The organism is Acinetobacter sp. R933-2 (assembly GCF_030325485.1).
Lineage (GTDB): Bacteria > Pseudomonadota > Gammaproteobacteria > Pseudomonadales > Moraxellaceae > Acinetobacter > Acinetobacter sichuanensis.
The window spans coordinates 1-57,671 of sequence record NZ_JACAIJ010000010.1 but is presented as its reverse complement, the minus strand read 5'-3'; the positions used below and the strand labels follow the sequence as shown (position 1 = coordinate 57,671).

61 protein-coding genes (1 of these 61 running past the window's edge) are annotated in these 57,671 nt (G+C 37.6%); 24 read left to right on the top strand and 37 right to left on the bottom strand.

Annotated elements, in window-relative coordinates:
• The 23 genes from HX005_RS12740 to HX005_RS12630 form a co-directional block, all read right to left on the bottom strand.
• Nucleotides 1-1,277 carry the 5' portion of an ApeI family dehydratase gene (locus HX005_RS12740; RefSeq protein WP_286377631.1) on the bottom strand. Its footprint begins 409 nt before the window's first position, so 1,277 of the gene's 1,686 nt are visible here — the first part of the coding sequence; the start codon lies at nt 1,275-1,277; the stop codon falls past the left edge of the window.
• Between the two features lie 44 nt (nt 1,278-1,321).
• Nucleotides 1,322-1,870: a COG4648 family protein gene (locus tag HX005_RS12735; protein WP_286377630.1), complete on the bottom strand. Its 549-nt coding sequence runs from the start codon at nt 1,868-1,870 to the stop codon at nt 1,322-1,324.
• Nucleotides 1,867-2,115: an acyl carrier protein gene (locus HX005_RS12730; RefSeq protein ID WP_286377629.1), complete on the bottom strand. Its 249-nt coding sequence runs from the start codon at nt 2,113-2,115 to the stop codon at nt 1,867-1,869. The genes HX005_RS12735 and HX005_RS12730 overlap by 4 nt, the downstream gene beginning before the upstream one ends.
• 9 nt (nt 2,116-2,124) lie before the next feature.
• Nucleotides 2,125-2,385, bottom strand: coding sequence for a phosphopantetheine-binding protein (locus HX005_RS12725; RefSeq protein WP_286377628.1), 261 nt, complete (start codon nt 2,383-2,385; stop codon nt 2,125-2,127).
• Nucleotides 2,378-3,172, bottom strand: coding sequence for a lysophospholipid acyltransferase family protein (locus HX005_RS12720; protein WP_286377627.1), 795 nt, complete (start codon nt 3,170-3,172; stop codon nt 2,378-2,380). The genes HX005_RS12725 and HX005_RS12720 overlap by 8 nt, the downstream gene beginning before the upstream one ends.
• Before the next feature lie 3 nt (nt 3,173-3,175).
• A complete protein-coding gene (locus HX005_RS12715) occupies nt 3,176-3,799 on the bottom strand; it encodes a beta-ketoacyl synthase chain length factor (RefSeq protein WP_286377626.1) in 624 nt (207 codons plus the stop codon).
• Nucleotides 3,800-3,995: 196 nt separating this feature from the next.
• On the bottom strand, nt 3,996-5,405 hold the full coding sequence (gene der / locus HX005_RS12710; RefSeq protein WP_107008325.1) for a ribosome biogenesis GTPase Der: 1,410 nt from the start codon (nt 5,403-5,405) through the stop codon (nt 3,996-3,998).
• A gap of 194 nt (nt 5,406-5,599) precedes the next feature.
• Nucleotides 5,600-6,748 (bottom strand): outer membrane protein assembly factor BamB, encoded by a 1,149-nt coding sequence (gene bamB, locus HX005_RS12705; RefSeq protein ID WP_286377625.1) that lies wholly within the window; start codon nt 6,746-6,748, stop codon nt 5,600-5,602.
• Nucleotides 6,748-7,449: a YfgM family protein gene (locus tag HX005_RS12700; protein WP_107008323.1), complete on the bottom strand. Its 702-nt coding sequence runs from the start codon at nt 7,447-7,449 to the stop codon at nt 6,748-6,750. Before HX005_RS12700 ends, bamB begins: the two co-directional genes overlap by 1 nt.
• A 29-nt stretch (nt 7,450-7,478) precedes the next feature.
• A complete protein-coding gene (gene hisS / locus HX005_RS12695) occupies nt 7,479-8,774 on the bottom strand; it encodes a histidine--tRNA ligase (protein ID WP_107008322.1) in 1,296 nt (431 codons plus the stop codon).
• Between the two features lie 3 nt (nt 8,775-8,777).
• Nucleotides 8,778-9,899 (bottom strand): flavodoxin-dependent (E)-4-hydroxy-3-methylbut-2-enyl-diphosphate synthase, encoded by a 1,122-nt coding sequence (gene ispG / locus HX005_RS12690; protein WP_107008321.1) that lies wholly within the window; start codon nt 9,897-9,899, stop codon nt 8,778-8,780.
• 22 nt (nt 9,900-9,921) lie between these two features.
• Nucleotides 9,922-10,716 carry a helix-turn-helix domain-containing protein gene (locus HX005_RS12685; RefSeq protein ID WP_107008320.1) on the bottom strand — a complete coding sequence of 265 codons (795 nt, stop codon included), beginning with the start codon at nt 10,714-10,716 and terminating at the stop codon, nt 9,922-9,924.
• Entirely contained in the window at nt 10,707-11,507 is an 801-nt protein-coding gene (gene pilW, locus HX005_RS12680) for a type IV pilus biogenesis/stability protein PilW (RefSeq protein ID WP_107008319.1), read from the bottom strand. The genes HX005_RS12685 and pilW overlap by 10 nt, the downstream gene beginning before the upstream one ends.
• A 44-nt stretch (nt 11,508-11,551) precedes the next feature.
• Nucleotides 11,552-12,787: a dual-specificity RNA methyltransferase RlmN gene (gene rlmN / locus HX005_RS12675; RefSeq protein ID WP_107008318.1), complete on the bottom strand. Its 1,236-nt coding sequence runs from the start codon at nt 12,785-12,787 to the stop codon at nt 11,552-11,554.
• Between the two features lie 169 nt (nt 12,788-12,956).
• The gene (gene ndk / locus HX005_RS12670; protein ID WP_107008317.1) at nt 12,957-13,388 is read right to left on the bottom strand and encodes a nucleoside-diphosphate kinase; all 432 of its coding nucleotides are present in this window, start codon (nt 13,386-13,388) and stop codon (nt 12,957-12,959) included.
• A 118-nt stretch (nt 13,389-13,506) separates the two neighbouring features.
• A complete protein-coding gene (gene iscX, locus HX005_RS12665; protein ID WP_286377624.1) occupies nt 13,507-13,707 on the bottom strand; it encodes a Fe-S cluster assembly protein IscX in 201 nt (66 codons plus the stop codon).
• 87 nt (nt 13,708-13,794) lie between these two features.
• Nucleotides 13,795-14,346 carry a phosphatase PAP2 family protein gene (locus HX005_RS12660; protein WP_286377623.1) on the bottom strand — a complete coding sequence of 184 codons (552 nt, stop codon included), beginning with the start codon at nt 14,344-14,346 and terminating at the stop codon, nt 13,795-13,797.
• Between the two features lie 28 nt (nt 14,347-14,374).
• Entirely contained in the window at nt 14,375-15,664 is a 1,290-nt protein-coding gene (locus HX005_RS12655; protein ID WP_286377622.1) for a glycosyltransferase family 4 protein, read from the bottom strand.
• A 260-nt stretch (nt 15,665-15,924) separates the two neighbouring features.
• The gene (locus HX005_RS12650) at nt 15,925-16,332 is read right to left on the bottom strand and encodes a hypothetical protein (RefSeq protein WP_286377621.1); all 408 of its coding nucleotides are present in this window, start codon (nt 16,330-16,332) and stop codon (nt 15,925-15,927) included.
• 36 nt (nt 16,333-16,368) lie between these two features.
• A complete protein-coding gene (locus HX005_RS12645) occupies nt 16,369-17,178 on the bottom strand; it encodes an XAC2610-related protein (RefSeq protein ID WP_286377620.1) in 810 nt (269 codons plus the stop codon).
• Between the two features lie 98 nt (nt 17,179-17,276).
• Nucleotides 17,277-18,293, bottom strand: coding sequence for a ketol-acid reductoisomerase (gene ilvC, locus HX005_RS12640; protein WP_107008311.1), 1,017 nt, complete (start codon nt 18,291-18,293; stop codon nt 17,277-17,279).
• A gap of 119 nt (nt 18,294-18,412) precedes the next feature.
• Nucleotides 18,413-18,904: an acetolactate synthase small subunit gene (gene ilvN, locus HX005_RS12635; RefSeq protein ID WP_107008310.1), complete on the bottom strand. Its 492-nt coding sequence runs from the start codon at nt 18,902-18,904 to the stop codon at nt 18,413-18,415.
• A complete protein-coding gene (locus HX005_RS12630) occupies nt 18,901-20,628 on the bottom strand; it encodes an acetolactate synthase 3 large subunit (RefSeq protein WP_286377706.1) in 1,728 nt (575 codons plus the stop codon). The genes ilvN and HX005_RS12630 overlap by 4 nt, the downstream gene beginning before the upstream one ends.
• Nucleotides 20,629-21,194: 566 nt before the next feature.
• Between HX005_RS12630 and HX005_RS12625 the strand changes: the two genes are divergently transcribed.
• Complete coding sequence (locus HX005_RS12625; RefSeq protein ID WP_286377619.1) at nt 21,195-21,548, top strand: DUF4124 domain-containing protein; 354 nt, start codon at nt 21,195-21,197, stop codon at nt 21,546-21,548.
• 73 nt (nt 21,549-21,621) lie between these two features.
• On the opposite strand, the gene HX005_RS12620 is transcribed toward HX005_RS12625, so the two are convergent.
• Nucleotides 21,622-23,463, bottom strand: coding sequence for an MFS transporter (locus tag HX005_RS12620; protein WP_286377618.1), 1,842 nt, complete (start codon nt 23,461-23,463; stop codon nt 21,622-21,624).
• Between the two features lie 638 nt (nt 23,464-24,101).
• Here HX005_RS12620 and HX005_RS12615 point away from each other — a divergent pair.
• From HX005_RS12615 to HX005_RS12585, 7 genes are all read left to right on the top strand, one after another.
• Nucleotides 24,102-24,659: a hypothetical protein gene (locus tag HX005_RS12615; RefSeq protein WP_286377617.1), complete on the top strand. Its 558-nt coding sequence runs from the start codon at nt 24,102-24,104 to the stop codon at nt 24,657-24,659.
• 278 nt (nt 24,660-24,937) lie between these two features.
• Nucleotides 24,938-27,559, top strand: coding sequence for a leucine--tRNA ligase (gene leuS / locus HX005_RS12610; RefSeq protein ID WP_286377616.1), 2,622 nt, complete (start codon nt 24,938-24,940; stop codon nt 27,557-27,559).
• 274 nt (nt 27,560-27,833) lie between these two features.
• Entirely contained in the window at nt 27,834-28,376 is a 543-nt protein-coding gene (locus tag HX005_RS12605; protein WP_107008306.1) for an LPS-assembly lipoprotein LptE, read from the top strand.
• A 12-nt stretch (nt 28,377-28,388) separates the two neighbouring features.
• The gene (gene holA, locus HX005_RS12600) at nt 28,389-29,381 is read left to right on the top strand and encodes a DNA polymerase III subunit delta (RefSeq protein WP_286377615.1); all 993 of its coding nucleotides are present in this window, start codon (nt 28,389-28,391) and stop codon (nt 29,379-29,381) included.
• Between the two features lie 98 nt (nt 29,382-29,479).
• Nucleotides 29,480-30,835 (top strand): efflux RND transporter periplasmic adaptor subunit, encoded by a 1,356-nt coding sequence (locus HX005_RS12595; RefSeq protein ID WP_286377614.1) that lies wholly within the window; start codon nt 29,480-29,482, stop codon nt 30,833-30,835.
• A 2-nt stretch (nt 30,836-30,837) separates the two neighbouring features.
• Nucleotides 30,838-32,829: a MacB family efflux pump subunit gene (locus tag HX005_RS12590; RefSeq protein ID WP_286377613.1), complete on the top strand. Its 1,992-nt coding sequence runs from the start codon at nt 30,838-30,840 to the stop codon at nt 32,827-32,829.
• Nucleotides 32,830-32,851: 22 nt separating this feature from the next.
• Complete coding sequence (locus HX005_RS12585) at nt 32,852-34,282, top strand: efflux transporter outer membrane subunit (protein WP_286377612.1); 1,431 nt, start codon at nt 32,852-32,854, stop codon at nt 34,280-34,282.
• A gap of 58 nt (nt 34,283-34,340) precedes the next feature.
• On the opposite strand, the gene HX005_RS12580 is transcribed toward HX005_RS12585, so the two are convergent.
• The 3 genes from HX005_RS12580 to orn form a co-directional block, all read right to left on the bottom strand.
• A complete protein-coding gene (locus tag HX005_RS12580; protein WP_107008301.1) occupies nt 34,341-35,144 on the bottom strand; it encodes an enoyl-ACP reductase FabI in 804 nt (267 codons plus the stop codon).
• 147 nt (nt 35,145-35,291) lie between these two features.
• Nucleotides 35,292-36,026 (bottom strand): Bax inhibitor-1/YccA family protein, encoded by a 735-nt coding sequence (locus HX005_RS12575; RefSeq protein ID WP_107008300.1) that lies wholly within the window; start codon nt 36,024-36,026, stop codon nt 35,292-35,294.
• Nucleotides 36,027-36,218: 192 nt separating this feature from the next.
• Nucleotides 36,219-36,779 carry an oligoribonuclease gene (orn, locus tag HX005_RS12570; protein ID WP_171405072.1) on the bottom strand — a complete coding sequence of 187 codons (561 nt, stop codon included), beginning with the start codon at nt 36,777-36,779 and terminating at the stop codon, nt 36,219-36,221.
• Between the two features lie 122 nt (nt 36,780-36,901).
• On the opposite strand from orn, the gene rsgA reads away from it, so the two are divergent.
• The 5 genes from rsgA to HX005_RS12545 all read left to right on the top strand — a co-directional run bounded on the left by rsgA (nt 36,902) and on the right by HX005_RS12545 (nt 39,861).
• Nucleotides 36,902-37,960, top strand: a complete 1,059-nt coding sequence (gene rsgA, locus HX005_RS12565; RefSeq protein ID WP_286377611.1) for a small ribosomal subunit biogenesis GTPase RsgA — start codon at nt 36,902-36,904, stop codon at nt 37,958-37,960.
• A gap of 94 nt (nt 37,961-38,054) precedes the next feature.
• Nucleotides 38,055-38,462, top strand: coding sequence for a rhodanese-like domain-containing protein (locus tag HX005_RS12560; RefSeq protein ID WP_107008297.1), 408 nt, complete (start codon nt 38,055-38,057; stop codon nt 38,460-38,462).
• Between the two features lie 16 nt (nt 38,463-38,478).
• The gene (gene grxC / locus HX005_RS12555; RefSeq protein WP_107008296.1) at nt 38,479-38,736 is read left to right on the top strand and encodes a glutaredoxin 3; all 258 of its coding nucleotides are present in this window, start codon (nt 38,479-38,481) and stop codon (nt 38,734-38,736) included.
• 40 nt (nt 38,737-38,776) lie between these two features.
• Nucleotides 38,777-39,235: a protein-export chaperone SecB gene (secB, locus tag HX005_RS12550; RefSeq protein WP_107008295.1), complete on the top strand. Its 459-nt coding sequence runs from the start codon at nt 38,777-38,779 to the stop codon at nt 39,233-39,235.
• Between the two features lie 146 nt (nt 39,236-39,381).
• Entirely contained in the window at nt 39,382-39,861 is a 480-nt protein-coding gene (locus HX005_RS12545) for a hydrolase (RefSeq protein ID WP_286377610.1), read from the top strand.
• An 11-nt stretch (nt 39,862-39,872) separates the two neighbouring features.
• Here the strand turns inward: HX005_RS12545 and HX005_RS12540 are convergent, their stop codons facing one another.
• From HX005_RS12540 to coaBC, 4 genes are all read right to left on the bottom strand, one after another.
• Entirely contained in the window at nt 39,873-40,484 is a 612-nt protein-coding gene (locus HX005_RS12540; protein ID WP_286377705.1) for an alpha-ketoglutarate-dependent dioxygenase AlkB family protein, read from the bottom strand.
• On the bottom strand, nt 40,456-41,343 hold the full coding sequence (locus HX005_RS12535) for a methylated-DNA--[protein]-cysteine S-methyltransferase (RefSeq protein WP_502872742.1): 888 nt from the start codon (nt 41,341-41,343) through the stop codon (nt 40,456-40,458). The genes HX005_RS12540 and HX005_RS12535 overlap by 29 nt, the downstream gene beginning before the upstream one ends.
• A 159-nt stretch (nt 41,344-41,502) precedes the next feature.
• The gene (locus HX005_RS12530) at nt 41,503-41,877 is read right to left on the bottom strand and encodes a cytochrome b562 (RefSeq protein WP_286377608.1); all 375 of its coding nucleotides are present in this window, start codon (nt 41,875-41,877) and stop codon (nt 41,503-41,505) included.
• Nucleotides 41,878-42,078: 201 nt separating this feature from the next.
• Complete coding sequence (gene coaBC, locus HX005_RS12525; RefSeq protein ID WP_107008291.1) at nt 42,079-43,344, bottom strand: bifunctional phosphopantothenoylcysteine decarboxylase/phosphopantothenate--cysteine ligase CoaBC; 1,266 nt, start codon at nt 43,342-43,344, stop codon at nt 42,079-42,081.
• Between the two features lie 114 nt (nt 43,345-43,458).
• Here coaBC and radC point away from each other — a divergent pair, with 114 nt between their 5' ends.
• Both radC and HX005_RS12515 read left to right on the top strand, forming a co-directional pair.
• The gene (gene radC / locus HX005_RS12520) at nt 43,459-44,181 is read left to right on the top strand and encodes a RadC family protein (RefSeq protein ID WP_286377607.1); all 723 of its coding nucleotides are present in this window, start codon (nt 43,459-43,461) and stop codon (nt 44,179-44,181) included.
• 52 nt (nt 44,182-44,233) lie between these two features.
• A complete protein-coding gene (locus tag HX005_RS12515) occupies nt 44,234-45,145 on the top strand; it encodes a bestrophin family protein (protein WP_107008289.1) in 912 nt (303 codons plus the stop codon).
• Nucleotides 45,146-45,287: 142 nt separating this feature from the next.
• Here the strand turns inward: HX005_RS12515 and HX005_RS12510 are convergent, their stop codons facing one another.
• Entirely contained in the window at nt 45,288-46,139 is an 852-nt protein-coding gene (locus HX005_RS12510; RefSeq protein WP_286377606.1) for a PHP domain-containing protein, read from the bottom strand.
• A 47-nt stretch (nt 46,140-46,186) separates the two neighbouring features.
• On the opposite strand from HX005_RS12510, the gene HX005_RS12505 reads away from it, so the two are divergent.
• From HX005_RS12505 to mnmC, 4 genes are all read left to right on the top strand, one after another.
• On the top strand, nt 46,187-46,798 hold the full coding sequence (locus HX005_RS12505; RefSeq protein WP_286377605.1) for an inner membrane-spanning protein YciB: 612 nt from the start codon (nt 46,187-46,189) through the stop codon (nt 46,796-46,798).
• Nucleotides 46,799-46,812: 14 nt separating this feature from the next.
• Nucleotides 46,813-47,115, top strand: coding sequence for a YciI family protein (locus HX005_RS12500; RefSeq protein WP_286377604.1), 303 nt, complete (start codon nt 46,813-46,815; stop codon nt 47,113-47,115).
• A gap of 4 nt (nt 47,116-47,119) precedes the next feature.
• Nucleotides 47,120-47,608 carry an SH3 domain-containing protein gene (locus HX005_RS12495; protein ID WP_107008285.1) on the top strand — a complete coding sequence of 163 codons (489 nt, stop codon included), beginning with the start codon at nt 47,120-47,122 and terminating at the stop codon, nt 47,606-47,608.
• A gap of 64 nt (nt 47,609-47,672) precedes the next feature.
• Entirely contained in the window at nt 47,673-49,610 is a 1,938-nt protein-coding gene (gene mnmC, locus HX005_RS12490) for a bifunctional tRNA (5-methylaminomethyl-2-thiouridine)(34)-methyltransferase MnmC2/FAD-dependent 5-carboxymethylaminomethyl-2-thiouridine(34) oxidoreductase MnmC1 (protein ID WP_286377603.1), read from the top strand.
• A gap of 61 nt (nt 49,611-49,671) precedes the next feature.
• Here mnmC and HX005_RS12485 read toward each other — a convergent pair whose 3' ends face one another.
• Nucleotides 49,672-49,986 (bottom strand): rhodanese-like domain-containing protein, encoded by a 315-nt coding sequence (locus tag HX005_RS12485; RefSeq protein ID WP_286377602.1) that lies wholly within the window; start codon nt 49,984-49,986, stop codon nt 49,672-49,674.
• Nucleotides 49,987-50,077: 91 nt separating this feature from the next.
• Here HX005_RS12485 and HX005_RS12480 point away from each other — a divergent pair, with 91 nt between their 5' ends.
• The 3 genes from HX005_RS12480 (at nt 50,078) to HX005_RS12470 (ending at nt 51,762) form a co-directional block, all read left to right on the top strand.
• Nucleotides 50,078-50,566, top strand: a complete 489-nt coding sequence (locus tag HX005_RS12480; protein WP_107008282.1) for a YajQ family cyclic di-GMP-binding protein — start codon at nt 50,078-50,080, stop codon at nt 50,564-50,566.
• 28 nt (nt 50,567-50,594) lie between these two features.
• Entirely contained in the window at nt 50,595-51,098 is a 504-nt protein-coding gene (locus HX005_RS12475) for a DUF4442 domain-containing protein (protein WP_286377601.1), read from the top strand.
• Nucleotides 51,099-51,243: 145 nt separating this feature from the next.
• Nucleotides 51,244-51,762 (top strand): nuclear transport factor 2 family protein, encoded by a 519-nt coding sequence (locus HX005_RS12470; protein ID WP_286377600.1) that lies wholly within the window; start codon nt 51,244-51,246, stop codon nt 51,760-51,762.
• Between the two features lie 67 nt (nt 51,763-51,829).
• Here HX005_RS12470 and HX005_RS12465 read toward each other — a convergent pair whose 3' ends face one another.
• The 3 genes from HX005_RS12465 to HX005_RS12455 all read right to left on the bottom strand — a co-directional run bounded on the left by HX005_RS12465 (nt 51,830) and on the right by HX005_RS12455 (nt 53,603).
• Nucleotides 51,830-52,198, bottom strand: a complete 369-nt coding sequence (locus HX005_RS12465) for an acyl-CoA thioesterase (protein WP_373431866.1) — start codon at nt 52,196-52,198, stop codon at nt 51,830-51,832.
• 77 nt (nt 52,199-52,275) lie between these two features.
• Nucleotides 52,276-52,704: a thioredoxin TrxC gene (trxC, locus tag HX005_RS12460; protein ID WP_286377598.1), complete on the bottom strand. Its 429-nt coding sequence runs from the start codon at nt 52,702-52,704 to the stop codon at nt 52,276-52,278.
• Entirely contained in the window at nt 52,701-53,603 is a 903-nt protein-coding gene (locus HX005_RS12455; RefSeq protein ID WP_107008276.1) for an alpha/beta hydrolase, read from the bottom strand. Before HX005_RS12455 ends, trxC begins: the two co-directional genes overlap by 4 nt.
• 123 nt (nt 53,604-53,726) lie before the next feature.
• On the opposite strand from HX005_RS12455, the gene HX005_RS12450 reads away from it, so the two are divergent.
• Nucleotides 53,727-54,062, top strand: coding sequence for a protein tyrosine phosphatase family protein (locus HX005_RS12450; protein WP_286377597.1), 336 nt, complete (start codon nt 53,727-53,729; stop codon nt 54,060-54,062).
• A gap of 392 nt (nt 54,063-54,454) precedes the next feature.
• Here HX005_RS12450 and HX005_RS12445 read toward each other — a convergent pair whose 3' ends face one another.
• Entirely contained in the window at nt 54,455-55,990 is a 1,536-nt protein-coding gene (locus HX005_RS12445) for a hypothetical protein (protein WP_286377596.1), read from the bottom strand.
• Between the two features lie 144 nt (nt 55,991-56,134).
• Between HX005_RS12445 and HX005_RS12440 the strand changes: the two genes are divergently transcribed.
• Nucleotides 56,135-57,505, top strand: coding sequence for a dihydrolipoyl dehydrogenase (locus tag HX005_RS12440; RefSeq protein ID WP_286377595.1), 1,371 nt, complete (start codon nt 56,135-56,137; stop codon nt 57,503-57,505).
• The last annotated feature ends 166 nt before the right edge of the window (nt 57,506-57,671 follow it).

Here is a 57,671-nt window from a genome sequence, read left to right as displayed (position 1 = left end):
CGTGGCAACTGTGATAAAAAGCGCCACTGCCTTGGAATGGCAATCGTTTCCAGTTGTGCAGTCAATTGTTGTTTGAGCTTTGCCACAAATTGGGCTTTATTTTGCTGCATAAGAACGTGCTGAGCAGATGCTGTCAACACAGCCACACAAGCTAAAATTTGCCTATGATCCTTTTGGGTGACAAGGACATGACATTCTGCGATCTCATCCAAAGTCAAAATTTTATGTTCAATCGCATCCAGACTTAGGCGTTTTTCTTCCAGTTTAATTAAACGATCCAAACGCCCTGACAATTGAAATGGGGTTTTTAAACACGTCGCATCACGCACACTGACACGGTCGCCCGTTAAAATCCAGTCTTCGGTAAATGCGTGATTTGTTTGCACTGCCAATTCTTCATGTTCAGCCATACGAATGTTGACATTGGCAAAGGGTGTCCACAAGGCATCATCCTGCTGACGATGGGCAATACCACCTGTTTCAGAGCTGCCTAAAACCTCAACAACAGGACGATTCAGATGGGGACGTATGCCTGATTCCAACTTCCCCCCTGAGGAATAAATGTATTGGCAATCTTGCAACAACACATCTATGGTCCAACGTTTAAGCAATGCAGGGCTTGAAATGACATAATTTTTACGCTGCAATACGTTTAATTTTTGTTGTACTGCCACAACATCTTCGGGAAATGCCAACTGTGGAATATAAAAACTGCGTCCACTTGCCAAAGGCAACAATAATTTAAACAATAAGCCATAAATATGTTGATGGCTGACCGTTGCAATGGCAATGCTGTCTTGCAACAAATCAAAACTTTGGTCCAGACCTTGTACTTCATTCAGCAGTTGACGCAATGTTCTCGGAATTTTTTTAGGTTGTCCTGTGGAGCCTGATGTATAAAAATAAACCTGTGCCTGTTGTAGAAACTGCTCACTCAGATCAAGATGTTGTAACTCAAATATTCCATTTTCCAATAACGACTCAGACTGACGACTCAAGAAATGAATGCCCTGCTGTGCCAGTTCCTCTTCCAATGCTTTCACTCGATGCGGTGCAATCAGCACTTGCTTATTTGCCAATAGTGCTGCAAAAAATAAAACCAGAAATTCATGGCTGTCATTTTCCCACAAGGCATACTCTTCAGCCTGTAACTGTGCAATAGCAAGGCTTTGCTGTCCTACATCCTGCCAAAACTCACGAAAAGCAATGCCACTCAGGTCATCTCGAATGGACAAAACATGTGGAGAAAAAATATGCGTCTGGAAATGACAGGACATGATGGAGATCACTCTTACTAATCGTCAGGTAAATGGGGCTGTATTCATGACTGATTTAAACGTTGATGACGTTTACGCAACACAAATTCACCTAAAAATAAAATGCCCATCAACACATAGGAAATAAAACCATTATAAATCACCCATATTTTCATGGGTGCAAACACAACGGTATACAGCGCAATGGCGGCATTTACCACAAAAAAACCACACCACACCATGGTCACCTTACGCGTCCAAAGGATGCCTGACTCAGGTAAATCAGGTTCCACCAAACGGGCAAAACGTTCAATCATGGAGGGTGGTCGAATCAGGGTCGAGGCAAAAATGATCCCCGCACCCACACTCATAAACACAGGGTACATTTTCAGCCATGCGTGATCTTTTAACAACACACTCAATGTACCGCAAAGTATCGCAAACCATGTCAGTGGCAACAGCAAAGTATTGCCCTTACTGAATAATCTGACCACCCCCAAAGTGATCAGCAAAACACTCACCCAGAGAAAATGTCCCTGTGACAGTCCCCATCCAACCAGAAAGGGGTACAAAATCATGCAAAGGAGAATAATCCCTTTAATGACTTGTTTCATTCAGCCAACATGTTATGAATGACAGTCACCACGTCCTGTACGGTTTTTACATTTTTAAAATCTTCAGGCTGTACTTGTTTGCCTGTCAATTCCTTAATTTTAACCACCAGATCAATGGCATCAATGCTGTCTACATCCAGATCAGAATATAAATTTGAATCAAGCTGAATATCGTCTGCTTCAATTTCAAATAATTCTTCCATCCACTCACGGAGTTTTTCTAAAATTTGTTGTTGCGTTAACATTTGAACCTCTTATGATTTTTGTTGGTTTTCAACCAAAGCTACCAGACTTTGAATCGATTTAAAGTGCTGTTTGGTTTCAGCAGATTCGGCATTGAGATGAATGTTATAGCGCTTTTTCAAAGCCAAACCCAATTCCAATGCATCAATGGAATCCAGCCCTAAGCCATCACCAAATAAAGGGGCTTCAGTGTCGATATCTTCTATGCTGATGTCCTCTAGGGCAAGTACATCAATGATCATTTTTTTTAGCTCATCAGCAAGATTACTCATGATTCGATAACTCTTGATTAAAAAATTGTTGAAGTTTTTGATTTAATTGACGAACATGCTTAGGTGAAACTTGGGTTTCTGTTAAGATTTCATCAATATAAATCGCATCTAGGACTTTAATTTCAATATGAAATGGTTCGGATGGAATGTGATACCATTTTTCATTTTTGGTCAGCGTTGATGGTGTGCAGCGAATGATGATTGGGCGAATCGGCACATTTGCACGTAAAGCAATATTGGCAGCGCCCCGTTGAAAGTCATTTAAAGTCTGCCCTTTGGCAGTCCGTGTGCCTTCAGGGAAAATCAATAATGAAGCTGCCTGATCTTCTTGTAAGCGTTCTACACAATCATGGATAAACTGTTCAGACCCAGCATTTAAAATATAACCTGCTGAGCGCACAGGTCCTTGAGTGAAGGGATTTGACCATAAAGCCTCTTTCACCACGCAGTTGGCTTTTTCCATTAAACCAATTAAGACCACAACATCAACCAATGTCGGATGATTAGCAATCACCAATTCCTGACGGCTTTGTTGTAATTTTTCTAGCCCCTCAATTTCATAGGTCATGATGCCCAATTTGACCATCATTTCGACAAAACCCTTAAAGCTGTGTCGAATCACTTGCTGCGCACGATCTTGCCTGATTTTGGCATCTGAACTGGATAAATTTACCAAAGGTGCAATGATGCTACCGATTGCCACACCACCTAAACCAAAACTTGCAAAGCTGAAACCTGTCGCGCCAACACGCCAAGCATAATTTAATTTTTTACGAAATGTTTTCATCTTTTAGATCTTTGACCATATACCGCAACTTTGTTGCGTAGATTGTCCACAAAAATTATAAAAACTCAGTGCATCTAAATATTTAGGTTCCACTTGTAGCAATTGAGTTTCATCTAATGCCATATTGGGTGAAGTTAAATCCACTAAAGTAGCCAATGCAAAGCCATTAAAATTTTGATGTTCTACATAAACTTGCGGCAATGGTTCATCATAATAAATCACTAAAGCACGCCCAGTAGGTGCCATTGTTTTTAAATATACATAAGCCTCAATCAATGCTTCAGACCAATCTGCACATAAGCTTGTTGAAGGTGTCGCGTCCTGACATAAAATTGAATATAAGCCTGCAACTGCATTATGAACAGAAGTTGAAAATTGTGTTGGTGATGGCGTTATATCTTGTAAAACATCTTCTAAAATTTTATAGGTTTTATGTTCATCACCATATTGAGATGCCCACACAATATAATCAACTTGCTGCTCTGCTAAGCACTCAATTGCACTATTCAGTGCCAACTTGGCAATCGCTGATAAGCGTCGACGTTGCATAGCAGGGATATGCTCAAGTGCAGGATATGTCTCTCCTACACAACTGAGTTTAAGTTGTGAGACATTAAATTGAATCATGTGAAAATCATATACCCTGTCTATCAATCAATATTATATTTTTTTTGAAAAATCTAAAATTACTTTGCAGATTATATCACTGCTATAAAAAAAAACGCATAGAAAATCGAGGACGATTATTTGTATTTTCTATCATTCTAATGATCAAAACCCAAAGTAGACTTTGGGTTTTATGGTTCAATGATCAATTAAAATATTAACGTTTAAATTTCTTTTCCGCTTTCTTAAACTTCTGAATATAACGACGCTTACGTGCAGCAGTACGTTCATCCATTTGTGATTTACGTCCTTCAAATGGGTTTTCTGAAGTTTTAAAATCAATACGCACAGGCGTACCTTCTAACTTGTAGACTTTACGGAATACATTTTCTAAATAACGACGATAATCCGCAGGAGTTTTATCCACTTTATTACCATGAATCACAATCGTTGGTGGGTTTTGTCCGCCCATATGTGCATAACGCATTTTAATACGTTTGCCACTAAACATAGGAGGTTGATGCGCCTCAGTTGCATCATTTAAAATTTGGGTTAATTTTGCAGGTGAAACTTTTAAATGTGATGAGTCATAAGCACGATGAATTGAAGGATATAAATCACCTACACCTGTACCATGCAATGCAGAAATTAAATGAATTTTCGCCCAAGGAATAAAGTCAAAACGACGGTCAACATCGAGCTTACACTGTTTTCGGTCATACTCAGACATGTTATCCCATTTATTAATGGCGATCACCATGGCACGACCCGCTTCAAGCGCATAACCGATCAAATGCAAGTCTTGTTCAACAATACCTTCACGTGCATCGACCACAATCACAACAACATGCGCATCTTTCATCGCTTGTAAAGTTTTTACAATTGAGAATTTCTCAATCATGTCATCGACTTTACCTTTACGACGTACACCTGCAGTGTCGATCAAGGTATATTTACGACCATCACGTTCATAGGGAATATAAATCGAATCACGTGTTGTACCCGGTTGGTCAAAAGCAACAACTCGTTCTTCACCCAATAAACGGTTAACTAATGTAGATTTACCCACATTTGGACGACCAATGACTGCTAAACGTAGACCAGTCGCTTTATCATGCTCTTCTTCGCTTTCATCTTCAGGAACATCAGCAAGAACATCTTCAAGCATTTGCTGAACACCACGACCATGGCTTGCTGCCACTTGCAATGGTTCACCCATACCTAATTTGAAGAATTCAACCAAAGCAGCTTCTGCATGAACACCATCAACTTTGTTCGCAACTAAGTAAACTTTTTTACCGAGTGTACGTAACTCACGTGCGATTTGCTCATCGGAAGCCAATAAGCCTGCACGCGCATCAACCACAAATACAATAATATCTGCTTCATTGATGGCTGTTTTAGACTGCTCAGCCATGTAAGAGTCTATGCCGCCTTCATTTTCACCGATACCCCCAGTATCGACAACAATGAAAGATTTATTTTGATAGACAGCATCGCCATATTTACGGTCACGTGTTAGACCTGCAAAGTCTGCAACAAGCGCATCACGGCTTTTAGTAATTTGATTGAATAACGTTGATTTTCCGACGTTCGGACGTCCAATGAGCGCAATTACGGGTTTCATAGATTAACCTTAATTCAAGATCAGCCAGTTGGACTGGTCTGAACATCAGATAGTGAGGAAGAAGGTAAGAGCAAATGCTCCAAGATCTTTCGATCAGCTAAAATAAAACAAAGAACTCGGGGCGTTGAATCTTCAATCACCCCGAGTCTTTATAAATACGAATATGTATTAGTTTAACATAAGCGCAAAGAAAATTAACGATTCTGCCAAACAGTTAATTTACCTGTGCGTGTTGCAACAAAAAGTTGATTATCAATCACACGTAAAGTACGAACTTCACCACTTGTTTTTGCACGTCCAACAATATTGCCTGTATTCGGTTCAATCATATGTAAGACACCATCTAAATCTCCTACAACGAGGTATTGTCCTAACATCACAGGATTAGATAGTTGACGATTTAATAATTGGTCATTTGACCAAAGCACACGCCCTGATGTCAAATCAAATGCTGCAACTTTACCATTCGTTTGTGCAACAAACACTTTGTTATCATAAACTTCTGGACGAGTCGAACTTCCCGCATCTACACTTGAAATAACACGTTGTGAAGCTAAATCGAGTACAGTGACCTGTCCTTGATAACTATTGGTCACGATAAATTGACCAACCACAACAGGATCACCATCAACGTCAATTAAACGCTGAATATCTGAACGTCCTTCTGTCACTGCAACTCGGCGTTGCATACGTGGCATACCAGACAAACTATCAATGGCATAAACATAGCCTGTTGAAGTCGCAACAGCGATTGTTCTTGGATCAAGTTCTACAGGCGATGCTTGCCCACGTAAACTGAAAGATGCATTTGAAAGTTTATATGTCCATGCTTGTTGACCTGTTTCTTGATCAAAAGCGTAAACAGTACCATCATTGGCAACCACAATGACACGACCTGTTTGGATATGTGCAGGACTAATAATTGCACCTGATAATTGTGCAACCCATTTTTGTTGACCTGTCGCCTGATCCAAAGCAAATAACTGACCTTTGGTATTACCAACAACAACCAAGCCTTGTGCAGCTTCTACACCAGAACTGAGACCATTCTTAGTGACTTTGGTTGACCACAAGCGTTGTTTGCCTTTATAAGCTTCAACTTTACCATTTGGATCAAGTAAAAAAATCGTACCATTATCAGCATCAAGTCTTAAACGTAATGGATCTTCTTTATTAGTTGAAGAAACACTTTGTGAAAATACTTGTGTAAGACCTGTTGCTTGCACAATCTTAGGAAGTGGATTGGGCTTAATTTTTTCCTCTTTGACCTTATTACTTGAACAGCCCATAAGTGCTGCTGATAAAATTGCTAAAGCAAAAGGTATTTTATATTTTCTATCCATTAAGACTCATCCACTTGTGTTTCTAAAATTGGGCGTTCGAATTCAGGATCATCTACTAATACACCAACACTTTCGAGTTTAATTTGTAAAATTTGACGTTCTTGTTTACGTTCTAACAACGCAGCCCATGCAGCCTGATATGATTTTTTAGCATTTTCAAGATCATTTTTAGCAACATAGATGTCACCTCTCATTTCATCTGCTGTTGCTTTAAACGTTGGTTCTGTCACAGTAGATAAAGTTTTTAATGCTTCATCATATTTATTTTGTGCAAACTGAGCATCTGATAAACGTATTTTAACAGCTTGTAAAATACCTTGATCATCTATTTTTGAGTTTTCAACTTTTTTCAGTTCACGTTCAGCTTTTGCATAATCTGCTTGTTCATATGCCAATTTTGCCATCGCAAATTGAGCTTGAATGGCTTGAATTGAATCTGGATCTTCTTTAACTAACTTATCCGCAGCAGTCACTAAAGCAGCACTGGCTTTTGCATCACCACTTGCAACTTTAGCTTGGTCAAGCAGTTGTTGAACTTTAGCAGTTTGGTTTTGAGCCTTTGCTAAGTCATTTTTCTGCCAATACTGCCATCCAAAAAAGGCAATCAACGCAATGAGGACACCGCTCACCATAGCTGAGCCATATTTTTTTAAAAATGACTTTAAACTATCTAGTTGTTCTTCGTCAGCCGTTGCGTTCATCTGATTGCCCTTTTCCTAATGTTTTTAACTTATTTTGCAGAAAATTTTTCTATAAAGAACGGTACAACATCATTTACCGCCACTTCGTGCTGTTCCGCGGTTGCAAGCTCTTTAATCAAGACTTGTTGTGCTTCTGATTCACGTTCACCATAAATCAAAGCATAAACAGCACCTGACTGATCCGCCTTTTTCATCTGGCTTTTCATTGAACCTTGTGAACCTACTTTTAAGCGTATTGTACTATTTTTAGCTTCAAGCTGATCACGGATTTGCTCAGCAAGTACCAAAGCTTGACCTTGAGTCGCAGCATCTGAAACCAAGAACATTTCACACTCACGTGTAGATGTATTGTCTTCAACTTGTTCAAGGAGTAACAATAAACGTTCCATTCCCATTGCAAAACCAACCGCAGGAACAGATTGTTCTGGTTTACCTTTTAACTGCCCAACCAAACCATCATAACGCCCACCAGCACATACCGTGCCTTGTGAACCTAAATGTGTTGTTGTCCACTCAAACACTGTTTTATTGTAATAATCTAAACCACGTACAAGTTTTTGATTAATTACAAATTCAATACCTGCATTACTCAAATATTGCTTTAATTGAGCAAAATGCTGCATGGTTTCTTCACCCATAAAATCATGTAATTTTGGTGCATTTTCCAAAATTTTTTGGGTACGAGCATCTTTAGAGTCAAGAATACGCAACGGGTTTGTCGTTAAACGACGTTGTGAATCTTCATCTAACTCTGCCTGATGTGCTTTTAGAAATTCAACCAAAGCCGCACGATATTCTGCACGTTCTTCTGACTCACCTAAAGTATTTAATTCTAAACGAACTTTATCTGCAACACCCATGCGTTTCCACAAACGTGCTGTCATGAGAATGAGCTCAGCATCTTGATCAGGTGTTGCTACGCCAAAAGTTTCCACACCAAACTGATGGAATTGACGATAACGACCTTTTTGTGGTTTTTCATAACGGAACATTGGACCCACATACCAAACACGTGGATTTGCACCACGTAACAAATTATGTTCCAACATTGCACGAACACAACCTGCGGTACCTTCAGGACGCAAAGTTAAAGACTCAGGTGGATTACCTTTGTCTAAAAATGTATACATTTCCTTTTCAACAATATCTGTTGCATCACCAATTGAACGCTTAAATAAATGCGTTTGTTCAACAATGGGCAAACGGATTTGTTGATAGCCATAAGCATCCATTAATGATGCTAAATGTTGCTCTAGACGTCGCCATGCAGCTGTTTGTGATGGAAGAACGTCATTAAAACCTTTAATTGCGACTATTGAACTCATGACTTACTCAGAAAAACTTGTACGAATTATCTCTTTAGATTTAGCTTCTTCAAGCTCTACAATACGTTGACGAACCATAGCTTCGATTTCATCAACCAACTGGTTTGTATCAATTAAATGGCTTTTTTCACCATTAAGATAAACCAGTGAACGTGGTGCTGCACCAACAACACCGATATCTGCTTCTTTGGCTTCACCTGGTCCATTTACTTTACAGCCAATCACAGATACATCCATTGGAACGCGAACATCTTCTAAACGTTCCTCCAATGTTTGCATCACTTTGATGACATTAAATTCTTGGCGTGAACAGCTTGGGCAAGCAATAAAATTAATCCCATTTGAGCGCAAGCTTAATGATTTTAAAATATCAAAACCAATTTTTACTTCTTCCTCAGGCTCAGCTGCCAAAGAAATACGCATGGTATCGCCAATACCTTCCATCAATAAACCACCCAGTGCAATGGCTGATTTAACCGAACCAGTACGATATACACCTGCTTCAGTTACACCTAAATGTAATGGATTATCAATCTGTTGAGATAATAAGCGATATGCATCCATGGTTAAAAATACATTTGATGCTTTGACTGATACTTTAAACTCATGAAAGTTTAAACGGTCTAAAATATCAATATGGCGCATTGCAGATTCTAATAAAGCAGCACCAGTAGGTTCGCCATATTTTTTTTGAATGTCTTTTTCTAATGAACCTGCATTTACACCAATACGCATTGAAATATCATGATGTTTTGCTGCTGCAACCACTTCACGAATTTTAGCTTCTGAACCAATATTGCCTGGGTTAATACGCAAACAATCTGCACCAAAGTCTGCTACAGCCAAAGCAATTTTATAATCAAAGTGAATGTCGGCAACCAATGGTACTTGTACACGTTTGCGAATTTCACCAAAAGCTTTTGCAGCTTCCATGGTTGGCACAGAAACACGCATGATGTCAGCACCTACATCAACACAACGCTGAATTTGTGCAACTGTCGCATCAACATCACATGTTTCTGTATTGGTCATACTTTGGATGCTAATAGGCGCATCGCCACCGACGTAGACTGAACCAACACGAATTTTTCGTGTTGGGCGACGTTTTATAGGATTTTCAATCATTGTACCGCTCGACTCAATTTGATTAACGAGATAAACGGAATTCTGCCTTTCCGTTCACAGTATATGGAGACAATGAAATCTGCTCATTATTAAGGCTTAATGACACTGCTGAAGCATCATCAAGTCGAATCTGGAATGGAGATTCACCTGTCAATGTTAAAGCCTCAGATTGACGACCTGTAGCCAATACTTTACCTGTACTGTCCACAATTTTAATCGATGTTGGACGACTAAAATTTAGCACCATTTGATCACCAGATGTTGCTGTCGTACCATTATTATTCATTGATAAAACTTCAACATTCGATTCCTGCGGTTTTGCATCAGCATCATCATTTTTATTTGATGACCATTTCTGAACACCCGCAATAACAGCCCAAATCACCAGCATTGCAATCGCTGCAATCACTGCTCGTTTTAGCCATTTTTTATTGCGATCGCTATTTGAACCTGGAAGCTTACCCATGATTTTGATCGGAGAATTATTTAAAGCATGATTTGGCAATAATCCAGTATCATTTTGATAAATATCATCAAAACGTTGAATAATTGCAGTTGCATCTACTTTTAAATATTTTGCATACGAGCGATAATAACCTTTGATAAAAGTAGCTTCAGGCAAAGATTTATAATCATCTTTTTCCAAAGCTTGTAACGCTTTTAAAGGCATATTTAAGTCCGCTGCAACAGCATTAATATCACGATTTTGTGAAACACGAACTTGACGTAAGTACTCGCCCGGACGTTGAACATTTCCTAAACCATTAGGTGCTACGTTTGAACCAGTAGGTTGCTGTGAATTAGGATTTACTTCCATACGGCCTCAGTACTGTACTGTAATTGCAAATAACGTTGATATTCTTGGCTTTCAGGGAATAATGCGCGTAATTGGTTAACCAATACTTGCGATCCCATTTGATCACCATTGGCTCTAGCGATACGAATACCGATCCAAAGCGCCCTTGGATCTTGATTTTTCTGACCCACTAAACGCACAAACTGCTCATAAAGTTGACTTGCCTGAGCGGTTTGTTGTTTTAAATATAATAGTTCTGACAACTCGATTAAAGATATAACAGAGTCTCGATTCACTTGCAGGGTCTGCTTGAACGTTTTTTCAGCATTTTCTTTATCGCCGATCACCATATAAACTTTGCCAAGATTTTCCAAAGCTTTATAGCGCTGATCATAACCTAAACTCGCACCTGCAATTTGAAGCTGTGCAATCGCGTCATTATAACGCTTCATCAAATATAAGTAAGTACCATAATTATTGCGTGCTTGAGCATTTTCAGGATCGCGAGAGATAGCACGTTTAAAGTAACTATCTGCCCTTTCCATACTGTGCTTACTTCCTTCTTGTTGAAGTAAGACACCCATCATCATATTTGCTGTTGCATCACCTGAATCAATTTCTAAAGCTTGATCAAGTGAACGCTTTGCTGCATCTAAATCATGTGTTCGAATATATTCTGCAGCCAATTGAGTACGTACTTTGACTGCTTTTTCGGGATCTTTTTTTAAAACCGACCCTGTTTGTGTGGTTTGACAAGCAGTCAAGAACACAGCACAACTGATAGCAGTGACTGTGATCATTTTTGTGTACATATTATTTCTCAAAGCTTGTTCCCCATATTTAATTTTAAAAATGGTCAACCTTGTGAACGCAAAATCTCGTTCTGCTGCGCAACTTTCTTCTTCCATTGTTCTGCACGGCGAGTACGGTCAGCCACCTGACCGACCAATTGACCACACGCAGCATCAATGTCATCACCACGCGTCTGACGAATCGTACACACAAATCCTGCATCAGACAAAGTTTTTTGAAAAGAAATAATTCGATTACGACTTGAACGACCATAAGGTGCATGTGGAAAAGGATTAAATGGAATCAAATTAATTTTACTTGGTAAATTTTTCAATAACTTAATCATTTGTTGTGCATGTTCAGGATGATCATTTACACCATCTAACATGACATATTCAATGGTGACATGTTTACGTGAGCTTTCATTGCCATCTTTAGCAATATAACGCTGACATGCTGCAATGAGTTGTTCTAATGGATATTTTTTATTAATCGGCACAAGTTCATTACGTAGTTCATCATTTGGCGCATGTAAAGAAATGGCTAAAGCAACATCAATATCTTGTGCTAATTGATCAATTTTTGGCACCACGCCCGATGTAGACAAAGTGACTCGACGTTTTGACATACCATAAGCAAAATCGTCCAACATGATATTCATTGAGCTTAAGACAGCATCATAGTTGAGTAATGGCTCACCCATCCCCATCATCACGACATTGGTCACTGAGCGTTCACGCTCTGCAACAGGCACTTCTTCCATATAAGAATAGTTAGCCATCCATAACTGACCAATGATCTCACTTGGTGTTAAATCACGTTGAAAGCCTTGTTTACCTGTCGAACAAAATGAACAGTCAAGTGCACAACCAACTTGTGAAGAAATACACAAAGTTTTTCGAGAACCTGTTTTATCTTCAGCAGGAATTAAAACAGTTTCAACCAATGAACCGTCGCCTTCACCAACACGGAATACCCATTTACGAGTACCATCTTTTGAATAGTTACGATGAACAACTTCTGGTGCTTCGATGACACAAATTTTTTCTAATTTTTCACGCAACTTTCCTGAAATATTGGTCATTTCAGCAAAATCTGTTACAAAAAATTGATGTATCCACTTCATCACTTGCCCTGCACGGAATTTTTTCTCTCCCAAATCTTCGAAGAATTTTTCCAATTGCGGACGTGACATGCCAAGTAAATTCACTTTCTGTACATGTGTTTGCTGTGCAGATTTTGATGATGCAGGCTTCTGTTCATCTTGAGTTAATGATGAAGCGACAACTTCAGAATTCATGTGTATTACCTAAAAAACATGTCAATGGATGAGGATTGTTCAATTTTCGAACATTAAAAATAAAAAAACCAGACAAGTAGTATAACACTTATCTGGTTCAGGGTCTGTTAACAATTTACAAAACGTAAAACGCTTCTGTGAATTTTAAGACGACCCTATTGACTCAGAATTAACGAGTACGTGGGCAAACTTCAGTTTGAGCGAAGAAGTAGTTTACTTCACGATCAGCAGAAGCTACAGAGTCAGAACCGTGAGCAGCATTTTCATCGATGCTTACAGCGAAATCTGCACGGATTGTACCAGGAGCAGCTTCTTTAGGGTTTGTAGCGCCTAAGATGTCGCGGTGAGCAAGAACTGCGTTTTCGCCTTCAAGAACTGAAACAACAACTGGACCAGAAGTCATGAATGCAACTAAATCAGCAAAGAAACCACGTTCTTTATGTTCAGCATAGAAACCTTCAGCTTCTGCTTGAGAAAGGTGTTTCATTTTAGTCGCAACGATTTTAAGACCAGCTTTTTCGAAACGAGCAAAGATATCACCAATGTGGTTTTTAGCAACTGCATCTGGTTTTACGATAGATAAAGTACGTTCAATAGCCATGATTGGCTCCTTAAGTCAAATTGACATGAAAATTTTGGCGCATTATACCGAATAATGCGCGATTTTCCGCTTTTTAAACTGTAAAAAAATGATTTTTTAGACAGATTAAGACATTTTTTTAGCTAGCTTCATCAATCCAAGCCATTTGAATTGCTTCTAATAAGCCTTCTGTTGACTTCGTTGGATCATCACTAAAATCGGGTAATGCACAAATCCATGCGTGTAAGTCTGTAAAACGCACCCATTGTGGGTCAACATCTGGGTGAGCTTCATATAGCTCAATCGCGATATCAATTGTATCTGTCCAACGTAAACCCATTGAGGTCATCCTATCCTTTTCCATCTTGGCAATTACTTTAGCAAAATCTAGCCATTTACCAAAATAGAATTCATTTTAAAATACAATTTATAAGCTAATATGCAAAAATGGTGCAGCGACTAAAATCATGCTTGCCACTGTCGCTCCAATTAAAGCCCCCACAATCACATCACTTGGATAATGCAAACCCAAAATCATGCGTGATAATGCAACTAAAATTGTAAAAGGCATCATTAAAAATAAAAGCGCAGGTTGGATATAACCTAATACCACGGTAGTCATCACCGCATGTAAAGTATGACCAGATGGAAAACTAAAGTGATCCAAAGGTCGTTCGCCTAAGATAATCACTTGGTGTACTTGATAAGGACGTGGACGAACTGTTTTATGCTTTAATACTTTATAAATACCTGTACCAATCAAAGCACTTAATACGACATAAATTAACTTTAATCCATACGCAAAGCCTTTATTCAGCCACACAATCAGCAACATCAAGTACCAAAATGCACCATCACCTAAACGACTAATGATTTTAAAAAACAAAGCCACATATTGCATATGCGACAAATTATTGAGATATAAACAGCCTCTCAAATCTAAATCGAGTATTTTTATTTTAGTTTCTTTAAAATTCATTTTAGCTCTCCTCTCTTGACGAGATGATTTACGTTACTAAAACCTGATCTTGTGTAACCTGATAAAGTGCCTGTTCGAATTGTTGTACCGCATGTCGCCAGCCAATGTTTTGAACATCGTGCATAGCTTGCTGCCCCATTACACGCAAACTTGCATGGTCAGGAAGCTGTAAAATAGATTGAATGAATTGATCAGTTGCACCCAATGGACTTAACCAACCCGTTTGTTGATGTTTCAAGTATAATTGCGCACTTGCATAATCATAAGCAACAACAGGCAAACCACTTGCCATTGCTTCTAAAACAACGTTACCAAACGTTTCCACCTGACTTGCAAAAACAAAAACATCTGCACTTGCATAAGTTTGCGCTAAGCTTGTACCACTTAAGCTGCCTGTAAAAATAATATCTTCTGCACCAAGCATTTTTTCTAAACGCTTACGATCTGGACCATCACCCACAATGACAAACTGCACTTTTTTCTGTGAACACTTTTTAAGTGCAACATAAGCCTCAATCAAAACATTGATCTCTTTTTCAGGAGATAAACGTCCAACATAAAGCAATACCGTCGTGTCATGATCAACGCCCCAACTGCGGCGTAACTGCTCTGAACGATGACTGGATGAAAATTTTTCTACATCAACACCACGCCCAACAATAACTAACGGACAAGTTACCCCAAACTGCTTTAAAGCTTGTTCTGTATCACGACTCGGTACACAAGTTAAGTCTGTATGATTATGAAACCACTTCAAATATCGCTGTACAGGTTTCACCAAAAATGCCAAATCAAAAAAGCGACTAAATTCTTGAAATGGTGAATGAAAACCACTAGAAACAGGGATTTTTTTAGATTTTGCTGCATGTAGTGCCGTAAAACCTAAAGGTCCTTCTGTCACAATATGAACAACATGCGGTGCAAAATCAGAAATTGCTTGGGATACTTTTAAATATTGTGGCCAACCAAAACGCATATCAGGGTATTTAGGTACTGCTTGAGCCGTCACTAAGCACTCTTTATTTGGCGAAAACTCATCACATACATGTTTTTGTTTTGGGCGAATCAGTAAAATTTTATGCCCTTGTTTCTGTAAACCTTTACACAATTGCATCAATGACATTGCTACGCCATTAATTTCAGGAGGCCATGTTTCTGTCACAATTGCAATTTTCAGCCTTGGACGTACAAGCTCTTGAAGAATATTTAAATTTTCAGAAATATGTTGCTGCTTATTATTTTTCTTTAAATAAAATTTAAAATAATCAGGAAAATCTCGTTGTCTGTATAATAAGGCTTCTGCGTACGTCTTTGTCATACGATTACCTCTATCTTCTCTTCATTTTTTATAAGTGTAGGCGATCTTTTTTACACTTTGATGATTTTAAGATGACGGTTTTTTGAAACTATATTTTCATCAAATTGTTTAACTATTTCCCAATACAAAAATAAAGATAAAACAGTACCAACCTGTCGAACCAATATTCCGTTTATAATTCAATAAAAAATAAGAGCATAAAAAATCATGACTCGATATCGAACATGCCTCAAACAGATCCAAACATCATGCAACTTTGATCATATATTTTCAGCTTTATAATACCGCTTTAAACAATTGATCACACGATACGCCATTCCAAATGCAATAAAATATCCGATCCAACGTAATGGGTTTAAATAATGCATCCACCAAGGAATGGCATACCATTTTTGCATCTTTCTTTGCAGCCACGTATTTTCAAACTCCCAATCAGGCAATGCAGCAATTAAAAATAGAGAGCCAACAATGGGAATCCAAACAAATAACATACAAAAACTAGGCAAAGCGAAATATCCAAGCACATCACGATAAATAACTGTGCGAAGATCTGACCAATGTGGATAATTTTGTTTTATTTCAGAAAAATGAGTTAAGTCTTGATCATCAAAACCACTTTCAGTCCACGCACTAGAAAATATTTTCCAGACCAAAAAGTGCCGACTCATCAAGACTTTATACTTATCATTTGAATTAAAAATAAACTAAATTCGATTTAACAAACCATTTTCAACCTGATAAATTTTGCCCCCTCCAAAATCAATTTGCTGTTTTTCACCATGCAGATTTGGGAAACCAATAATTTTTTCAAGTTGTGGCGAACGTTGAAATTGCCCTGTTTTCGGGTTATACATCCAATAAATATAACGCTTATCTTCTACAGAATAAGACTGTGAAATGTCAGATAAAATAATGTCATAATAACCATCAAAATTAATATCCATATAACCTATACTTTTTGGATATGCTGCAAATCCTGTCAAAGACTGAATCGTCTGATTATTATTTTTATTAACTACATCTACACGTTGTAAAGGTGCGCCATACGTTGTCGTTTGATCACCGCTATAAAATTTAAAGACAAATGAAGGCTTATTATTGACTTTAACTGCTGGTTCAAACTGAATATTTTTACCAAAAGTGTCAGTGCCTTCTGAGAGTAAAGTTTTAAAATAACCTGTATTTGCATTTAAAGTACCTGTAAGTTGGTACATGCTATTTTCTGTTGCATCAGTTTCAGAGTTTACTGATTTTAGCGTGAGTTGATCTGCTTTTTGCAAACCTTTAAATGAAATATTTTTATTTTCAACTAAATCCGTCATCACAGCATGTGGATTCCAAATACCCGCATAAAGACTTAAAAAATAACGCCCTTCAGTAGAACGCAACATACGCTGCATAGACACCCGAACTTCATTAAGGGGCTTAAATTCTTTTGAATTTACTACAGTTTCGGCATGATTTAAATTTGAAAATGTTATAGCAACCATACCCAAGAAAATTTTAAATTTCATAATTTCACCACATTCAAAAACAGCAAAATAATGAGTAATTTATCATAAAAAAAGCCTACTCAATAGAATAGGCTTTTTATAAAGTCAAAAACTAAAAATTAGTTCTTTTCTTTATCTACGATTTTGTTCGCTTGAATCCAAGGCATCATTGAACGTAACTTGTTACCCGTTACTTCGATACCGTGTGCAGCATTTTGACGACGACGAGCAGTCATTGAAGGATAGTTCAACGCACCTTCGTTAATGAACATTTTCGCGTATTCGCCAGATTGAATACGTTTAAGTGCATTACGCATCGCTTCACGAGACTGTTCGTTGATTACTTCAGTACCTGTTACATATTCGCCATATTCAGCATTGTTAGATACTGAATAGTTCATGTCAGCGATACCGCCTTCGAACATCAAGTCAACGATCAATTTAAGCTCGTGTAAGCACTCGAAGTAAGCCATTTCTGGTGCATAACCAGCTTCAACCAAAGTTTCGAAGCCCATTTTAACCAATTCAACAGCACCACCACAAAGAACTGCTTGCTCACCAAATAAGTCAGTTTCAGTTTCTTCACGGAAAGAAGTTTCGATGATACCAGTACGACCACCACCTACGCCTGAAGCATAAGAAAGTGCAACGTTACGTGCATTACCAGAAGCATCTTGGTGAATTGCGATTAAATCAGGAACACCTGAACCACGTTGATATTCTGAACGTACAGTGTGACCAGGTGCTTTAGGTGCAACCATGATTACGTCTAAGTCAGCACGTGGAACAACTTGGTTATAAAGAACAGAGAAACCATGAGCAAATGCTAAAGTTGCACCTTGCTTGATATTTGGTTCAATCACATCACGATAAAGTTGTGATTGGAACTCATCTGGAGTCAAGATCATAACAACGTCAGCTTGAGCAACAGCAGCAGGAACTTCAGATACTTTAAGACCTGAATTCTCAGCTTTTTTCCAAGAAGTAGAACCTGCACGTAAACCTACAGTTACATCAACGCCAGAATCTTTAAGGTTAAGCGCATGCGCATGACCTTGTGAACCATAACCAATGATTGCTACTTTTTTACCTTGGATGATAGATAAGTCACAGTCTTTATCATAAAAAATTTGCATTGCTGTCTCCGCTTAAATGCTTTTGTTTCCTTTACTTAGTTGGTACGGCTTTATTGTGTACTGATCAACTAAGCCCTCTCCTTTTTTCTAGGAGAGGATTATAGGTGAATAAATTAAAATTAAATAGTTAAAACTTTTTCGCCACGTGCGATGCCTGACACACCTGAACGTACAACTTCAAGAATGGTATTTTCAGCAAGCGCATCAATAAAACCATCAATTTTTTCAGTTGTACCAGCAATTTGAATGGTATAAGTCGTTGGTGTTACATCAACAATTTGCGCACGGAAAATATCGGCTGTACGCTTAATCTCAGCACGTGCTGAACCTAAAGCTTTGACCTTAATGAGCATTAATTCACGCTCAATATGTGCACCTTCTGACAAATCAACCACTTTTACCACTTCAACCAATTTGTTCAGTTGTTTAGTAATTTGCTCAATTTTGTGCTCATCACCATAGGTCGTTAATGTCAAACGTGACAAAGTTGGATCTTCTGTTGGTGCAACATTTAATGTTTCAATGTTATAGCCACGTTGACTAAATAAACCCACCAAACGAGAAAGCGCACCTGCTTCGTTTTCCATGAGTACAGAAATTATATGTCTCATTGAGTACGCTCCCCTTTAGATAACCACATATCTTGCATTGATTGACCTGCGATCAGCATCGGATAAACATGCTCTGAACGATCAACCATGACATTGATAAATACGCATTTATCATTAATTGCCATTGCTTCTGCAAGTTTAGATTCAAGCTCATCTGCATGGTCAATTTGAATACCAACATGACCATATGCTTCCATCAATTTAGGGAAGTCTGGTAATGACTCAACATAAGAACTTGAATGACGTCCTTCATAGTTCATGTCTTGCCATTGTTTAACCATACCTAAAGCACGGTTATTCAAACAAAGAATTTTTACATTTAAGCCATATTGCTTACATGTCGAAAGCTCTTGGATACACATCTGAATCGATGCTTCACCTGTAATACAGACAACTTGTTGATCTGGAAATGCAAGTTTAGCAGCCATTGCGTATGGTAAGCCCACACCCATTGTGCCCAAACCACCAGAGTTCAACCATTGACGTGGACGTTTGTACTTATAGTACATTGCACCAAACATTTGATGCTGACCAACATCAGAAGTAATAATGGCATCACCATTGGTTATTTTGTCTAAAGCTTCAACAACTTGCTGAGGCTTCATTGAACCGTCAGTTGCTTTTTCATAGCGTAAGCCATGAACTTTACGCCATTCATTGATTTGATCCCACCAAGCTGCAATTGCTTCCGGATTTGGTTTTGAAACATTCATTTGTTTCAATTGAACCAACATCTCTTGAAGAACTGGCTCTACAGCACCAACAATTGGAATATGCGCAATAATCGTTTTTGAAATTGTTGCAGGGTCAATATCAATATGAATGACTTTTGCATTTGGACAGAATTTCGCTGGATTGTTTGTTACACGGTCATCAAAACGCGCGCCAATCGCTAAAATAACATCCGCATTATGCATTGTCATATTGGCTTCGTATGTACCATGCATACCCAACATGCCAATGAACTGTGGATCATTGCCTGGAAATGCACCTAAGCCCATCAAAGTATTGGTCACTGGGCAACCCAAAAGATGTGCAAGTTCAGTCAACTGCTCAGAAGCATTACCTTGAACCACACCACCACCTGTATAAATGACAGGACGTTTTGCATTAATCAATTCGTCTATTGCTTTACGAATTTGACCAGAATGACCACGGTGTGGTGGTTGATACGAACGCATTTTTACCTTTTCAGGGTATTCGTATGCAAATTTCTCAGCAGGATTTGTTGCATCTTTTGGAATATCAACAACAACTGGACCTGGACGACCACTTGCAGCAATATAAAATGCTTTTTTAATAATTGCAGGAATTTCGCTTGCATGACGCACTTGGAAACTGTGCTTCACGATTGGACGAGAAATACCGACCATATCCGTTTCTTGGAACGCATCCTCACCGATTAAATGGCTTGCAACCTGACCAGACAAAATCACCATTGGGATTGAGTCCATATAAGCTGTTGCAATTGGCGTTACGGTATTGGTCGCACCAGGACCAGATGTGACAAGCACCACACCTGTTTTACCTGTCGCACGTGAGTAAGCATCAGCCATATGACCTGCTGCTTGTTCATGACGCACGAGGTAATGATTGATTTTCTCTTGTTGAAATAGCGCATCATAAATATGTAAAACTGCGCCGCCTGGGTACCCAAAAACATGCTCAACGCCTTCGTCCGCCAATGCACGAACGAGCATTTCACCACCAGATAAAAGTTCCAACGTATTCACCCTAATCTTTTTTCCACAACTTATGGGAGACACAAGTTGTGCTTCATTCATTGATTTGTGCGCTCTGTTATAGCACACATATTTACTAGTTTTTGCAGCAATATAAAAATTTTATAGTCACATCACTGTTTAAATGATGTTCATAACAAAAATATGTTGGGATAAACATATTTAATGTAAGGGGGTCACTTTCTCGGTTTAGAGAAAAATGATATTGCTTACGATGCCATTATTCGAAGGGTGATCGAATAAAAACATACAAAACTGAATCAGCATTTTTGTTGTTTTAGCAAGCAAAGTCAAGGTTTCTATTCGCTTTTTTATTGTTTATTTCCCATACGCATTTTTTTTAAACTATTACTTTTTTTTATTCGATTTATAATAAAAAATTCAGCAAGTTATAACTTAATAAATTTTCAATAAAAATCTATCATTTTTTCTAAATACGATTAAAATAAACACAAAATAAAATCACAATAAGTATTCTTTATTTTATGTGTACAATTACCGCATAATATTTAGAAGAATGGAAAAATCCTCATTTCAAAGGTTCTGTCATGCAAAAACCAAAACATTTATACACCAAGATTATTTCCACCACATTTTTAGTTTTAAGCCTTAGTGCAACGTCGCAAAGCTTTGCAAAACAATACTACAAATGGGTCGATCATCAAGGCGCAACTCACTATACCGAAACACCTCCACCTAAAAATGCCAAGAGCAGAACCACAGTGACAACTTATGGGCATAATGCTTCACCATCAACATTATCTGTAACACCTGTGGCACCTGCAACACCAGTAACTTCTCAACCTGTGCAAAATCATAATGAAAGAGCAGATGTTCCCAAAGTCGATCAGCAAGGTGAAGCCAATGCAGCTTTACAACGTGGTCAAGAGCGTCCTCAATAAATTCAAATTAAAAAATATCAGCAATAAAAAAACCTTTCATACGAATATGAAAGGTTTTTTAGCAATAAGAAGCTTATTTATAATCATCTTTAAAAATATCAATATTTTTCGTTTCTTGAATAAATAATGCACAAATAATCACACAAATAACAGCAACAATAATTGGGAACCATAAACCATTATAAATATTGCCTGTTTGCGCAACGATGGCAAAAGAAATTGTTGGTAATAAGCCACCAAACCAACCATTTCCAATATGATAAGGTAAGCTTACTGAAGTATAACGAATTTTTGTTGCAAACATTTCAACCAATGCTGCTGCAATTGGCGCATACATCATCGCAACATAAATCACTAATAAAGACAGCAACAAGACAATGAGTGGCTTATTCATTTCTTTAGGGTCTGCTTGTGTTGGATATTGTGCTTCAATCAATGCCGCACTGACCTGATTTTTAAAGTCAGCCTCCATCACTTTAGTTGCGGTTGCTTTTGCATCTTTGGCAAAATCATCCAAAGTTTTCGCTGTTAAAGCTTGTTCTCTCTGAGCAAGTAAAATCGCTTTTCGATCACCATTTTGTTCTGCCAACTCAAGTTGCTGCATGGCTTTAAACTGATTTTGCTGTGCAATTCCTTGTGCAGCAAAAATACTTTCTTCTGTGATATGCAAAGGTGAAAAACCTTGAATTAAAGTATGACCCACTAAAATTTTTGCATTTTCACCGTGAGGTAAATGCTCAATGGAGTAATTTACTGCATTTGTTGCTAACAGCTTCTTGGCAATATCACAACTACTTTCCAATGTTTTACGTCCAATTGGGTCAAATTGTAATGAACACTCAGAAGGATCAACACTTAACACGATTGGAGATTGTTTTAAGACTGTTGCAAGCTGAGGATTTGCTGCATACGTCAAGGCATGATAAATCGGTATATATGTGACTGCGGCTAATACCCCACCCAAAATAATAATAGGTTTACGCCCAACTCGATCAGATAAATAACCAAATAAAATAAAGAAAGGTAGACCAATCAGTAAAGCACATGCCACCAAAATACTAGCTGTCGCACTTTCTACTTTTAATGCTTGGGTTAAAAAGAATAGGCTATAAAATTGACCTGTATACCAAATGACAGCTTGTCCCATGGTTAAACCAAACAATGCCAATAAAATCAGTTTTAAATTTTTCCACTGCCCTAATGATTCAAAAATAGGTGCTTTAGACAGTTTTCCTGCTTCTTTTAGCTTTTTAAATGCAGGAGGTTCACTCATTGATAAACGCACCCAAACACTTACAAACAGCAAAACAAAAGAAAATAAGAAAGGAATTCGCCATCCCCATGCACTAAAAGCTTCTTCTCCAAGCAATGTTCGTACACTTAAAATAACCAGTAACGATAACAATAATCCTGTCGTTGCTGTAATCTGGATCCATGCAGTATATGCTCCTCGTTTATGTTGAGGTGCATATTCAGCAACATATGTCACTGCCCCACCATACTCGCCTCCTAATGCTAAACCTTGTATTAAACGTAATATGATTAGCATTATGGGGGCTGCAATTCCGATTGCATTATAATTAGGCAATAATCCAACCAAAAAAGTTGATATTCCCATAATTAAAATAGTGATTAAAAATGTATATTTTCGCCCAACCCTATCGCCTAATCGACCAAAAACTAATGCCCCAAAAGGTCGCACAATAAAACCTGCGGAAAATGCAAGTAAGGCAAAAATAAACCCTGTTGTACTATCAAGATCGGTAAAAAACTGCTGAGCCAAAATAAGTGCTAATGCGCCATATAAATAAAAGTCATACCATTCAAATATTGTTCCTAAACTTGAAGCGAAAATGATTTTTTTCTCTTCCTTTGTCATTTTCTGATCTGGCACTCCCCTAGTGCTTGTATGCATTTATTTATTCCTTTCATTTTTATTAAAATAAAACTGCATAATAAAAATGTTTTAATAACTATTTTTATTAAATCTTATGAAAACATTTTATTAATCCCCTGAATTCATCACACTTAAAAACTTTTACTTATTAGATATTGCAATTATTTTAAATAGTGTCTTACAGATGAAATTCACCGCAAAGATAACATAAACATTTTTCACTTGTTAGATAAATTTAAGAATAAAAACTGTAAATTTAAGAGCATATAGATTTACCTCATCAAAAATAATATATTTTTCAAATAAAATTTCAATAAATCAAATACTTTAAACATAAAATAATAATGTGATGCACATCACAAAAGTAAAATAAAAATGTACTTTAAAAATTATAAGAAACACTCGAAACAATCAAATAATTAATTAAAATTCAAAAACTTAATAAATATTTTATAATTTTTAAAAAAATTATTTGCTATAAAAAACTTTACTATTTAAAATATCTTAATAATAATTTTAAATGATCAAAACTTAGAATTATTTTATTGACTTTAAAAAATAAAATACAAGTTCTCAAACTTACTTAATATTATTTTTTACGAGCAAATGCTTGAATATAAATGCTAGAAAAAATACGTCTCAAGGATAGAAACACGATGTCTCAACAACAATTAAATTGGAATACAATCGTTAAAAAGTCAAACCAAGGACGTATGATTATTTCAAGTCATGCGATTCAACTCACACGTGCTGAACGTAATTTTTTAATTATTGCCAATGGTCAGCTTACTATACAAGAAATCATCACCATGTTAGGTGTTCCCTTTGATACAGTAAATTCTCTTTTAGAAAATAAATTATTAGAAGTTTCGGATTGGGGAGAGTCACAAACTCTTGTATCACAAAACATACCGCAACAAGATATAACAGCTGATCCTATACAACAAAAATTAAATATAGCTTTACCACCTTTAGAAAATAGCAGTCCTTTTCATCGTTTATATGCATTTTTATCCATTCAAATACCAGAGTTTTTTGGCATATTATCTTTTACCCAAATTCTTAAACTTGAACGTGCCAGCGATATAAATGAGCTAGCAATTTTAAAAGATAACTTACTTGAAAAGGTTAAAAAGAAGTATGGTGAAATCGCTTATAATGCATACCAAGAAAAGATTAACCTACTCACACAAGAATTAAAAAATGATTTATAAATAATCTCAAAGTTTACATTTATACTTTTTATTAAAATTATTATTTTATGCGTATTACTTAACTTGAGCCTTCTTGTTTAATTTTAATACAAAATTAATCTCTGGATTACTTCATTTTAATTATTTTATTTATAAATTTAAATTGAATGCTTTATCTGGTTTACTTTCTAAAATAATGACTATTTACACAAAATCCGCTCTGAATAACTGACATTTACACGATTTTTCAGCTATGCTGTGCAACACAGTTTTTTTAACCATTTTTCTCAAATACGTTTATGACTACTCATATTGACCCTGAATACCAAGCGAGTGCGATTGAGCCTCAAGTCCAACAAGACTGGGAAGATCGCAAATCATTTAAAGTTGCTGACACCGTAGAAGGCCCACGTCGTTATATCCTCTCGATGTTCCCTTACCCAAGCGGCAAACTGCATATGGGTCATGTGCGTAACTATACGATTGGTGATGTGATCAGCCGTTTCCACCGTCTCAAAGGTGAAACTGTCCTCCAACCCATGGGTTGGGATGCTTTTGGTCTACCTGCTGAAAATGCCGCGATTGCGCATCAAGTTGCTCCTGCAAAATGGACCTTTGAAAACATCGCGTACATGCGTGACCAATTGAAAAAATTGGGTCTTTCAGTGGACTGGGATCGTGAATTTGCAACATGTACTCCTGAATACTATCACTGGGAACAATGGTTATTTGTTCAACTGTATAAAAAAGGTCTGATTTACCGCAAACTTTCAACTGTTAACTGGGATCCTGTCGATCAAACCGTTTTAGCAAATGAACAAGTTGAAAATGGTCGTGGTTGGCGTTCAGGTGCATTGGTAGAAAAACGTGATATTCCAATGTATTACTTCCGCATCACAGATTATGCACAAGAATTATTAGATGATTTAGATACCTTAAAAGACGGTTGGCCACAACAAGTCTTGACCATGCAACGTAACTGGATTGGTCGTTCACAAGGCATGGAAATTACTTTCCCTTCAGCGAATTCTGACGTGTATGCCGATGGTTTAACGGTGTATACCACACGTGCCGATACCTTAATGGGTGTGACTTATGTTGCGGTTGCAGCAGAACACCCTATGGCATTAAAAGCTGCGGAAAATAATGCTGAACTCAAAGCATTCATCGAAGAATGTCGTATGGGTTCAGTCGCTGAAGCTGATCTTGCCACTGCTGAAAAGAAAGGTATGGCAACAGGTTTATCAGTGAAGCATCCTGTGACGGGTGAAGAAGTGCCAGTCTGGATCGCCAACTATGTGTTGATGTCATACGGTTCAGGTGCGGTGATGGCTGTTCCTGCGCATGACGAACGTGATTTTGAATTTGCCAATAAATACAACTTGCCAATCAAACAAGTAATTGATGCCAAAGGCGCTGATGATGCAGATTACTCTGCAACTGAATGGCAAGAATGGTACGGTTCTAAAGAAGGTAAATTGGTCAATTCAGGTGAATTTGATGGTTTAGACTTCCAAGCTGCATTTGATGCATTCCTTGCAAAATTAGAACCACAAACTTTAGCAAATTCTAAAGTGCAATTCCGTTTACGTGACTGGGGTGTTTCCCGTCAACGTTATTGGGGTTGTCCAATTCCAATGATCAACTGTGACAAGTGTGGTCAGGTCACCGTTCCTGAAGAGCAACTTCCTGTTGTACTTCCGACTGATGTTGTTCCAGATGGTTCAGGTAATCCTTTAAATAAAATGCCTGAATTCTACGAAACCAAATGTCCTTGCTGTGGTGGCGACGCACGTCGTGAAACCGATACTTTGGATACTTTCGTAGAGTCATCTTGGTACTATGCACGTTATGCTTCTCCTGACTTTACAGGTGGTTTAGTTAAACCAGAAGCTGCTCAAACATGGTTACCTGTGAACCAGTACATTGGTGGTGTAGAACATGCAATTCTTCATTTACTTTATGCACGTTTCTTCCATAAATTGATGCGTGATGAAGGTGTTGTTCAAGGTAATGAACCATTCACCAACTTGTTAACTCAAGGTATGGTATTGGCTGATACCTACTACCGTGAAGCAGATTCAGGTAAAAAAACTTGGTTCAACCCTGCTGATATTGATCTCGAACGTGATGAAAAAGGTCGTATCATTTCGGCAAAATACCAAGGTGATGGTCAGGATGTGACTGTTGGCGGTCAAGAAAAAATGTCGAAATCGAAAAATAACGGTATCGACCCGCAAGCGATTATTGACCAATACGGCGCAGATACGGCTCGTGTCTTTATGATGTTTGCTGCGCCACCAGATCAATCTCTTGAATGGTCGGATGCAGGTGTTGAAGGTTCAAACCGTTTCTTAAAACGTGTTTGGCGTTTAACCACAGGTTTCCTTGAAAAAGGCAACAATGCATCTGCGATTGATACTGCACAGCTTTCAACAGGTGCTCAGGATTTACGTCGTAAAACTCATGAAACCATCCAAAAAGTAGGTGATGACATTGAACGTCGTCATGCTTTTAACACAGCAATTGCTGCGTTAATGGAACTTTTGAATGCCAACAACAAGTTTGAAGCAAAAGATGACAACGATATTGCGGTTGCTCGTGAATCGATCATCACCTTATTAACCTTGCTTGCTCCATTTGCACCGCATTTAAGTCAGACTTTATTGGCACAGTTCAACATTGATTTAACTTCAGTGTTATTCCCTGCTGTAGATGAGTCTGCACTCACGCGTAATACGCAAACGATTGTGGTTCAAGTCAATGGTAAACTTCGTGGTAAGTTGGAAGTTTCTGTGGATGCATCTAAAGATGACATCTTGGCACAAGCCAAAGCTTTACCTGAAGTACAACAATTCTTGACAGGTCCAACCAAGAAAGAAATTGTGGTACCGAACAAATTAGTGAATTTGGTGGTTTAATGCTTTTAAGCCTCCCTTTTTTAAAGGGAGGTTTGGAGGGATTTGAAATAAAGGAATCCCCCTAAATCCCCCTTTTCCAAAGGGGGACTTCCTCCCAAAAATAAAAAAGAGAGATTCTCCTCCCTTTTTTAAAGGACTTGCGTAGCGATGCTAGTCAGGAGGGATTTAAAACAAAACCCAAACAAAGCCCGTTGTCAATCAACGGGCTTTGACTTTACAATCTAACTCAAGATTTAAAATTATTTTCCATTCAGGAAGTTTTAGAGGACTCCACATGCATTTGGTTCAACGTGTTGCAGCGATTGTCTTAACTTTAGGGCTGAGTGCAGGCTTAGTCGGCTGTGGTTTTCACTTAAAAGGAACAAATCCGCAAGCAACTCCTTTAGTTTATACCAAATTAAATTTACAGCTTCCTAAAAATACAGAAGACTTAGAAAGTAAGCTGAGTGTTTATTTAACTGCGTCAGGTGTTCAATTAGGTCAAGCAAGTGATGCTTATGTCTTACGTATTTTAGACTACAAACCAATTCGCCATGAGCTAAATGGTCAATTGATTGAAACATTATTACGTTTAAGTGTGACATTTCAAATCGAAGATCAGCAAGGTAATCCTGTTACTGAAGCACGTACTTTAACAGCAGCGCGTAGTTATCAGTATGATGTTGCAACTGTGAATACAGATGATCAACAAGAGAAATATTTAAAACAAGTCATTATTGACGATATTGCACAGCAAATTAGCCGTCAAATTTCAGCAAATCGCTTACCTAAAGCCAAATACTTACCAAGTACTGCAACACCAAAAACAGCACAGTAAATTGATTAGATTATGAAACTCGACTATCTCCAAGCCCTTAAACGTACACAGGAAGCACGTGGTGTTTGGATTATGCATGGTCAAGAGCCACTGCTTGAGCAAAATTTATTAGATGCTTTTCGTAAGGAATGGAATGCTCAAGAAGTTGAGCGGCAACGTTACGACTTAAATAATACCAGTGATTGGAAGCAAGTTTTTAATGCCTTAGACAGTTTATCTTTATTTTCTCAGCACTTGGCTGTGGAAGTGCATGGCAATATCAAACCTGATGCAAATGGTCTAAAACTGCTTAAGCAATATATTCAATACAATGAGCACAATCTTCTTTTGATTGTAATGCCAAAACAAGATGCGAGTAGCTTAAAATCCAGTTTTTTCCAAACCGTTGAAGCCAATGGCGTTGTGGTACAACTCGCTGCTCATTATCCTAAAGATCGTCAACGTATTTTATCAATAGAAGCCGATCAGCTTGGTATTCAACTCGATCAAGACGCTTGGCTTTGGCTTGAACAACATCATGAACATAATTTACTCGCAGCTAAAAACAGCTTGATGCGTGTTGCAGATACGTTTCCAGAACAAAATCATATTCAAATTGAACATCTCTATGAATGCTTACAAGACCAGTCTCGTTATAGTAGTTTTGATTTAAGTGATGCTGTTCTCGCTGGTCATTATGCGCAGTCTGCTAAAATTTTAAATTACTTAATCGAGGCTGGTGAGCCTGCAAGTTTAATTTTATGGACATTAAGTAAAGAAATGCGTTTGCTGATGCAACTCTATGAACAACCGCAAAATGCTTTACAACTTGGTATTTGGAAGAATAAAGTTGCAAATTACCAACAAGCGCTCAGACGCTTAAAGCCACAGTCTTTTTTAGTTTGGCCTACGGTTTTATTGCGTATTGATGCAGCGATAAAAGGCTTAAGTCAAGAAAAACCTGAACATTTAATTCAACAAGCGGTTGCCCTATTATGTGGGTACAGTTTGTTTGAACCAGCTTAAAGAAAATAATTATCATTTATATTTGTTAAAAAAATTCACTTTTTATCCTTATTTACCCCTTATAATTTAAGCAATTATCTCATTTGCTCAAGACCAATATGCCTAAAATAAAATCATCCAAAGTCATTTTAATTATGGTTGGTATTGCTATTATTGCAGCAATTTCTTGGTTTATGTTAAAACCTAAAAACGAACAACCACAATTTATTAGCACAGAAGTTGTCCGTGGTGATATTGAAGACTCGGTCTTAGCAACGGGTGATTTAGAAGCCACTAAAATGGTCAGTGTTGGTGCGCAGGTATCAGGTCAGGTCAAAAAAATGTATGTCAAGTTAGGGGACCAAGTGAAGCAAGGTCAACTGATTGCACAAATTGACTCAGTACGCCAAACCAATGATTTGAAAACGGCTGAAGCAAGTATTAAAAATCAACAAGCTCAATTAGCCACGAAACAAGCCAATTTAGCAAAAGTTGAAGCTGAATATAATCGTCAAAAAAGTATGTTTGCCCAAGATGCAACCTCTAAAGCTGAATACGAAAGTGCATTAGCGGCATTTAAAACAGCACAAGCTGAAATTACTGCTATGAATGCACAGATTGAGCAATCTAAACTCACTCTTGCAACTGCCAAAGAAGATTTAGGCTATACCCAAATTGTTGCGCCAATGACAGGTACTGTTGTGGCTATTGTGACTGAAGAAGGTCAAACGGTAAATGCAAACCAAAGCGCGCCTACAATTGTAAAATTAGCACAACTTGACACGATGACAATTAAATCGCAAATTTCTGAAGCAGATGTGATGAAAGTTGAAGAAGGTCAAAAAGTTTATTTTACAACCTTAGGAGATAGTGAGAAAAAACGTTACGCAACTTTACGTCAGGTTGAACCTGCACCAGAGTCAATTAATACAGAAAATTCAAATACCTCATCTTCTTCTTCGAGTACAGCGATTTACTATAATGCTTTATTTGATGTTCCTAATGATGATGGAAAATTACGAATCGATATGACTGCTCAGGTCTATATCATCCTTGCTGAAGCACGTAATGTATTGACGATTCCTGCCTCTGCCCTACAAGCCTCTAATCGCCCACAACGTTCAGGCAATAAAAATGCAGCGACTGGTGGACAAAATGCTGCTGGTGATGAACAAAAGCGTCAACGTAACAAAGACACTAACAACGCCAATAGTGATCGCCCAGAACGTCTCGAATTAACAGCCGATGAAAAAGCTTTGATTGATCAAGGTAAAGCTTCTGTTGCGATTGTTCGAGTGCTTCAAGCGGATGGCACTGCAAAACGCAAACAAGTCCTTGTTGGTCTGAATAACCGCGTGACCGCTCAAATTATACGTGGCTTAAATGAAGGTGATCAAGTGATCTTAGCTGATGGTTCAGATACATCAAATGATTCAGCAAAACGTAGCAATCGTGGTGGTGGAGTGAGATTCTAACAATGGAACAAAACAATCAGAGCAATCAACCTCTCTTAGAGGTGAGCAATCTGATTCGTGAGTTCCCTGCGGGTGAATCTACGATTCAGATTTTAAAAAGCATTAATCTAAAAATTTACGCAGGTGAGCTGGTTGCCATTGTGGGTCAATCAGGTTCAGGTAAATCAACCCTGATGAATATTTTGGGTTGTTTAGACCAACCTACATCAGGGAGTTATCAAGTGAATGGGCGTGAAACCCGCGAACTTGAGCCTGATGAACTTGCGCAATTACGTCGTGAATATTTTGGATTTATTTTCCAACGCTATCATTTACTGGGTGATTTGAATGCCGCAGGAAACGTCGAAGTTCCTGCGATTTATGCAGGCATGGATCCCACAGTACGTCAGCAACGTTCACATGAAATTTTAACTGAATTAGGGCTGGGCGAAAAAACTGAAAATCGCCCGAACCAACTGTCAGGGGGACAACAACAACGTGTTTCGATTGCACGTGCCCTGATGAATGGTGGCGATGTTATTCTAGCCGATGAACCGACAGGTGCATTGGATAAGAATAGCGGTGTTGAAGTGATGCGTATTTTACGCGAACTGAATGCCAAAGGTCATACTATTATTCTGGTTACCCATGATATGAATGTCGCCAAAAATGCGACCCGTATTATTGAAATCAGTGACGGGAATATTATTTCCGACAAAGCCAATACACCTGAGTACGATGAAGCAATTGAAATCGTTGCTGAAAATGAGCCTAAGGCGCAACGTAAGAAATCATCGAAATGGCGATCAGCCTTAGATCGTTTTGCTGAAGCATTCCGCATGGCTTTATTGGCAATGAATGCACATCGCATGCGAACATTCCTCACCATGCTTGGAATTATTATCGGGATTGCATCTGTTGTTTCAGTCGTTGCACTCGGAAATGGTTCACAGAAACAGATTTTAGAAAATATTAGTAGTTTAGGTACCAACACAATTACGGTGTTCCAAGGTCGCGGTTTTGGTGATAACTCTAAAACAGCACAATTTAAAACCTTAGTCCCTGCTGATGCAGATGCCTTATCTGATCAACCTTATGTTGAAGCAGTAAGCCCTACGGTCAATAGCAACTTAACTGTCCGTTTTAAAGATACAGAAGCATCTGCCACAGTGAATGGTGTCAGTAATGATTTCTTCAATGTGCGTGGTTTGAAGTTTACCTCAGGGCAAGCTTTCGATAAGCATAGTGTCATGCAACGTGCGCAAGATGTGGTGATCGATACCAACACACAAAAGACGTTTTTCAGTGATGGTACTGATCCGCTTGGACAAGTGATTTTGCTGGGCAGTGTACCGAGTCGAATTATTGGTATTGTCGATGCACAACAAGGCATGATGGGCAACTCAGATAGTTTAAATGTTTACTTGCCCTATTCTACCGTCATGAGTCGTATGCTTGGTCAGGCAAATGTACGAAGTATCATTGTCCGTGTTAAAGATGAATACCCAACGGCTGTTGCTGAGAATGCCATTCTGAGTTTGCTCGAACAACGTCATGGTGCACAAGATGTCTTTACTCAGAACTCCGACAGCATTCGTGAAACGATTGAACAAACCACAGCGACGATGACTCTTTTGGTTTCTGCAATTGCCGTGATTTCATTGGTTGTAGGTGGTATTGGTGTCATGAACATCATGCTCGTTTCTGTGACTGAACGTACACAAGAAATCGGAGTACGTATGGCGGTTGGTGCTCGACAAAGTGACATTCTACAGCAGTTCCTCATCGAAGCGATTTTAGTATGTATCTTAGGGGGAGTTTTGGGTGTACTCCTCTCCTTAGGCATCGGACAAATTATTAGTCATTTCGCTAAAGGTACATTCCAAATGGCGTATTCATCAACTTCGATTATCGCCGCATTTATCTGTTCGACTTTGATCGGTGTCGTATTTGGATTTATTCCTGCTCGCAATGCCGCGCAGTTGAATCCAGTTGATGCACTTTCACGTGAATAATTGCAAGGACAAGGAATATATAATGCAAATGAATTTAAGCAAACTTGCAACTGCCTTGCTGCTTGGTAGTTCACTGGTAGGCTGCGCAGCGATTGTCAAAACGCCTTATCAAGCACCTACAGTACAAGTTCCCAATACTTTTGCCTATGATCAAGCAAAGTCTAAGCAAATCCAAACTGACTTGTATGCAGACCAGTGGTGGACTTTGTTTGGTGATACTCAACTGAATCAATTGGTTGATCAAGTTATTCAGAAAAATGCTGACTTAGCTGTTGCAGGGATTAATTTACAAACTGCACGTTTAAAAGCAGGTTTGGCACGAGATCAACAAGGTCCCCGTGTTAACTCTGGTGTGTCCACTGGGCATAGCTTTGATCTCAACTCTGGTGATGATGCCTCTAAGGGCGTTTCTGTCAGTGCAGGGGTCAGTTATGAACTCGACTTGTTTGGTAAATTAGCGCGTCAAACTGAAGCGGCAAAATGGGAGTCTTTAGCGACTGAACAAGATTTACAAGCAACTGGTCAAACGCTAATTGGCACAACGGCGAATTTATATTGGCAACTCGGATATCTCAATGAGCGTTACAGCACAGCACAGCAAAGTTTAGCCACCACACAAAAACTGTATGAACTGGTACGTACTCAATATCGTGCAGGTGCAGTTTCAGGCTTAGATCTGACTCAAGCAGAACAATCTGTACAAAGTCAAAAAGCCAGTTTAAGTCAAATTGAACAGCAGCTAGTAGAAACACGCACTGCTTTGGCGGTGCTCTTACAAATTCCTGTACAACAACTCAATATTCAAGAACCCAAAAAATTACCACGTATTCGCTTACCGAATATTACAGCGGGTTTGCCTGCCGATATTTTGTCACGTCGTCCTGACTTACGTGCCGCAGAATTACGTTTACGTGAAGCACTTGCTTCCAAAGATGCAACTAAAGCCAGTTATTATCCTTCTATAAGTTTGACGGGGAACTTAGGCTCAAGCAGTACGTCACTGACCAATTTACTGAAAAATCCTGCCCTGACTTTAGGTGCAAGTTTAAGTCTGCCCTTCTTGCAATATAATGATATGAAAAAGGATTTAAAAATCAGTGAATTGGATTATGAAAAAGCCATTATTCAATATCGACAAACCTTATATCAAGCTTTTGCTGATACTGAAAATGCACTTTCTAATCGAATTGAATTAGATAAACAAGTTGCTTTGCAGCAGAAAAATTTAGAATTGGCTGAGAAAACTGAACGTTTAACGGATGTACGTTATCGCAATGGTGCAATTGCTTTAAAAAATCTGTTAGATGCGCAAGAAACCACGCGTAATGCACGACTGTCTTTAGTACAAGTCAAGCAAAATCAATACAATGCTTATGTAACCTTAATGCAAGCACTCGGTGGTAGCCCGATTCAGCAATTACCAAATACCACTATCACTGAAGTCACACCATAAATTTCATATAAAAAAGGCACTGAATTCAGTGCCTTTTTACCATCAAGTCATGAATAACTTATTCACTATCCATCATTGATGCGCTCATACCCACAGTATTGAAACCTGCATCTACATACAAAATTTCACCTGTAATACCATTTGCCCAAGGTGAACAAAGGAAAAGTGCGGCATTTCCGACATCTTCAATCGTAACATTACGTTTTAACGGTGCAATTTTTTCATTTGCATCTAACATTTTACGGAAAGATTTAATACCTGAAGCTGCTAAAGTACGGATTGGACCTGCCGAAATCGCATTTACACGAATCCCTTCTGCACCTAAACTCGATGCCAAATAACGTACACCTGCTTCTAAAGATGCTTTTGCCATGCCCATTACATTGTAGTTTGGCATGACTGACTCAGAACCTTGGTAAGTCAATGTTAATAAGCAACCTTGACGCGCAAGTAATAATGGTTTTGCTGCACGCGCCATCGCAATAAAGCTATACGCACTAATATCATGCGCAACTTTAAAACCTTCACGATCAGTTACGTCCGTAAAGTCACCATCCAAAGTATGTGCAGGTGCAAAGCCAATCGAATGCACAACACCATCTAAACCATCCCAATGCTTAGCAAGCTCAGCAAATGCATGATCAATTTCAGCATCAACAGCAACATCACAAGGGAAAACAAGTGTTGAACCAAATTGTTCAGCAAAATCATCTACACGTTTTTTCAGTTTTTCATTTGGATAAGTAAATGCAAGCTCTGCTCCTTCACGATGAAGTGCTTGAGCAATACCAAATGCAATCGATAATTTACTTGCGATACCTGCGATCAGGAAGCGTTTACCTGCCAAAAGTCCTTGTGCCATGAAATTCTCACTCGAATAAGTTTGTATGCATAATGCCAAGACTCAAGACAGAACAAAATTGCATAATGCATCTTTTTTTATATCTTTCACTAAATCATAAAAAAATCGCTCATAAAGAGCGATTTTTCAAATGTTCATCATCAAGGATTAATCATCACCTTGTAATAAGCTAAATAAACGCATGAATGAATAATACATCCAAACTAAGGTTGCTAATAATGCGATACCACATAGCCATTCAAATGCTTTCGGTGCGCGTTGCGCAGCAGCATTTTCAATTAAATCAAAATCTAAGATCAAGTTTAATGATGCGATTACAGCAACAAAAGCTGCAAATCCGATTCCTAACCAACTGCTTTCAAATAGACCAGGAATGCTTGAACCAAATGCCAAATTCATGATGAATTGCACAACAAAAACCAAAGCAATTGCGATTGTTGCAGACATCACAATCGATTTAAATTTTTCAGTTGCACGAATAATTTGAAAACGATACAAACCAAACATCACAAAAGTCGTTACAAAAGTTGCCAGTAATGCTTGTAAAGGAACACCTGGAAATTTCAACTGAAAAATCACAGATGCACCACCTAAAAATGCACCTTCAAATAAAGCATAAGGAATTGCAAGAACACGCGCTGTATTTGGCTTAAAAGTTGCCACTAAAGCAATGATTAAACCACCAATAGCACCGACCATTGCCGCTGCATAAGCAAGACCAAAATTCGCAGTGGCGAAACTATAAAGAAAAACACCTAAACCAAGCACAGCCGCAATTACAGTCAATAATACTGACTTTTGGATTGCACCTTGAATGGTCATGGGTTGACTATAATCTGCATGTGTTTCCACACGGGTTAAAATAGGGTTATTACTTTGCATATTTCAACTCATTGTAATATTTAAAATATAAAGGGATTGTAAAACGGATTATTTTAAAATTGATGTACAGCTTACTTCTTTTTGTAACAAAACCAAAAATATTGCCTAAAGCAGTATAACTTAATTTTTTAAAATACACAGCGCATAAAAAAGAGGCAATTTCTGCCCCTTCTTCGCTTACAAAATATCGAATTAATCTTGATTTGAGATAAAGAAATATTGACGATAGTATTTTAACTCTGCAATTGAGTCACGAATATCATCCATTGCCAAATGTGAGGCATTTTTCTTAAGACCACTCATAATCTCAGGGCGCCAGCGTTTTGCTAACTCTTTCACAGACGATACATCTAAATTACGATAGTGGAAATATTGTTCCATTTCAGGCATTAAACGATGTAAAAAACGACGATCTTGGCAAATTGAGTTACCACACATTGGCGATGATTTTGGATTTACCCATTTCTTTAAAAACTCTAAAGTTTGTAACTCTGCATCACGTGCAGTCAATTTACTACGACGTACACGCTCAATCAGACCTGACTGACCATGTTGTTTGGTATTCCATTCATCCATCGCATTTAAAATAATATCTGACTGATGTACTGCTAGCACTGGACCTTCCGCAAGAATATTTAAATGATCATCCGTTACAATGGTCGCAACTTCAATAATTTGATCATTGTCTGTATCAAGACCTGTCATTTCAAGATCAATCCAAATCAAGCGTGTATCTGGGGTGCTGCTGCTCATAAAGTGCAATCTTATTAGGCTATAAAACATGAATAGTAGCAAATTTCTGACATCTGCGCTGTAATTCATTCGTTCAGCATGTTATTTTTGCCTTCTTATTTTTATGGTTTTTTAGGACATGAATGGCTTTAATTCGTAAACGTCGTTTAACTGAACAGCAACAACGTCGCATTCAGAAACAACATAAAACACGTCAAGAAGAAATCGACACTTCAAATGACCTCGAAGGTTTAGTTGTCCAACATTATGGACGCCAACTTGAAGTACAAGCCCTTTCTGTTCCTGATCAACATCCTGAAAAACCGCAAGTTAAAGTAGGTGATCCTGAACCATTTTGGAAAGCCATTGAGCTAGGCAGTGTTTGGCGTTGTCATACACGTACAAACTTAGAACTTTTGGTCACAGGTGATAAAGTCAGATGGCAAGCTGACCCAAATACAGGTTTGGGTATTATCACAGCCATTCATCCACGAACATCACTACTCACCCGCCCTGACCGTTATCATAAGGTTAAACCTGTAGCAGCAAATATTAGTTTAATTGTGATTGTGTTTGCTGCTTTACCTGAGCCTGCACCCACACTGATTGATCGTTATCTCGTTGCTTGCGCTGATGCAGATATTCCAGTGTTATTGGTACTTAACAAGTCTGACTTACTCAAAGAAAATGATCCTATTTTAGATATGCTCAAAGAATATCAAGATTTAGGTTATGAAGTCCTCATTACACAATCTGAAGGCGACTTAAGCCCACTTGCACAACGTCTTGATAATGAAACGGTTGCTTTTGTCGGTCAATCTGGTGTGGGTAAAAGCTCTCTGATCAATGTCATTGTTCCTAATGCGGCACAAAAAACCAATATCATTTCTGAAAATTCAGCTTTAGGGCAACACACCACGACCTCTACACGTTTAATTCGCTTTGGTGAAAATGGTGCGCTGATTGACTCACCGGGTATTCGTGAATTTGGGCTTTGGCATTTAGATTTAGAAAAAATTGATGCAGGATTCCCTGATATTGCGGATTTTCTAGGGCATTGCCAGTATCGTAATTGTACCCATACCCATGAAAAACAATGCGCTTTAAAAAATGCTGTAGCAGAAGGTAAAATTTTACCGCGACGCTTAGACAGTTATTTACGCTTAGTTGAAGAAATTACTGAGGCGCAACAAAAAAATTAATTTTCTTTAAATGTAGCCTTGAAGCAGTGATTTTGATCACCATATATATAGGCTATACTCGTCGACACAAATTTTGATTGTAATTAGGTGCATTGTGGAACGTTGGTTTGAATTTATGGGGAATCACCCCTTTTTATTCGGTATTTTAGCTGTATTGGTTGTTTTGTTCTTCGTTTTCGAAGGTCAACGCAACGGTCGCAAAATCTCTCCACAATCATTGGGTATTTTAGTTAAAGCTAAAAATGCAATGTTGATTGATTTACGTGATGCCAAAGATTTTCGCGAAGGTCATATCAGTGGTAGCCGAAATATTCCATACAGCAAAATTACCAGTCACCTCGAAGAGTTAAAAACTGCTGATCGTCCACTTGTATTCATTTGTAATATGGGGCAAGTTGCAGGCAGTGCTTTACAACAAGTCGGTCATACCGACAGCTATCGTTTAGATGGCGGTATTAGCAATTGGAAAGCCCAAGGTTTACCTTTGGTCAAAGCGAAATAACTTAAGGAGTTATAAAATGACAGCTGAAGTAATCGTATATTCAACCACTTTCTGTCCATATTGCGTTCGTGCAAAAAGTCTTCTTGAGCGTAAAGGTGTTGCTTTTACCGAAATCAATCTCGATCAAGAGGCACCTGAAGTGAAAGTTGAGCTTATGCAAAAAACTCGTCACCGTACTGTGCCACAAATTTTTATTAAAGATCAATTTATCGGTGGGTTTGACCAGCTTTACGCTTTAGAAAAAGAAGGCAAACTTGACGATTTATTGGCATAAACAACTGTACATTAGCTATTCATCTTAAGGAATATAAAGAATGACTGAAGAACAACAAGCTCAACCACAACTTGCTTTAGAACGTATCTATGCAAAAGACTTATCTTTTGAAGTACCAGGAGCACAAGTTTTTACTAAAGAATGGCAGCCTGAGTTAAACATCAATTTGTCTTCTTCTGCAGAAAAAGTAGATCCTACTCACTTTGAAGTGTCTTTAAAAGTTGTTGTCCAAGCCAACAATGCAGGTGAAACTGCATTTATCGTTGATGTCACTCAAGCGGGTATTTTCCTTATTGATGGAATCGAAGAAGACCGTCTTCCTTACATCTTAGGCGCATATTGTCCAAATATTTTATTCCCTTTCCTTCGTGAAGCGGTAAATGATTTAGTGACTAAAGGTAGCTTCCCACAATTACTTCTTACTCCAATCAATTTTGATGCAGAGTTCGAAGCAAATATGGAACGTGCTCAAGCCGCTGCTGTTGAAGGTCAAGCTTAATTTTTAAGCCATGACTTTGCTAAAAAGACCGCTTTATGCGGTCTTTTTTTTGTTTTGATACGCTTTCGATTTCACCTAAACTTCACATTCCTCACAACAACACCATTTTATAATTTTGAAAATAAACAAAAAATAAAGGCTTCAACATGCCATTTACCCCATTACATTTAGGCTTAGGTGCAAGCTGCAAAGCGATTGCTCATAAAAAATTTAGTTTTATGATTTTTGCAGGTACACAAGTGTTAATGGATTTAGAACCCTTATTTGGCATGATTTTAGGTTGGAATACTTTACACCTCTACACTCATCATTTACTTGGTGCATTGCTCATAGGCTGCATTGCCATCGTGATCGGGAAGCCGATCAGCGAATTTACCTTGAGGGTTATTTTCAAAGAAAGCAACTGGCAAATCTCATGGAAAACTGCGATGTTGAGTGCATTCATTGGTAGTTTTAGTCATCTATTTTTAGATGCGCTCATGCATACAGATATGTATCCATTTTTCCCACTCAGTCAAACGCAAATACTGGCAACTTTAATGCCTTATTCATTTATTTTTTATGGCTGTTTGGTTGGATTGGCAATTGGTGGAATAGGCTTTTTAATTCGCCGTGACGAATCATAGAACATACAAAATTACTCAACAATCGTTCTAAATGTTAGGTTAATCCTTGCTGTCTTTATTTTCTTGGTCGGTGGTAGGCGATGAAGCCAAAACGTCTGTGTAGTGTCTTTCATCACCAATAAACTGCCATTTTCTAAAATGACATCTATCTTTTCTTTACTTTGTTTATGTTTAAACACAAATTTTCGTATAGCACCAAAACTTAATGATGCAATGGCACCATTAAGTTTTAAGTCTTTTTCAGCATCACTATGCCATGCCATTCCCTCGTCACCTGTATGGTATAAGTTCAATAAACAAGCGTTAAAGGTTTCATTTGTCTTGGCTTCGACCAAAGCTTTTAGTGTCAATAATTCAGGTGTCCACGGCAAAGCATATTTGTGAATGTTGGAATATGTATATTCAAATGCTTGATCGCCATACCATGCCGCTTTTCTTTTTGTCGTTAGGGTTTTACCAAAAATAATGGCTTGATCATGTTGCCATGCAATGGACATCAGTAACTTTTCAAAATAATCATTTGCTTCAGTTTCAGTCAATATTTGACCTAAATAATAGACACAGCCGTCATAGGGTAATAAATTTTGTTGTGGGTCAATATGGTTCATTGCGAGATGTTGCATCACACTGCACTCCTTCCCAACCAATCATTGCGCTCTTGCGTGTCTTTCCCCAATGATAATCTCCTAAAGCACCCGTAGCTTGAATGACACGATGACAAGGAATTAAAAATGCCACAGGATTATGACCAATTGCGGTTCCAACGGCACGTGAGGCTTTTGGATTTCCAATATACTCAGCGATTTCACCATAACTCGACAATTGTCCTTGAGGAATTTTTAATAGGCATTCCCATACTTTGAGTTGAAAGTCTGTACCTTTTAGATGCAATTTTATTTGTGCTAAATGCTGTTTTTGATCTTTTTCTTGACCTCGCTTGATTGCATGAAAAAAATCTAAAGCATTATTTTGTCTTTCATTCTTATTTTCCAAAAACTGTGCATTTGAAAATTTTTCTTTTAAATTTTGCAAACCTTGATCTTTATTTTCCACAAAACTCATCGCACAAATTCCTTTAGATGTAGAAGCGATAAAGACTTTTCCAAAAAGCGTTTCTGTCAGATCATATTCAATACACAAATTTGAACCACCATTTTTATATTCAGCAGGACTCATCCCTTCAATTTGAATAAATAAATCATGCAAACGACTTGAACTTGATAAACCTGTCGCAAAACTCGCATCTAAAATAGAAGATGATTTTGGTGTATTTAGAAGTGTTTTAGCATGTTGTAAGCTGATGTATTGTAAAAATTTTTTAGGGCTAGTCCCTGCCCATTCTGTAAATAAACGTTGAAAATGTGCAGGACTTAAATGAAGCTGTGCCGCAACATGATCTAAATTAGGCTGCTCTTTAAAATGCTGTTGAATATATTCGATGGCTTTGGCAATACGCTCAAACTGTATATGTTGCTGCATCATGCTCTCCTTTTTCGTCTTGCTTTTAAACCACCTTATCAACCGAAAAGATAAAAATAAATCCAGATCATGCGCACTTTTCTAATATTTCATACCATAAAAAACCGCATCTCAATGCGGTTTTAAAAGGGACAGATTTAACTTTCAAATTTGATGATCAATTTAACGATAAATTTTATGCCCTTGATCACGAATCTCAGCAATTTTCTTTGCTTCTATTTTGGCATGATCTAAGTGACCACCTTTGACCAATGATTGAGTTTTATCAATTTCTGCAATGATCTGATCATATAATTGTGTTGAGCTTAGAGCTTGTGTATCACCACGACCTTTGAGTTTAACTTTTTTAGCATCATTTGCTGCAACACGCATATTATCTAAAGCTTTATTGGCATCAGCAGCGTTATTACTCTGATTAAATGCTTTATAGTTTTTCGCAAGGGTTTTCATATTATCTTCTAGACTTGCAGCAAAGCTCATTGAGCTCATGACAAATGTTGAAGAAAGTATCATCGTGGCTAAAGTTTTTTTGATCATCTCGATCATCCTTTAAAACTGTGGCTGTAAATAAAAATTAAATAGCGCAATAGTGTTATATTTATTGTCCATTTATATGCTTAAACATAATTTAAAATCATTGAAAATTGCAAATAAAAAATGCAACGAATTCGTTGCATTTTCTTTGGTTATGATCAGCTTATTTCACCTAAGCAATACATCTTAAAATATTCAATCGTATTAAACGGGTTCTATTTCATGATGTAAGGCATCATGAATTGCCTCAACAAGCTGCTGAGCAATTTCTTGTTTAGATGCTTTCTCTAAATCCCGTTTTTCCATTTGATATTGTTCAGCAAAGAACACAATCATGGCATTTTGATCTGAAGCAAAGCCAATATCCGCACGAGATACATCATTACAAGCAATCATATCTAGTTTTTTTGCTACAAGCTTACCTGCTGCATATTCTTCGACATTACGTGTTTCAGCAGCAAAACCTACCATAAATGGGCGCTTCTCTTGCTGAGCAATCGTTGCGACAATATCAGGGTTTTTAATCAGCGAAACATTGAGTTCATCGCCCGATTTTTTAATTTTATGTTCAGCAACTTCAGCCACTCTATAGTCTGCTACGGCTGCGGTTGCGATAAAAATATCACAGCCTTCTTCAAGCTGGTTCATACTTTCATCTAGCATTTTTAAGGCAGATGAAACATTGATACGTTTCACACCATTTGGTGTATCTAAACTCACAGGACCTGCTAATAAAGTGACTTTTGCTCCTGCGCTATAACATGCAGCAGCTATCGCAAAGCCCATTTTCCCAGTACTATGATTAGAAATATAGCGCACAGGATCTATGGCTTCACGTGTAGGACCTGCCGTAATTGTCACTCTTTTCCCTGCCAATAAACCAAATTTTTCTGCAATTGCTCTTTGGGCTTGGTGGAAATAATCTTTGACTTGTTCAGCTAATACTTCAGGCTCAGGCATACGCCCTAAACCCACATCACCACATGCTTGTGAACCTGCCTCAGGCATGATGACATGTACACCATCTTCAACCAACGTATTAAGATTACGTTGAGTTGCTTTTGCTGCCCACATTTGTTGATTCATTGCAGGTGCAACCCAAACAGGTGCTTTCGTGGCTAAATATAATGTACTGAGTAAGTCATCTGCTAAACCTGCTGCAAACTTAGCAATCGTGTCACAGCTTGCAGGTGCAACCAAAACTAAATCTGCCCAACGTGCCAGTTCAATGTGCCCCATGCCCGCTTCTGCTTCGGGGTCTAATAATTCAGTATGAACTGGATTACCTGATAATGCCTGAAAGGTTAATGGCGTAATAAATGCCTGAGCACCTTTAGTCATGACCACACGAACATTAAAACCATAATCCTTTAAACGACGGACAAGAATCGCACTTTTATATGCCGCAATTCCGCCAGTGACAGCAAGAATAATATTTTTATTAGAAAATACACTGAGATCGAAACTCACGATCAGGCTACCTTTCTGTTGCAGTGGCGCTCACAATATCATTAAATAATGTATCTCCCAAGTAACTCAAAGGAGAAAAGTGAAAATTAAAATAAATCAATACAGTGAATAAGAATGAATCATTCCACAAAATCCTCTATCAAAGAATGGCCAGAACAAGAACGCCCACGAGAACGTTTACTTCAGCAAGGTGCAGAAAGTCTTTCTGATACCGAATTATTGGCAATATTTTTACGCTCAGGATCAAAACAGCACTCTGCTGTTGAACTCGCACGCTTACTCATTCAACATTTTGGCAGTTTAAATCGTGTATTTGATGCCGCACTTGAAGATTTAAAACAATTTCATGGTATTGCTGAAATGAAGTACTCACAACTGATGGCAGTTAAAGAGTTAGGACGGCGCTATCTAAGACATCATTTATACCAAGGAATGGACTTAAGTCGTTCTGATTTAATTCAAGAATACCTACGTTATGAACTGGTTGGTGAAACACAAGAAGTTTTTGCTGTATTGTGCTTAGACAGCCAATTACGCAAACTTAGTTTTAAAAAATTATTTTATGGTTCACTTAATTATTGTTCTATTTCTATCAATCAAATTTTACGTTATGCCATCCAAAAGCAAGCGACTTTTTTAGTCATCGCACACAACCATCCTTATGGTCAAGCATTGCCTTCGGAAACAGATCTACAATTAACAAAAGAAATTTTTCAGGCATGTCAGTTAGTCGAAATTCAACTCATTGATCATATTATCATTACAATAGATAAAAATTATTCATTTGCAGAGCATCAACAAATCAAAGCCGTACATTTAACTACTAAATCGTATTGACAAGGTGTAAGGAAGTGAGGAAGATCGTAGAAAAATAAATGATTCGATTCACATGATTGTTCGGGAACAAAACGATACTTTTAAACTACTTTTTTCATGGCGTGGCACAATTTTACCCAAGGTACTACCACCGTTAGGTTTTGTCATGCTGATTTCTGCCATTGTGGGTGGAATTGAATATACGGGTCTATATCGTTTTCCAGAATTACCTTTAGTCGGATTTACTTTAATCGGTGTTGTACTATCAATTTTTCTAGGCTTTAAAAATACGGCTTGTTATGACCGTTGGTGGGAAGCACGTAAACTCTGGGGCATGCTCATTGCCAATGCACGCCATTTTGACCGTGATTGTCGTATGTTCCCTCAAGGTCGTCGTGAGCGAATTATTCAACATGTTATTGTTTTTGCAAATGTATTACGCGATCGCTTACGTCACCAAACAGCAAGCCCCGATGTCTTGGTTGAAACGAGTGGGATGAGTCAACAGGCTTTAAAACAGCTATATCAACAGTCCAATGCTCCCCAATACACACTCAGCTTGATCCAATGGGAGCTGATGCAAGCTCTGAAAGAAGGTGAAATTTCCGATATTATTTACACTCAACTCAATGAGCATGTTAATGAATTAAGCCTTGTACAAACAGGTTGTGACCGTATCGCCACGACACCTTTACCTTTTGCTTATTCTGTTTTACTCAATCGTACTGTGTATTTTTTCTGTTTTATGCTGCCCTTTAGTTTAGGCTCATTATTGGGTTTAGCAACACCACTTTTAGTTGGAATTTTAGCTTATACATTTTTAGGCTTAGATGCTTTAAGCTCTGAAATTGAAGAACCTTTTGGTACACAAAGTAATGATTTACCCTTAGATGCGATGGTACGTACGATTGAGATCGAGTTATTAGGTACTTTAGGTCGACCAACACCACCGCCGATTCAAGCACAGGATCATAATTTGCTTTAACTCGAATTTTCTTTTCTCTGATCCTAACCTAACATTCCTCCACAAGAAGAATAAGCTTTATCTATTCTAAATTTCAGTAATAAGAAGTTTTGCTTCTTTTTAGGAATAAGGTTAGAGAGAAATTAAATTATGCATTTATGCATTAATGAAAACTCTCCCAAATCCCCACTTGCCCTTCTTTTACACGTGGAATATTGCCCAGTTTAATCCAAGGCATATGACTGCCATGAAAATCACTACCAACCGATACTTTTAAATTAAACTGCTCAATCATCCGATCGACCATTTTTCGGGTAGATACAGACTCAATTGCTGGTGGAAGTTCAACAGCATCACCACCAAATTGAGCAAAAATTTCAATCAGATAACGAATATTGGTTGCTGATAAATCATAACGTGTTGGATGTGCCAATACGGCAAAGCCTTGGCTCTGATGAATCACATCAATGGTTTCTTTTAGACCTAAACCATCAAATTTCACATAGGCTTTTTTACCTTCTTTAATATATTTATCAAAGGCTTGTTGTGGACGTTGTACAATACCTTTTTCAACCAAAGTTTTAGCAATATGCGTTCGTGTTACACGATCTGCTTCACCGTCTACTTTTGCAATGACATCGGCATAAATATCTTGACCAATTAAAGGAATCAACAAGTCACAAATTTGCTTGGAACGTACAGCACGAATTTTTTTTTGTTCTGCTAAAAGTTGTTGTAATGGCTCAGGATTTTGCATATTTAATGCAACAATATGTACCCCATAACTTTTTTTTGTAGCAGGTCGTGACCATTGACTTGAGATTTCCACCCCTGAAATCAGTTGCATTCCTAGACGTTCAGCATAATTTTGCGCACGCACTACACCATCCATCGTGTCATGGTCTGTCAATGCAAAGGTCTTTATACCCAGTGCATGTGCAGCTTCTATTAATTCTTCAGGACTGAACGTTCCATCTGAAATTGTACTATGCGTATGTAAATCGACACCAATCATTGTTTGTATTATGCTAAGCCACCAAAATTGGAATATTGTACTGTAGCATGAAAGCGCTATTTGATTACCTACCTATTATTATCTTCTTTTATTTTTATAAAACGACAGATCCCAAAGACAATCAACATCCTCTCCTTGAACTCATTGGCAGTACAGGCAATGCCGATCAGAACCATATTTTGGTTGCCACTTGTGCGTTGATGATTTCCACTCTTGTGGTCTATGGCTGCTTATTCTTTGCTCAAAAATTCAAACTCGAAAAGATGCAATGGTTCATTGTCATTATGTCTTTGATTTTTGGTGGAGTTACGCTTGCTTTTAGCGATGTTACTTTTATTAAAATGAAAGCAGTCATTTTAAATCTTGGTATAGGTATAGGCTTTTTAGTTACACCTTTGTTTAACAAAGAACGCTTACCGATTATTCAAAAGATGTTAGGCTCTATGCTAGATTTAACACGTCAAGGTTGGATGCGTCTAAACTGGGCATGGTGTGGTCAATTCTTTCTCTTAGCAACATTACATTACTTTTTTGGTTTCTTGTATATGGATGGCAAATACTGGGGCGAATTTACTGCATTTGGCGATATTATCGTATCCTTGAGCTACCTAGCTGTTATACTGTTTTGCTTAAGAAAACATTTTAAAACCTCAGATTAATTAGGTCAGATTTCATGCCTTTATTTGTCATTACCTGTACCGACCAAGATGGTACAGTTGAAAAACGTCTTGCAGTTCGCCCTCAACATATTGCTCGTTTAGAAAAATTAGATGCTGAAGGACGTGTAATCGTTGCTGGTGCAATGCCAAAAGATCGTGAAAACCCTCAAGCAGGTTTTTACGGCAGCACGATGATTTTAGACTTTGAAAGTCGTGAAGCACTAGATGAATGGTTAAAAGATGAACCTTTCCTAAAAGAAGGGGTTTATAGTCATGTGGATGTCAAACCATTTAATAAAGCGTTTCCTAAAGGATAAAATGATGCGCGCTGTCATCCCAAGCTTAGTTGTTTTATCTCTATTTGGTTCATCCCTCTCATGGGCTGAACCAGCTCCAAGCGCTACCACAACGACTGAGAGTCAACTTACTCAACCTCATAAACCCAGTATTATTCCTGCTGTGGCTGGTGCAAATGCAATTGTACAAAATCAAGCACAGCTTAAAGAGAATAAACCGTTAACAGCCGAACAAATTGTCAAAGAAAAAGCCTCTCAAGATGCAAAAGTCAAAGCTTTGGTCAAAGACCAAGCAACTCGTCTACAACAACTTGAAAAAGCCAATTTAGAAGCCCTTACACAAAACCAAGAATTACAGTTAAAAAATGATAATTTAGGTGTACAAGTTCAAGTTTTACAAAGTGAACAAAGTGCTCAAATGTTTTTGTATGGTGCTGCCACAATTGCAGTTGGCGTACTCCTCGGTTTTTTAATTGCAAGTTATATTTATACCAAACGTCGTCGTCAGTGGTAAGCCACTGACTTTGCCTCGTCTAACCACTTTCTCACTTATTTAATCGCTTAAAAGGTTATCTACGTTGTCAAATGCCATTCAAACCGCCGACTTAGATTGGCAATGTGTTGATGGAATCGAAGTTCCTATTTCTAAACAATTTGGTGATGTCTATTTTTCAAAAGATAATGGATTACTCGAAACACGCCATGTATTTTTAAATGGGAATGACCTACCCGATCGTTTAGCAAATTTAAATAATTTTGAATATTTTAGTGTAGGTGAAACAGGTTTTGGCACAGGTCTAAATATTTTAGCGTTATGGCAGTTATGGCAACAAGTACGTCCAAATAATCATAGTCATTTACATGCGATTAGCGTTGAAAAATTTCCACTGTCTAAACAAGATTTGATTCGTGCTCTAAGCGTTTGGACTGAACTTAAGCCATTGGCAGAACAACTCATTCAACAATATCCATTGCCAATTGCAGGTTGTCACCGTTTAAGCTTTCCTGATGAACGTTTTTCTATTGACCTGTGGCTTGGTGATGCACATGATGTATTTCCTTTAATGGCAAAAACACATCAGGTCAATGCTTGGTTTCTAGACGGTTTTGCGCCGTCATGTAATCCTGATTTATGGGAAGAAAATATTCTTCATCATATTATTCGACTTTCTGACGTTGGAACAAGCTTTGCTTCATTTAGTGTGGCAGGGGTACTAAAACGCGGTTTAAAACAACATGGTATTTCAATTTCACGACCAAAAGGTTTTGGGCATAAACGTGAAATGCTCAAAGCGATGTGGAATGCACCAGAAATACAGGAAAATATTAATTCAAACAATGAAGCCTCTGAAAATATTCATTTAACTCAAAAAAAAAGCGTATTAAATGCATCCCCTAACTTTAATCAGCGCCAGATTGCGATTATTGGCGCTGGAATCGCAGGTTTAAGTGCTGCATGGGCATTTGCCGAGCGTGGTCATCAAGTCAGCATTTACGACCAATCAGCGCCATTGGCAGGTGCTTCAGGTAACCCCCTTGCCTTACTGAATCCAAAACTTAGTCCAATTGCACAGACATCAGATCATTTGATGACATTAGCATGGCAATATGCCAAGCACTACTACCCTCAGTTTCATGCTTTTCGCCCGCTTAGCATTCATCAAATGCTGCAAAAAAACCCAGAAGAGGCATTGGCTTTAGTTGAACAATATAGTTCTGAGGTTTTTGAATATGGTGTCGCAAGCAACTTTGAGCTGAAAACCCAATATGACAACTTAAAATTAAAACAAGCAGGTGCTGTATTACCACATCAACTTCGTGATCAGATCCTTGAACATCCTTTGATTCATTTCCAGCATGCACATATTTCGAGTTGTGCAAAAAATACAGAGCATGACACGCAACTTCAACTTTTAGATGAAAATCAAAGTAGCTTAGGGAAATTTGATCACGTTATTATTTGTTGTGCGCGTGAAAGCCAAGCATTTTTTTCACATTATCCACGCCTTAGAGCAATTCGAGGACAAGTTAGTTGGCTTAAAAATAGTCATAAAACTTTAAATCCCCAATTTGCCTATAGCTTTGGTGGTTATTGTATGCAATTCGATGCTGAACATTTGATTACAGGTGCTTCTTTTTACCCTGAACGTGATGATACAGAAGTCCTGCCTGAAGACCATGCTCATAATTATAGTCTGATCGCAGATGCCTTTCCTGAATACGCCAAAATTTTACCAAGTATAGACACTTGGCAAGGTCGTGCTTCTGTACGTGCACAAACTTTAGATTATTTTCCAGTCGTTGGGCAAGGTGTTGAAGAAATTGAGCTGTATACACTCGCAGGTTTGGGGTCAAAAGGTTTTTTATTTGCGCCGTTGTGTAGTGAAGTCTTAGCTGCATTGGTTTTAAAAGAAGCTTGCCCTATTTCACAAACTTTATTAGAAAAACTCAGCCCCAAACGAGGTCAAAAGAAAGTACGTGTACGTAAACCTTATTATCAAGCACCAAATGGCTAAGTTATTTTTAAAAAGTATTTTTTATTTTCAATATTAAAAAAGCGCCTGACGGCGCTTTTTTTTATGCTTCTTGCTCCAAAGGCAAGCCCGCATCACGTGCTGCACGTGTACCACCCATAAGCACGACATAATCTCGAGAGTTATCTAAACTTTCTAATTTTTCAGCCGCACGTGGTGCTTTACTGCCACCACCGCATAAAATATATATAGGCTGATCCGAATCCACTTGAGTTAAACTTTCCGCAGTTAAGCTGTCTATGGGCTGATTAACAGCGCCTTTAACATGCCCCTCAGCAAAAGCTTTCGCATCACGAACATCCCAGATAATCGCATTTTCTGGGAACTCAAATGTTGTAATTTCTTGTTTACGGATCATTGTACACTCCTTTGATGTAAACAACACTTGGCAAATGAAGAAAACATCCCTAGCATCTCAGATATTCTTTCACTTTGTAAAGGTCTAAACCATGCCTTCTTTCGATATTGTTTCAGAATTAGAAGTTTTTGAAGTAAATCATGCAGTTCAAAACACTCAAAAAGAGATCTTAACTCGTTTTGACTTCCGCGGACAGGATGTTTCTATTGAATTAAATGAAAAAGCCAAAGAAATTAAAATTTCCACAGAAAGTGATTTCCAATGTGAGCAAGTCTATAGCATGCTTGAAAATCATTTCTTTAAACGCAAAGTCGATATTCAAGCACTTGATCCACAAAAAATGACGGCTTCTGGTAAAAACGTGATCCAAGTCATTAAACTTAAAGATGGTCTTGACTCTGATACTGCAAAAAAAATTAATAAAGCCATTAAAGAAAGTGGCATCAAAGTGCAATCATCTATTCAAGGTGACAAAATTCGTGTGACCGATAAAAAGCGCGATACTTTACAGCAAGTCATGGCGTTTTTAAAAGAACAGCAGTTTGGTGTTCCTTTACAATTTAATAACTTCAAAGACTAAGTCTTTCCTGTTTGCTATAGGTTAAATTATGACTCAGACCAATCGTCTATCTAAGCTGGTAAATGCCACTTCAAAACTTCCAAAAGGGATTCAAAGTACAATTCTCAGTAAAGCTTTTGGTCGAGTCGTACCTATGGTTGGTACAGCAAAATTACGTTATATAGAAATCACCCCTTCACGCGTTGAAGTGAAAATCGAAAATAATAAAAATATGCAAAATCATATTGGTCAAGCACATGCTTGCGCCATGGCTTTAGTCGCTGAAACTGCAACAGGTTTTGTAACAGGAATGAATATTCCTGACTCATGCATTGTGCTCATCAAACACATGAATATTCAATTTAAACGTCCATCTAAAGGTGGTTTAACCGCCGTTGCAACGCTCACAGATGAACAACGTAAAATGATGCAAGAAAGTGAAAAAGGTGAAACCCTTGTTCATGTCATCGTAAAAGATGAGTCAGGACAAGAACCTATTCAATGTGAAATGCTTTGGGCTTGGGTTGCAAAGTCACATCTGAAAAACAAGTAACTAAAAATCAAATAAATGTAAATAAAACTTACTTTTAGGTAAGTTAAAATTTTACCAAATTACTTAAAATAAGTGACGATTATTCACTTTATTGATCATCCATAAAACATCAAGATGATATTTCAAAAATCATCTTGAGAAAAAAATGTCAGTATTTACAGTTAAAAAAACTTTAGCTCTTAGCTCTATTCTTACAGCTTTGTTACTTGTTGCATGTCAGCAAAACCCTCACCAAGTCGCTGCCTCTGTCACCGATAAAACCCTTAATGCAATTTCATCTACACAACAAGCTGAACAAAACAAAAAAATTGTGGTCGATTTTTATGAAGGCGTATTTTTAAAACACCAAGTCAAAGCCTATTCTGACCTTTATATTGGTGATCAATATATTCAACATAATCCACATGTTCCTGATGGCAAAGCACCTTTTGTAAATTACTTCACTCAACATTTTCAAGAACATCCAGAAGCAAAAAGCGTAATAAAACGTGCAGTAGCTGAAGGTAATTTAGTCTTTTTACATGTTCATTCAACACAAAATGCACAAGATCGTGGTGTAGCAATTGTGGACATTTTTAGAGTTGAAAACGGTAAAATTGTTGAACATTGGGATGTACAACAAGACGTTCCTGCTCAAAGCGCTAACACCAATACGATGTTTTAGCGTTGGTATTCTGCAACACTCTAGACATAAAAAATCCCAAACAATGTTGGGATTTTTAATTGAAAAGTTAAGCACTTTGCGTAGCAAAAAACTTCTCTTTGACTTCATCAGGAATTTGGCGTTTATTTCCAGTGACATCAACTGCAACAAAGGTAAATACACCTTCGGTTACCCGTTTTGCAGAACGTGAACTGTCATGGCTATCCCATACTTCGATCTGCATTTGAATTGAAGTATTGCCTACTTTTAAAATTTTGGTATAGCAACTGATGACATCACCAACTTTGACTGGAACTAAAAAAGTCATTTGATTAATTGAAATCGTTGCACAGCGTCCCTTACTAAAACGCTCAGCATGAATTGCACCAGCCAAATCCATTTGTGAAACAATCCAACCACCAAAGACATCACCACTCCAGTTGGTATCTGCTGGCATTGCGATCGTTTGAAGGGAAAGCGTACCTTCAGGTTTTACATGAGAATCTGACACATTAACTCCAAGCTGAGAATTGATTAAGAAGCTTGCACTTGCTGATCCAACCATTCTTGCAACTGACTAGAACGTAAAGCGCCGCTTATTCTAGCAATTTCTGTCGTTTTATTCATTAAAACTAATGTTGGAATACTACGAATACTAAAAGCATTACTTAAACGAGGATTTGCTTCTGTATCAATTTTAGCAAAAATCACGTGCGGATTATTTTTTGCAACCTCAGCAAAATGTGGTGCCATCATTTTACAAGGTCCACACCATTCAGCCCATAAGTCAATTAAAATAGGTAAATCACTATTGCTCACAAAATGGCTAAAATTTTGCTCATTTAATTCAATTGGAGCAAGTGGAACTAAGTTCTGATGACATTGACCACAGCTTGGTTGTGCAGTTAATTTATCTTCAGGGACACGATTTTTCGCGCCACATGCTGGACATACAATGATCATGAGCTCACTCCAATATGTTGATGTAAGAACTCTAATTGGGTCAAAATTGCTTTTTCCAACCATTGACCATGATAAATATCATAATGGGAGATATTCCACTCATAATATTGCACAAAAGGGGCAATATTCGTTGCAGCTTCACGACTTGATGCAATCGGTACAACTTGATCTTTTTTAGCAGCAATAAACAATACAGGAATGTTAATTGTTCTCACAGTTTGAATTGGACGATAACGAATTAAATTAAAAAATACCCGTGCAGGAACTTCACCACTCCAATAATAGTCAGGATTTACAATCGACATATAACCATTGTAGCTCTCTCTCGTTGGAATAAAACATAAGTTAAAAGGATGCACAACGGGTAAGGTCTTTGGCTGCATTCCAATAATCTTAGTACTCATATAATCTTGACTAGATAATTTCAAGGCTTTAGGTAGGTAATGAATAGGATAAAGTTTCGCAGTTTCTGCACCATCTACAAAGGGAATTTGAACCATCACTGCCTGAATATTTTTAATTTCAGAAGCCAGTGTTAATACATATCCTCCGCTTAATGATGTTCCCCACAATATAATTTTTCGTTGATTAATACATTTTTTGGTACTGACATAAGCGACAACCGTTTTCCAATCATTCAGTTGATCTGTTAATGAGATTTGTTCACGAGGAGAGCCCGTACTCCCACCCCAATATCGATAGTCAAATAACACAACTGCATAACCCGCCTGTGCAAATCGCTTCGCATATTCAATCAGGCGAAATTGTCTTAAAGCTGCAAATCCATGTGCCATTACAATTACTGCTGGTTTTTTTATATTTTTAGGTCTATAAAAATCAGCAGCTATGACCTCCTGACCGCTTGGTACATACAGTGGCTCAACTGTATACGCGTACATAAGCACTCCATTACGTTATATTTTGTTAGTTTTATCTTATAAATTGCTTCATCACTGAATAGTAAGACAAAGCTTAATGCTATGATACTAACATAGTTTTTTTAAATATTGTGGAGCGTCATCATGAGTGACAATGTTGGATTTGCAGGTCAAATTGGTCCAGAACATATTTCTCAAGTCGTTGAGAAAGGCTTTAAATCAATTATTAATAATCGCCCAGATTTAGAAGGTGGTTCCGAACAACCTACAAGTGCTCAAATTGAGGAAGCAGCACGTAATGCTGGTTTAGATTATGTTTATCAGCCTGTGGTTGCAGGTCAAATTACTGAAGTGGATGTACGTGCTTTTGCGAATCATTTCAATGAACTACCTAAACCTGTTTTAATGTTTTGTCGTACAGGTAATCGCTCAAATAACTTGTACCAACTTGCAAAACAGATGGATTTATTAGACGACTAATTTATTCGCTTTGATCTATAACATTAATGATGATATTAAATTTTAAATACAAAATTAAAGTTATAGATCAATTCCACTATCTCCCCCATTTTTTTGATTTTTAGCTTGCTCAATTATTTTTAAAACTTACAACTTAAGTAACTATTTACAACAGATTTCTTTTTATTCTCTCCTTACTATACTGCAATTATTTTTCTTTTAGATTGAAAATAAACGCTCAAAAGTATGAGGATTTTAATGTATGAACAAATTTTTCTTGGTTATTTTATGCTGTTTAAGCCTAGCAGCATGTAGCTCAATGAATGTTAAGCCAACTGTTGGTGTGAGTATGGGAAGTTCTATTTAATCTCTATACTATAAAAAACAGCGCCTCGGCGCTGTTTTTAACTATATTATTTTAATAAATAACTCCAAGGAAATGAGTAATTATTACATTCATTTCCATAAGGACTGGTATCAAATGGTTGACTTGTTTCTGCGTCCAAATCTGTTTTTAAAATTCCTAAACGATAATTCATACTAGACTGGAGTGTTTTACCACTAACACTTGTTTTAGCTGTAATTTCAACACTTTGCCAACCAGCATAACGACGTAAGTAATTGACTCTAAAGTCAAATTTACCAGTACTGTCCGTTGTATAAGTAAAGGTTGTGTTAATTTCGCCTGTCGGAGAAACAAAACCTGTTGCCAATTGTGTATTTTTCAAGTCATTTAATTGACAATAATTTTGATCTCGACCATCATTTTCAAATTTTTCTAATGCTTCAATTAATGCTTCAATCTGAACTTTTTCAGCATCAGTTAATTTAGGATCAGCAAGTGTCGATTTTAAAGTTAAAACTTGACCATCTTTAGCTTGATCAAGCCCTTTCTTTAGATAAAAGACACCAGTTCCAGCAGATAATACTTTCAATGAAAGTGTAACTGTCTGATTTGCTAAAGGTTTACCATTAATATCAACAACATGTGCAGAAGCTGCTTCACTGTAATAATTTGCATCAGCAGTCTTTTGTAATTCGCCCGAATTACCAAATGTGATATTTCCTATAGGTTGTGCAACCGCAGCAGAGACTACTGAAATTTTTGTTGATTGTTTACTTGTTACACCATTCGCATCTGTTAACTCTGCATTTAAAGTAATACCATTCGCCAATAGGTTAGTTGCATTTGTACCTGTAGCTGCTGGTAATGAAATATTAAAAACAGCATTACCAGAAGTATCTGTTAAAGCCTTTGATGAACCATCAATCGTCACGCCATTTTTTAAAGTATCTTGAATAGCAAGAGTAACTGTTTGTCCTTCTACCCCACCACCATTCACATCTACTGCCTTAATAGTAACTTTTGCATTATCCCCTGTTACAAGCAACGTTGGTTTATTCGTTGACATATTTAGGAAATATTGCGCGGTAGATGTTTCACTATTAATCGATTCAAGCGCTTTTAAAATTGTTGTTTGTGTAATCGTTTTTTTCGTTCCATCAGTAAACGAAGCATTTAAACGAATACCTTTTGCAAGTAAAGCCGCTTTATCTTTAATATTTTGAGCATCTAGTTTAATATTAAAGTTTGCGTTTCCAGATGTATCTGTTTTAACTTTAGATGCTCCATCAATAGTAATACCATTAGTAATGGTATCTTCAATAGCTAACGTTACATCTTGATCTACTACACCACCACCATTTTCATCAACAAGTTTTATTGTAATTGTTGCAATATCTCCTGAGATTAACATTGATGGTTTATTTGATGAAATTACTAAATGATAATTTGTTTTAACAGCTTCAGGTGTTGTAGGCGGTGTTGTTGTTCCACCACCCGAATTTCCCCCCTCAAAATAGCCATCACTCCCACCACCACCACAACTTGCTAATAAAATAGAAATCGCAATAGCAGATAGCTTCAAATGCATTTTATTATTTGTCATCGATTACCCCAAACCCTATGGTTATTTTCTTAGTAAATTTGTAATTAAAATCCCTGCTATGTAACCACAATTCACGTTTTGTGTAAATAATGATATATAGATAATAGACACTAAATATCCCTTTTATAGCTAAGGATTTGAAATATGTTAGATCTTATTATTATTGGTGCAGGTACAGCAGGTATTGCTGCATATAAAGAAGCTGTAAAATATACCCAAAATCTGCTTATTATTAACGATGGTCCTTGGGATACAACATGTGCACGTGTTGGCTGTATGCCAAGTAAAGTTCTTATTTCAAGTGCAAATCGTCTATATGATATACAACATGCCAATGAAGTTGGATTAACGATTAAAACAGAAATTGATACAACACAAATCATGACTCATGTGCGCCAACTTCGTGATCGGTTTACAAAAGCGACATTAAAAGATGTAGAAAGTTGGGATAATTTACATAAAATTTCAGGTAAAGCAAAATTCATTAATCACAACACTATTGAAGTAAATCAACAACAATTTCAAGCTAAAAATTTTATCATTGCTGTCGGTTCAACACCAAACTTTGATTCAGAATGGAAAAAAGAATTACAAGAACGCCTGATTACATCCGACCAAATCTTTGAATTAGAAAAACTTCCCAAATCTTTAGCTGTTATAGGCAGTGGTGTAATTGCTATTGAATTAGCCCAAGCAATGCAACGGCTTGGTGTAGAGACAACCGTTTTTGCACGTAGTCAAAAAGTTGGTGCTCTTTCAAGCCCTCAATTACAAGAGTTAGCACAACTGACTATTTCTCAAGAGCTAAATATTTTATTTAAAACACTACCACAAAAAGTTGAAAAAACAACACAAGGAGTAAAAATTCATTATTCTCAAAATAATCAAAATAAAAAGATTGAGGTCGATTATTTATTGGTTGCTACAGGTAGACAATCTTTGCTAAACACCCTAAGTTTGGAAAATATTCATCCAGAATATCAAGATCTAAAAAAACTACCTGTTAATACTCAGACGAAGCAATTAGCAAACTTACCTATTTTTATTATTGGGGACGCTTTCACAAATACACCTATTCAACATGAAGCAGCTCATGAAGGTAGAATGGCTGCACATAACTGTCTTAATACTCCAATTAAAAATATTAAGACATTAACACCACTTGCTATTATGTTTAGCTCACCTGAAATGGCAACAGTAGGACAAAGCTATCAAACCTTAAAAGAACAAAACATTGATTTTATCACTGGCTTCGCCTCCTATCAAAAACAAGGACGTGCCCTCGTACTAGGTAAAAATAAAGGTGCTATTGAAGTTTATATCAATAAAAAATCAAAAAAGCTCTTAGGTGCAGAACTTTTTGTAGAATCTGCTGAACATCTAGCACACTTACTCTCTTGGATGATCGCTGAAGAAGTGACCCTTGATGAACTTCTTATAAAACCTTTTTATCATCCAACACTTGAGGAAGGATTACGCACTGCTTTAAAACATGCAAGGAGACAATTAGATTAATAAAAATATAACAAGGAATAATTGAAACAGTTATTCCTACTTTTTATCGAATTTAGATTTTCTAACTATAAAAAAAGCCCCCTCGATTATGAGGGGGCTTTTAGATTTAAAAGCTGGCGATGACTTACTCTCACATGGGTAACCCCACACTACCATCAGCGCAAAG

Excerpts from the sequence above, each read along its gene's own strand:
- HX005_RS12735 (WP_286377630.1), bottom strand. The coding sequence starts at position 1,870 with ATGAAACAAGTCATTAAAGGGATTATTCTCCTTTGCATGATTTTGTAC.
- HX005_RS12730 (WP_286377629.1), bottom strand. The coding sequence starts at position 2,115 with ATGTTAACGCAACAACAAATTTTAGAAAAACTCCGTGAGTGGATGGAA.
- HX005_RS12725 (WP_286377628.1), bottom strand. The coding sequence starts at position 2,385 with ATGAGTAATCTTGCTGATGAGCTAAAAAAAATGATCATTGATGTACTT.
- HX005_RS12720 (WP_286377627.1), bottom strand. The coding sequence starts at position 3,172 with ATGAAAACATTTCGTAAAAAATTAAATTATGCTTGGCGTGTTGGCGCG.
- HX005_RS12715 (WP_286377626.1), bottom strand. The coding sequence starts at position 3,799 with ATGATTCAATTTAATGTCTCACAACTTAAACTCAGTTGTGTAGGAGAG.
- der (WP_107008325.1), bottom strand. The coding sequence starts at position 5,405 with ATGAAACCCGTAATTGCGCTCATTGGACGTCCGAACGTCGGAAAATCA.
- bamB (WP_286377625.1), bottom strand. The coding sequence starts at position 6,748 with ATGGATAGAAAATATAAAATACCTTTTGCTTTAGCAATTTTATCAGCA.
- HX005_RS12700 (WP_107008323.1), bottom strand. The coding sequence starts at position 7,449 with ATGAACGCAACGGCTGACGAAGAACAACTAGATAGTTTAAAGTCATTT.
- hisS (WP_107008322.1), bottom strand. The coding sequence starts at position 8,774 with ATGAGTTCAATAGTCGCAATTAAAGGTTTTAATGACGTTCTTCCATCA.
- ispG (WP_107008321.1), bottom strand. The coding sequence starts at position 9,899 with ATGATTGAAAATCCTATAAAACGTCGCCCAACACGAAAAATTCGTGTT.
- HX005_RS12685 (WP_107008320.1), bottom strand. The coding sequence starts at position 10,716 with ATGGAAGTAAATCCTAATTCACAGCAACCTACTGGTTCAAACGTAGCA.
- pilW (WP_107008319.1), bottom strand. The coding sequence starts at position 11,507 with ATGTACACAAAAATGATCACAGTCACTGCTATCAGTTGTGCTGTGTTC.
- rlmN (WP_107008318.1), bottom strand. The coding sequence starts at position 12,787 with ATGAATTCTGAAGTTGTCGCTTCATCATTAACTCAAGATGAACAGAAG.
- ndk (WP_107008317.1), bottom strand. The coding sequence starts at position 13,388 with ATGGCTATTGAACGTACTTTATCTATCGTAAAACCAGATGCAGTTGCT.
- iscX (WP_286377624.1), bottom strand. The coding sequence starts at position 13,707 with ATGGGTTTACGTTGGACAGATACAATTGATATCGCGATTGAGCTATAT.
- HX005_RS12660 (WP_286377623.1), bottom strand. The coding sequence starts at position 14,346 with ATGAATTTTAAAGAAACTAAAATAAAAATACTCGATTTAGATTTGAGA.
- HX005_RS12655 (WP_286377622.1), bottom strand. The coding sequence starts at position 15,664 with ATGACAAAGACGTACGCAGAAGCCTTATTATACAGACAACGAGATTTT.
- HX005_RS12650 (WP_286377621.1), bottom strand. The coding sequence starts at position 16,332 with ATGAGTCGGCACTTTTTGGTCTGGAAAATATTTTCTAGTGCGTGGACT.
- HX005_RS12645 (WP_286377620.1), bottom strand. The coding sequence starts at position 17,178 with ATGAAATTTAAAATTTTCTTGGGTATGGTTGCTATAACATTTTCAAAT.
- ilvC (WP_107008311.1), bottom strand. The coding sequence starts at position 18,293 with ATGCAAATTTTTTATGATAAAGACTGTGACTTATCTATCATCCAAGGT.
- ilvN (WP_107008310.1), bottom strand. The coding sequence starts at position 18,904 with ATGAGACATATAATTTCTGTACTCATGGAAAACGAAGCAGGTGCGCTT.
- HX005_RS12625 (WP_286377619.1), top strand. The coding sequence starts at position 21,195 with ATGCAAAAACCAAAACATTTATACACCAAGATTATTTCCACCACATTT.
- HX005_RS12620 (WP_286377618.1), bottom strand. The coding sequence starts at position 23,463 with ATGCATACAAGCACTAGGGGAGTGCCAGATCAGAAAATGACAAAGGAA.
- HX005_RS12615 (WP_286377617.1), top strand. The coding sequence starts at position 24,102 with ATGTCTCAACAACAATTAAATTGGAATACAATCGTTAAAAAGTCAAAC.
- leuS (WP_286377616.1), top strand. The coding sequence starts at position 24,938 with ATGACTACTCATATTGACCCTGAATACCAAGCGAGTGCGATTGAGCCT.
- HX005_RS12605 (WP_107008306.1), top strand. The coding sequence starts at position 27,834 with ATGCATTTGGTTCAACGTGTTGCAGCGATTGTCTTAACTTTAGGGCTG.
- holA (WP_286377615.1), top strand. The coding sequence starts at position 28,389 with ATGAAACTCGACTATCTCCAAGCCCTTAAACGTACACAGGAAGCACGT.
- HX005_RS12595 (WP_286377614.1), top strand. The coding sequence starts at position 29,480 with ATGCCTAAAATAAAATCATCCAAAGTCATTTTAATTATGGTTGGTATT.
- HX005_RS12590 (WP_286377613.1), top strand. The coding sequence starts at position 30,838 with ATGGAACAAAACAATCAGAGCAATCAACCTCTCTTAGAGGTGAGCAAT.
- HX005_RS12585 (WP_286377612.1), top strand. The coding sequence starts at position 32,852 with ATGCAAATGAATTTAAGCAAACTTGCAACTGCCTTGCTGCTTGGTAGT.
- HX005_RS12580 (WP_107008301.1), bottom strand. The coding sequence starts at position 35,144 with ATGGCACAAGGACTTTTGGCAGGTAAACGCTTCCTGATCGCAGGTATC.
- HX005_RS12575 (WP_107008300.1), bottom strand. The coding sequence starts at position 36,026 with ATGCAAAGTAATAACCCTATTTTAACCCGTGTGGAAACACATGCAGAT.
- orn (WP_171405072.1), bottom strand. The coding sequence starts at position 36,779 with ATGAGCAGCAGCACCCCAGATACACGCTTGATTTGGATTGATCTTGAA.
- rsgA (WP_286377611.1), top strand. The coding sequence starts at position 36,902 with ATGGCTTTAATTCGTAAACGTCGTTTAACTGAACAGCAACAACGTCGC.
- grxC (WP_107008296.1), top strand. The coding sequence starts at position 38,479 with ATGACAGCTGAAGTAATCGTATATTCAACCACTTTCTGTCCATATTGC.
- secB (WP_107008295.1), top strand. The coding sequence starts at position 38,777 with ATGACTGAAGAACAACAAGCTCAACCACAACTTGCTTTAGAACGTATC.
- HX005_RS12545 (WP_286377610.1), top strand. The coding sequence starts at position 39,382 with ATGCCATTTACCCCATTACATTTAGGCTTAGGTGCAAGCTGCAAAGCG.
- HX005_RS12540 (WP_286377705.1), bottom strand. The coding sequence starts at position 40,484 with ATGCAACATCTCGCAATGAACCATATTGACCCACAACAAAATTTATTA.
- HX005_RS12535 (WP_502872742.1), bottom strand. The coding sequence starts at position 41,343 with ATGATGCAGCAACATATACAGTTTGAGCGTATTGCCAAAGCCATCGAA.
- HX005_RS12530 (WP_286377608.1), bottom strand. The coding sequence starts at position 41,877 with ATGATCAAAAAAACTTTAGCCACGATGATACTTTCTTCAACATTTGTC.
- radC (WP_286377607.1), top strand. The coding sequence starts at position 43,459 with ATGAATCATTCCACAAAATCCTCTATCAAAGAATGGCCAGAACAAGAA.
- HX005_RS12515 (WP_107008289.1), top strand. The coding sequence starts at position 44,234 with ATGATTGTTCGGGAACAAAACGATACTTTTAAACTACTTTTTTCATGG.
- HX005_RS12510 (WP_286377606.1), bottom strand. The coding sequence starts at position 46,139 with ATGATTGGTGTCGATTTACATACGCATAGTACAATTTCAGATGGAACG.
- HX005_RS12505 (WP_286377605.1), top strand. The coding sequence starts at position 46,187 with ATGAAAGCGCTATTTGATTACCTACCTATTATTATCTTCTTTTATTTT.
- HX005_RS12500 (WP_286377604.1), top strand. The coding sequence starts at position 46,813 with ATGCCTTTATTTGTCATTACCTGTACCGACCAAGATGGTACAGTTGAA.
- HX005_RS12495 (WP_107008285.1), top strand. The coding sequence starts at position 47,120 with ATGCGCGCTGTCATCCCAAGCTTAGTTGTTTTATCTCTATTTGGTTCA.
- HX005_RS12485 (WP_286377602.1), bottom strand. The coding sequence starts at position 49,986 with ATGATCCGTAAACAAGAAATTACAACATTTGAGTTCCCAGAAAATGCG.
- HX005_RS12480 (WP_107008282.1), top strand. The coding sequence starts at position 50,078 with ATGCCTTCTTTCGATATTGTTTCAGAATTAGAAGTTTTTGAAGTAAAT.
- HX005_RS12475 (WP_286377601.1), top strand. The coding sequence starts at position 50,595 with ATGACTCAGACCAATCGTCTATCTAAGCTGGTAAATGCCACTTCAAAA.
- HX005_RS12470 (WP_286377600.1), top strand. The coding sequence starts at position 51,244 with ATGTCAGTATTTACAGTTAAAAAAACTTTAGCTCTTAGCTCTATTCTT.
- HX005_RS12465 (WP_373431866.1), bottom strand. The coding sequence starts at position 52,198 with ATGCCAGCAGATACCAACTGGAGTGGTGATGTCTTTGGTGGTTGGATT.
- trxC (WP_286377598.1), bottom strand. The coding sequence starts at position 52,704 with ATGATCATTGTATGTCCAGCATGTGGCGCGAAAAATCGTGTCCCTGAA.
- HX005_RS12455 (WP_107008276.1), bottom strand. The coding sequence starts at position 53,603 with ATGTACGCGTATACAGTTGAGCCACTGTATGTACCAAGCGGTCAGGAG.
- HX005_RS12450 (WP_286377597.1), top strand. The coding sequence starts at position 53,727 with ATGAGTGACAATGTTGGATTTGCAGGTCAAATTGGTCCAGAACATATT.
- HX005_RS12445 (WP_286377596.1), bottom strand. The coding sequence starts at position 55,990 with ATGACAAATAATAAAATGCATTTGAAGCTATCTGCTATTGCGATTTCT.
- HX005_RS12440 (WP_286377595.1), top strand. The coding sequence starts at position 56,135 with ATGTTAGATCTTATTATTATTGGTGCAGGTACAGCAGGTATTGCTGCA.